Source organism: Nostocoides jenkinsii Ben 74 (assembly GCF_001046875.1).
Taxonomy (GTDB): Bacteria; Actinomycetota; Actinomycetes; order Actinomycetales; family Dermatophilaceae; genus Nostocoides_A; species Nostocoides_A jenkinsii.
In genome coordinates this window covers 1,962,071-2,009,606 of record NZ_HF571038.1, presented here as the reverse complement: position 1 = coordinate 2,009,606, position 47,536 = coordinate 1,962,071, and the positions used below count along the sequence as shown (strand labels likewise).

The window sequence follows — 47,536 nt, the reverse complement described above, 5'->3', positions numbered from 1 at the left end:
GACGCAATAGCTTTTGCGTCCGCCGCCGGCTATTGCGTCCGCGAGGGGCGCGACCGGGTGGGCTGGACGGAGTTGGCCTCCCTTGATCAGCGGTGGCCGGTGCTCAGCTGGCTGGCCGAGGTGATCGTGGTGCCATTGGCGGTGAGCGTCGCGCCATCGAGGGTCACCGTGCCGTTGCCGTCCACCGGGCCGTCGCCGCCCTGTCCGCTGCTGGTGATCGAGATGGTGCCGCCGGTCAGGCTGATCGAACCGTTGCCGTCGATACCGTCCTTGCCGGCCTGCACGGTCACGGTGCCGCCGGTGATGGAGACCAGGGAGCCGTCGTCGGACTCGGTGCCGCCCTGCTGCGTTCCCATCGTCCCGTTGATGCCGTCGTCGGAGGCCGTCACCGAGACGTCTCCGCCGGAGATCGTGACCGCTTGGGACTCGATCCCCTCCACGCTGGTCTCGACAGTCACGGCGCCGTCGGTGATGGTCAGGGCCTGCTCGCCCTTGATGCCGTCGTCGCCGGAGTTGACAGTCACGGTGCCGCCGTCGATGCGGACCCACCCGCGGTCGGCGTCGTCGGCGTTGTCACTCTTCACGCCGTCTCCTTGCGCATCGACGGTCACGGTCCCGTCGAGTACCTGCACGTAGTCCTTCCCGCGAATGCCGTCGTCCACGGCCGTCACCGAGAGGGTCCCGGAGGCGATCACGAGGCCGTCGGAGCTGCTGATGCCGTCTCCGGTCCGGCCGGTCACGGTGAGGGTTCCGTTGCCCGCGATGGTCAGGTCGGATGCCGAGGCGATGGCCCCCGTCGGCGTCGAGTCGTCGGAGATGGTGTATGCCGCGCCATCCGTCACGGCGTTCGTCGACCCGTCCGCGAGCACCAAACTCACCTCGTCGGCGCTCGTCACCGCGATGGCCGGGCCGGAGGAGTTGGTGATGGTGACGCCGTCGAGAATCACCACGATGGCCGCGTCATCCGGGGCCGCTATCACGATCTGGCCGTCGCTGAGGGTCCCGGAGATGCGATAAACCCCGTCCTCGGTGATCGTCACCGTGTTGCCGTCCACCGTGACACCGTTGCCGGCCGTGCTCGCGCCGTCAGCCAGGTTGATCGCCACCTCATCGGCGGCGTCCCACGTGAGATCGTCGGCGTCATAGTGCGTATCGACGGACGGCGAAACACTGGCCGCCTGAACGACGGTGGCGCCAGACGAGGTGCCGGTCTGCGCGGTGGACGTCACGCTGGTCGACGTCGTTGCCGAGGTGAGCGAGCCGCTCGAATCCGACACCGCGACACCGCAACCTGCGAGCATCACGCTGACGAGGGCGGCCGACGAGGCAAGGGCGGCGAGCTTCTTGGAGCGGAGGTTCATGGCGGAGGGAGCCTTTCGGGTTGGGGCTTGCGCAGGTGGCCTGCTGTACCCCTAGAGATTCCCGCGGGCGGCTTTGCCCGAATCGGTGACCCTGCTGTGTGCTTCCTGTGAGGCTCGCCGCGTCCTCTCGCGGTCCTTGTCGGCACGTATCACCGCGCCCGCGACGCCCTCTTCAGCGAGCCCGGCAAATGCCCGTGCCGACAGAACCCAAAGGCATCGCGATGAAACTGCACACCATACGAACGTCCGTCGTGCTGACCACGCTCGCTGCGGTCACGCTGACTGGTTGCGGCGGATCAGCGTCGCCGACGCAGTCGTCTGGCGGTGGCACATCGGCGTCGACGACCTCGACTCCGCAGGCGAAGTCAGCCACGTCCGGCCGGTCAGCCAAGTCCTACTCGTCCGCCACGCAGACCAAGACCAGCGCACCCGTCAAAGCGATGGACTCGCATTCTTTCTGCGATTTCCTCCTGACCAAGACCAAGGGGGCAAAAGCGCTGGCTGAGGCGCCATTCTCGACAACGACAAGGCCAAGGCGAAGCAGTTGAAGGAACTCACCGGCGAGATGGCCGCGGCAGCGCCGCCCGAGATTCATGACGCCTTCGTCAAGGTGCTCAAGGTCAGTGACGCGTTACTCGATTACGTGATCACGGGGAAGATCCCCGACATCAGTGAGGGCGGCATCCTCGCGGACCCGAGCATCATGGCCGCGGTGGACGAGGAGAAGGCGTGGTTGACGAAGAAGTGCCCCAAGGCCCTGTCTTTGCTGCACGACCTCGAATAGGCCCCGACTCGAATAGGCCCGGCGGTGGTGGGGAACTTTGCTGTCATCCCAGCGACAGTAAGTTTCCCCGCGACCTAGGGATGACGGCCGCTGAGCACCGGCGCCACACCTGATCGAGCACGGCGGAGGCCGGGTGCGCGGCGTCCCCAAGGACGCGGTGGATGACCTCACCACCGGCGGTCACCAGCCGAGTGGCGCCTGGCGCGGGCGGGCTCTCGACACCGAACGCGTACACCGCATCGAGGACCCGCGCGGGCGCCATATCGGCGGCATGCAGGTCTTCCACGAGCACGGGTATGCCGTCGCGCGCCACCCGCGTCCGGCTCACCAGCTGCCCGGGCCCTTCGCCGTGCCGCCCGAGCACGATCGTCTCGCGTAGCAGCGCCGCGGCGCCCGGCGCCAGGTCGAGGATCAGATCGCGTTCGACGCACGAGCCCTGCGCCGAGACCCAGGGAAGCGCCTCGTGCAGCAGACATCCGTCGGCAGCGATATCCACCTCGAACCGCCAGCGCGCTTGCCCGCCGCGCATGTCGTGCGCGATCGTCCCGGCAATGTCCTGGAGGTGCAGCTGCACACCCTCCCCAACATGAACACGGAGGACAACATCGTCACCGGCCAGCAGCAGTGCGCGCTCCGGCACCACCGCAACCCGCACGCGCGCGCCATCGCAGGACTGCGTGAGCACTCGCAGCGCGCCTCCGCCGGCGCGGACCTGCGCCCCGCGCGGGCCGAGGGTCACGTCGAGTTCGGTGGTCTCGGTCGCGAGCGTCATCGACTCAGTGCGTATGCCCGTGTCGCCCGCCGGCGTGCGCATGCTCGGGTTCGCCGGGGCCGTGGCGGTGCGCTGCCATCGGACCCGGATCTGCCGGCTCAAGCCGTCCCTGAATGTATGCCGCGTGCTGGTCGAGCACCCACCCGCGCAGCTCGGCAACGGCTCGGAAGTCGTTGCGGGACAAGGCGATCACTGGGCCGCCCTGTCGAGCGGCGAGGGCATCGGCATACATCATCGGCACATCGACACCGACGTGCGGTCCCAGATCGGTCTTGTTGACCACCAAAAGATCCGCCCGCTCGATGCCCGGGCCACCCTTGCGTGCGACATCACCACCGCCGGCGACATCGATGAGGAAGATCTGGACGTCGACCAGGGCCGGCGAGAAGGTCGCGGTGAGGTTGTCGCCGCCGGACTCGACGAGGATCACATCGAGCGGCCCGTGCTGAGCCTCGAGTCGTTCACAGGCCATGGCGTTGGCCGTGATGTCGTCGCGGATGGCCGTATGCGGACACGCCCCCGTCTCGACAGCGAGGACGCGAGCAGGGTCCAGCACTCCGGCGGCGCGGATCATCCGCGCATCCTCATCGGTATAGATGTCGTTCGTGACGACCCCGATGGCGATGTCGTGGGCGAGCTCTCGGCAGATCATCATGATCAAGGAGCTCTTGCCGGTGCCGACGGGGCCGGCGATCCCCAGGCGCATGGCGCGACGCGTTGGGGCGCAGTGGTTTTCAGGCACGGAAGAGTCTCCTCGTCGTGGTGGTGTGGGCTTCGGCGTAGCTCTCCAGGTGCGGCGCCGACCGGGCCGGGATCTGGTCGGGGGTGACAATGTCGGCGCTCGCCGAGACGACCGACGCGATGGCAGGGAAGGCCGCAAGGGTCCACCCCGCCACCTCGAGGGGGTCACCGGGTCGCAGCTTGAGAGCGGCCGAGGTGATGGTCTGCACCGCGTCATAGGCGACGACTCGTGCGATGTCAGCGGCGTCGATGCCCGTGGCGGCCGCGATTGCGCCGAGGACGAGCGCACCGGGCGGGTTGGCCGGGAGGGGGACAAGCTGCCAGAGCCGCGAGGCCAGGCGCACCAGGGCAGCCCCGACGATCTCGGCGTCGGCTCTCAGCGCCGCGCTCGGCGTGCGAGCGCGCCACGCGTCCAGCACCGGCTCAAGAGGCAGCCCCGCGAGCGCGTGTCGACGGGCCACGACGGCAGTTCCGGCGTCGGTTCGCACGACAGTGCGCAGGTGCAGGTTGATGAAACCGGGGATGTCGTCGACGCCGGCAGCAAGCGCGGGCTCCAGCGATCCCGAGCGCGTATGACCGCCGATCGGCAGCCGCGCGTCGGCGAGGAGCAGGGCGGTGAGGGCGCCGTGCTCGGGCTGAATCTGCGGCTCCCACGCGAGCTTCACGGGCGACTCACTCATCAGAAGAGCGAATAGAGCTGTCCGAGAGGAACTCTCGAAACAGGCGCGGGATCGACGAGTTCACCGTCGATGCTGATGGCGAAGGTCTCGGGGTCGACGACGATTGCGGGAAGCGCGTCATTGTTGATCATCTGCGCCTTGCCGATGGCGCGGGTGTCGGTCACGGGGAGCAGCTCTCGACGCAGCCCGAGCCGGTCCGCCAGACCGGCCCCCAGGGCGGCCGGCGCGACAAAGGAGACGCTGTGGTCGGCCCCATCCTGCTCGACGAGGGTCGGGCGCATCAGCACCGGCTGCGGGGTCGGGATCGAGGCGTTTGGGTCGCCGAGGGCGGCATACACCAGCGCCCCGCCCTTGAGCACCACGGACGGGCGGATGCCGAAGAAGCGCGGCTCCCACAGCACCAGGTCCGCCAACTTGCCGGGCTCCACCGAGCCGATCTGGGAGTCGACGCCATGCGCGATCGCCGGATTGATCGTGTACTTCGCGACATACCGGCGGGCCCGCTCGTTGTCCGCGGGCAGGTTCTCTCCAAGCCGGCCGAAGCGATCCTTCATCGCGTGCGCGACCTGCCAGGTCCGGCAGATGACTTCGCCGATGCGCCCCATAGCTTGCGCGTCGGAGGAGGTGATCGAGAGGGCACCGAGATCGTGCAGCAGGTCCTCCGCGGCGATGGTTGTGCCTCGGATCCGGGACTCGGCGAAGGCCAGGTCCTCCGAGACGCGCGGGTTCAGGTGATGGCACACCATCAGCATGTCGAGATGCTCGGCAATGGTGTTGATCGTGTGCGGAAGCGTGGGATTCGTCGACCCGGGGATGATGTGCGGCTCACCGGCGATCGTGATGATGTCCGGGGCGTGGCCGCCACCGGCACCCTCGGTGTGGAAGGCGTGGATCGAGCGGCCCCCGATTGCCGCCACCGTGGACGCGACATAGCCGGCCTCGTTGAGCGAGTCGGAGTGCAGAGTCACCTGTAGGCCCCACTCCTGCGCGGCCCGAAGTGCGGCGTCGATCGCGGCCGGCGTCGAGCCCCAATCCTCGTGCACCTTGTATGCCGCGGCGCCCCCGAGCGCTTGTTCGGCCAGACCGGCCGCGCTCACCGTATTGCCCTTGCCCATCAGCAGCACGTTGACCGGGAGTGGATCGAGGGCGCGGTGCACTGCACTCAAATGCCAGGCGCCGGGGGTGACGGTGGTGGCCTTGGAACCCTCCGAGGGGCCTGTTCCACCGCCGCCGATCGTCGTGATTCCGGTGGCCAGCGCCTCATGGATCTGGGAGCGCGACAACAGGTGGACGTGGGTGTCGAAGGCGCCGGCCGTGAGGATCTTTCCCTCTCCCGCAATGACATCCGTGGAGGGACCGATGATGAGTGCGGGATGGACACCATCGGCGATGTCGGGATTGCCGGAGCGGCCGAGGGCGACGATGCGTCCGTCACGGATGCCGACATCCGCGCGGACGATGCCCCAATGGTCCAAGACGATGGCATTGGTGATGACGGTGTCCAGGGCACCGTCATCGCGGGAACGGGTGGACTGGGCCATCGATTCGCGGATCGACTTGCCGCCACCGAAGATGGCTTCCTCCCCGCCGACGGTGTGATCGGCCTCGATCTCGATCCACAGATTGGTGTCGCCGAGCCGGACCTGGTCGCCGACAGTGGGGCCGTACAGCGCGGCGTACGCTTCCCGGCTGATCCACGCCATCAGCGCGCCCCGCCGATCTGGATGCCCGGCACTCGGCGTTGCCCGCGCAAGGCGACGATGTCGACCTCCCGGGAGACGCCTGGCTCGAATCGCTGCGATGTGCCGGACGGGATATCGAGTCGATGGCCCTGACAGGCGGCTCGGTCGAAGTCCAAGGCGGGATTGACGCTCGGAAGGTGGATATGGGAACCAATCTGGACGGGGCGATCGCCGGTGTTGACGATGACGATGCGCCGTCGCTCCTGGGGCGTGCGATCGGCATTGATCTCGATCTGGCCGGGGGCGATGCGAAGGGCACCGGGCCCGGGGCCGGGCATGCTGGTCATGGAAGTCCTCAGGTGATCGGCTGGTGGAGAGTGACGAGCTTGCGCCCGTCCGGGAAGGTCGCTTCGACCTGAACGTCGAGGAGCATCGCCGGAACGTCCGCCATCACCTGCTCGGCGGTGAGCACCTGCCGGCCGGCGTCCATCAACTCCGCCACGGAGGCGCCCTCCCGAGCGCGTTCGATGACCCAGGTGCTCAGCAGCGCCACAGATTCGGGATAGTTGAGCAGCACGCCCCGGGCCAACCGGTCGCGCGCCACCATCCCCGCAGTGGCCAGCAACAATTTCTCGACGTCGCCGGGTGTCAGATGCATCTCAGACCGCCATCATCGAGCGCACCCTCGACCCGGCGTCGTTGCCGCCCTCACCGCTGCCCGTGATCCGGCCCGACTCCAGAACGTAGAAGTGCTCCGCCGCGCGCAGGGCGAACCCGACATGTTGCTCGACGAGCAACACCCCGAGCTCCCCGGTTGAGTTCAACTCCAGAATGGTCCGCTCGATCTCGGCGACCACATTGGGCGCGATGCCCTCTGTTGGCTCGTCGAGGATGAGCAGCTTGGGTTTGGTCAGCAGGGCGCGACCGATGGCGAGCTGCTGTCGCTGCCCGCCCGAAAGCAGCCCGGCGCGCCGGTCGAGGACGGCACGCAGTGCCGGGAAGAGATCGAGGATCTGATCGATCGCCGCCGCGTTTTTGGGCGCGACGAGCTGCAAGTTCTCGCGGGTGGTCATGGTGGGGAAGCTCAGCTGCCCTTGCGGGACATATCCGAGGCCGCGCCGGACCCGCGCGCTGGGCCGGGTTCCGGTGACATCCTCGCCATCGATCACGATCGAGCCAGACGTTATGGGCAGCAGCCCCATCGCCACTCGCAAGAGGGTGGTCTTACCGGCCCCGTTGAGACCCATGACCGCAACCGCGCGGCCGCTGGGCACCGTGATCGAGACATCGTGAAGGACCCGCGTTCGGCCGTATCCCGCTGTCACAGAGCGTAGTTCAAGCATTCGAGACTCCTTCGGCGTGGTCGCCCAGATAGACGCGTTGCACCTCGGGATTGGCGCGGATCTGCTCCATCGAGCCGGACGCGAGCACCCGGCCGGCATGCAGGACCGTGACCACATCGGCATAGCGCCGCACGAATTCCATGTCGTGCTCGACGACGACGATCGTGCGCTCGCGACCGATCCGGTGCAGCAATTCGCCGGTCGCGTCCCGCTCTTGCGCGCTCATGCCAGCGACCGGTTCGTCGAGCAAGAGGACGCGGGCATCCTGGACCAGCAGCATCCCGATTTCCAGCCACTGCTTCTGACCGTGGCTCAGCACTCCGGCGGGTCGATCCAGCAGATGGCTCAGGCCGACGGCCTCCGCCGCCTCGGCGACGGCATCCGGTATGCCGTGCCTCGCGCGCCACAGCGACCGCCGACGACGGTGCCGCAGTCCGGCGATGTCGAGATTCTGCAGGACGGTCAGGTCGTTGAAGACCGTGGCGGTCTGGAAGGTGCGACCAACCCCGAGCCGCGCGATCGCGTGCGACGAACGACCCAGGAGGTCCTCGCCGTCGAAGGTCGCGACGCCTTGACCGCGAGCGAGTCCGGTGAGCGCATCGATGACGGTGGTCTTGCCGGCCCCATTTGGGCCGACGAGGAAGTGCACCTGCCCCTGCAACAAGGTCAGGGCGACGCCGTCCACGGCGACGAAGTCCCCGAAGGAGACCCGAAGGTCGCGCACCTCCAAGTAGTCGTCCGTGCGTATCAACTCGGCCGTCATACCGCCGCCACCTCCCCTGCCTCGGCGTGGACGCGGCGCAAGCGCCGACCGCCGGCCGCCTCGCGTGCCTTGGCGAGGACGCTGGACAGGCCACCGGGCAGAAGAAGCAAGACAACAATGAAGAGCGCACCCTGGAAATACGTCCACGAACCGGCGAAGCGTTCGGAGAGGGTGGACTCGGCATACCCAACCGCTATGGCCCCGAGGGCCGGCCCGAAGAGCGAGGCGCGCCCGCCGAGGGCGACCCCGGCAATGAGGCCGATCGAGGCGACAACGCCGACATCGTCCGGGGAGATGATGCCGACGATCGGGACATACAGGGCGCCGCCGACGGCCGCGAGGACGGCCGCGACGACATACGCGAGGAGCTTGGGGAATGCCGGGTCTTGCCCGAGGAACCGGACGCGCTCCTCGGCATCGCGGGTGGCGATGAGCAACTCACCGAAGCGCGAGCGCTGCAGGTGCGCAACGAGCGCCAGGCTGAGCAGGAGCACGCCCGCCGCGATGAGATAGAGCATCTTCTTGTTCGCCGGGTCATAGAGCGAGTAGCCGAAGAAGCCGCGGAAATTGTTCAGGCCGTTGTAGCCCCCCGTGGTCTTGACCTGCCCGATGAGCAGCAGCGCGAACGCCGCCGTGAGGGCCTGCGAAAGGATCGCGAAGTAGGCCCCCTTGATCCGACGCTTGAAGATGGCCAGGCCCAGGATCGTGGCGAGCAGGCCCGGCACGAGCACGATGGCCGCCAGCGTCACGAGGGGCGACCGGAAGGGTTCCCACCACAGCGGCATCTGCCCATCGGCATACAGCAGCATGAAATCGGGTATGCCGTTCGGTCCGGCGTCGGCGAGCTTGAGGTGCATGGCCATCGCATAACCGCCAAGGCCGAAGTACATGCCCTGGCCCAGGACGAGCATGCCCCCTCGCCCCCAGGCCAGGCCGATGCCGACCGCGGCGATCGCATAACAGAGGTACTTCGCCAACAGGCCGAGCCGGAATGGCGAGAGCGCGAGCGGCGCGATGACCAGCAGGGCAACGGCCAGCACTGCCAGGCCGATCCACGGGCCGGCCTTGGCGAACCGCGTCGGTTCTGCGAAAGACGTTCTCGGAGAAGTCATGCCAGGCTCCTAGTCGTCGTGGTGAAGATGCCCTGGGGGCGAATCTGCAAGAAGGCGACGATCGCCAGCAGCATGAGGACCTGCGCCATGGACCCCGAAGTCCAGGACTCCAGGAAGCTGCGACCGATGCCGATGCCCAGGGCCGCGAGGATCGTTCCTTTGAGCTGCCCGATGCCGCCGACGACGACCACGAGGAAGGCCTCCACGATGTAGGAGGTGCCCACCGTGGGACCCGTCGATCCGAGCAGGGTCAAGGCGACCCCCGCGACCCCGGCGAGACCGGAGCCGATGAAGAAGGTGGTCCGGTCGGTGCGCCGCGTCGAGATCCCGAGGGACTCCGCGAGGTCGCGGTTGGCGACAGTGGCGCGAATGCGGCGACCCAGATCGGTCAGTCGAAGCATCGCGAACAAGCCGGCCACGCAGAGCGCGGACAGCGCGATGATGAACAGCCGTGTCACCGGAAAGCCGTAGCCCAAGATCGGCACGGTCCCCGACAACCAGGTTGGCGTCGACACCTCCTTCGCCGGCGCGCCGAAGATATCCCTGGCCAGCTGTTGCAGGATCAGGCCGACACCGAAGGTGACGAGGAGAGTGTCCAGGGGACGGTCATACATCCAGCGCAGGATGGTGGCCTCCAAGGCGATGCCCAGGAGTCCGCCGATCAGGAAGCCGACGACCAGCGCAACCGGAAGGCTGAGCGCACTGCCCCGCAGGATTGAGGCGGTGACGAAGGCGGTGTAGGAACCGGCCATCAGGAACTCCCCGTGCGCCATATTGATCACGCCCATCTGACCGAAGGTCAAGGTGAGGCCGATCGCGACGAGGAGCAGAACCGATGCCGAGGAGAGACCCGTAAAGACTTGGGCGACAACGGTTTCCATAGCTCAGCCGGTCGCGCCCTTCCACCACGGGTAGCCCTTGAGGAAGGGATCGGGTTCGATGGGACCCTTCGACGACCACACCGTGTAGATCAAGCCGTCGTCGTGGATCTGGCCGATGAGGGCGGTCTTGGCGATGTGGTGGTTCTCGCCGTTGACGGTGACCTTGCCCTCGGGTGCGTCGAAGCTGACACCGCCGGCGGCGGCCTGGACGTCGGCGACCTTGAAGGACTTCGCCTTCTCGACCATGCCCTTCCACAGATAAAGGCTGGTGTATGCCGCTTCCATCGGGTCCGAGGTCACGGCCTTCGGGCCATTGGCCTTCTTGAAGTCCGCGACGAACTTCTTGTTCACGGGGGTGTCGATGGTCTCGTAGTAGTTCCACGCGGTGTACTGCCCGACGAGGTTGTCGACGCCGACGCCCGGCACCTCCTCCTCGGCGATCGAGACCGAGACGACCGGCATCGAGTCCGCAGTCAGACCCTTGCCCTTGTACTCCTTGAAAAAGGCGACATTGGAGTCGCCATTGAGAGTGTTGAAGACGGCGTCCGCGCCGGCCGTCTTGACCTTGTCGACGACGGACCCGAAGTTGGTCGAGCCGAGCGGCTGGTATTCCTCTCCGAGAACCTTGATGCCGTTGGCGGCGGCATACTGCTTGATGATCGCGTTGGCGGTGCGCGGGAAGACATAGTCCGAGCCGACGAGGAAGATCGAGGTGATCTTCTTCTCGTTCTTGAGCCACTCCAGGGCGGGAACGATCTGCTGGTTGGTCGTGGCGCCCGTGTAGAAGATGTTCTTGGAGGCTTCAAGCCCCTCGTATTGCACGGGATAGAACAGCAAGGCGTTGTTGCCTTCGAAGACCGGCAGCATCGCCTTGCGCGAGCTCGATGTCCATCCCCCGAAAACCGCTGCGACACAGTCTTTCTGGATGAGCTTGGTGGCCTTCTCGGCGAAGACGGAGGGCTCGGAGGCACCATCCTCGGAGACGATCGAGAGCTTCTTGCCGAGGACCCCGCCAGCGGCGTTGATCTCGTTGGCCGCCATGGTGAGCGACTTGAAGACTGTTGTTTCGCTAATGGCCATGGTGCCGGACAGCGAGTTGAGGAAGCCGATCTTGATGCTGTCGCCGGAGGTGTCGACACAGGAGGTCGCGCCGGCTGCCGAGGTTCCACCGGTGCTGGTGGCGTCGGTCTTGGCGCCGCACGCGGAGGTAGCGAGAGCCGTCGCCAGGACGGCGCCGGCGGCCAGGGTGCGGCGGGTGATGAAGTGCGTCACGAGGGAAATCCCTTCGAATCCATGCCAGGGGCGAGGAGATTCGGTTCACGGGGCCACGCTGCCCCGGCATCCCGATCTGCGGGTTGCTCCCGAATGGAAGGGATTCTTGGCGGGGCCTGTTTCGCCGGTGTTTCGGGTGCCGACGGTGATTGTTTCCCTCCACCGCCGATGCCCGGCCGCCGTGGGGGGCTTTACGGTCGTCCCAGCGACAGCGAGTTACCCGACGACCTAGGGCGTGGAAAGTCGACGACGAGTCGCCGGTGCCCATGGGTCGACACACTCGACGCGCAATGGACGAAAGTGCTTGAGGTTTCGCGTTGCGACGGTGAGCTCACGAGCCTGGGCCACAGCGGCGATGAGCGCATCGTCTAGGGGGGCGAACTCGGGAACACGATAGGTCGCGAGGACCCGTGCGGCGGCTAGGTCGAACGGCAGGACTCGTCCGTCAAAGGCAGGAAGGACATTGTCCTCGAACCAGCGTCGCAAGATCGCGCCCTGGGCCGCATGGGTGCGCTCCCGGCTGACGATGCCACGCTCGATTTCCGCGACGCTACTCGCCGCGATGAACTGGTCCGCGGTCGGAATGGTGCGTGTCCACTCTTCGACCTGCGGATTGCGCCCGCGAATCCGAAGGGCCGACACGACATTCGTGTCCAGCAGATAGCCCGTCATACAGCCGCCGAGCGCGCGGTCAGTCCCAATCGTTCGGGCTCGAAATCGATGTCCGCGCCCTCGTCGGTTCCCAACAGGTCGACAAGGGCGGGTGGTCGCGAATCCAAGGCGGCCGCCAGGATCTCGCGGGCTTCGGCTTCGACGGACTGTTGATGGGCTGCAGCCCGAGCGCGAAGGGCAGCCTTGGTGCCCGTCGGCAAGTTGCGTATCAGGATTTGTTCCATGGATTCCCCCTCTGATATCACGCCACGATATCAGAGTGCTGCGACGGGCAACAGGCCGGGCCGCACGGCATACGGCATGCTCGGGGAGTGGACACCGGAGGAGGCCGAGGACTCGGGCGTATGGCGCTCGGAGGCTTCCTGCTCCTCGCCGGGATCGCGCACCTGACGGTGGCGCGGGAAGAGTTCCGGGCACAGGTGCCGCCGTGGGTGCCGCTGGACACCGACCCTGTGGTCGTCCTGTCCGGGATCGTCGAGATCGGACTCGGCCTCGCGCTCTGGCTATGGCGGCGGCCGCTGGTCGGCTGGATCGTCGCGGCCTTCTTCGTCGCGGTCTTCCCGGGCAACCTGTGGCAGTGGATCGAGGGGCGGGATGCGTTCGGGCTCGACACCGACCGGGCCCGGCTGATTCGGCTGTTCTTCCAGCCGCTGCTGGTGGCGTGGGCGCTCTGGTGCACGGGCGCGTGGCGGGCCTGGCGGCAAGGCAGGCGCCGGTCGGTTTAGCGCGGAATCAACTGGATCGAACAGCGCGGGCCCACGGCATTCGCCAGCCTTCTATCAGCCGTGGCGAGGGGCACGGCATACATCTCCGCAGCGGCGACGAAGGCGGCGTCATAGGCGGTGAGGTTCTCGCGTAATGCCCAGACTCGGGGAAGGAGGATGGGCAGCGCGATGCGGTCGATCGCGAGCGCCCGCCAGGCATCGAGCGCAACCGCAGCGTTGGCGTGGTCAAGCTTGCCGCCTCGCACCAAACCGCGAAGGGCATGCGCGACCTCGACGTCGATGTGCGCGGGCGCCAGGAGGCGTTGGCCCGAGAGGGCTACCCGTGCGGCGCGATGGCCCAATAGCGCGGCCAACACCACGGACGTGTCAACGACAATCATCGGTCGCGACCGCGGCGAACCTCGTCGACGATGTCGTCAATGCCGATCTCGACCTCGGTGGTGGACCAGATGATGTCGGCATTGCGCCGGAAGGCCACTGCGGCGGCGAGCTCCCTGACGGCGAGCGCGCTCACGGACATCGACTCGGCACTGGCGAGTTCCTCGAGCGCGGCGCTCACGTCATCAGGGACGTTGCGCAGGTACAGCGTCTTCATGTCGCATGATGCTAGCAACTTGCGACATCCCCTTGCGATTTGGCGTCTCTACACTGACGCGATGGTCAGCAATCCCGATGCTCGCGGCCACGGATCGAGCCACGGGCCGTCAGTCAGCTCGGTTGAGGTGATCGCGTTTGCGACGCGGGCCGAGTTGTGGGCTTGGCTCGCGGAACACGCCGACTCACACCCCGGTGCGTGGGTGCGCTTGACGAAGTCCGGGCGTCCGACGCCGTCGGTCAGCTTTCACGACCTGCTCGAAGCCGGCATTGCGTACGGCTGGAGCGAGAGCACCCGGCGCGGTTACGACGCAGACTCCTACCTACAAAAGTTCACGCCTCGCCGGCGACCGGGGACCACCTCGGGGCGCAACCGCGCGATCGCCGAACGCCTAGAGGCCGCAGGCCTGATGACGGACGCCGGCCGCGCCGCATTGGGTCTATGAGGTTGACGCGCGTCCGTGACGCTCAGGAATCGCGCGACTCCGCGATCCGATCTTCGGTCACCACGAACCTCGGATCATCGATCCCCAGGTGTCGGCCCGGCCAAGGCGTGCGGAGCAGTCGGCACGCGTGGTTGTCGATGCGGAATCGCGTTGCGCCGCTTGCCAAGTCGTCCACATGGGACCTCCGTCCCGGGCGCGACGAGGGACTCCCGGATGAAGGTGCTCATCTTGGCGAACGACGGCCCGTCGCCGCCGTAATAGTCAAGGAGTTGGTTAAGGCCGCGGGTCGGCAGCGCGCGGGTCGTGCCGATGCCGCCGGGGCCGTTGAGCACCATCCGGTCGACGAGGTCGGGCCGGTCGAGCGCCAGGCGCAGGGCGGCGCCGCCGCCATACGAGTTGCCAACGAGGTGAGCGCGCTCGATGTCGAGGGCATCGAGGAGGCCGCGCACGGCATACGCCAGGTCCCGAAGGGGTCGCTTTGGTCGAGGTCCTTGCTGGAGCGGCCATAGCCCGGCAGGTCGGGGATGACGAGGGTGAAGTGCTCGGCGAGGGTCGCGATATTGCGCGTCCAGTTGGCGACGCCGCTGGCGCCCGGGCCGCCGCCGTGAAGGAGAACGAGCGCCGGACCCGAGCCCGTGGTGGCGACGAAGAGCTCGCGCGATCCGAGCCGGATAACGCGCTCCTGCAAAGTTGATGGATTCATCATGTTTGCTGTGAAGCAGAATGTGATGGAATCATCAAGATGTATCTCGCGAGCAGAACGGAGCAGTTGTGACCGCCACGACCACAGGTCAGGCCAAGCGGCGCCAACGCACCCATGACGCGCTGGTCGAGGCCGCAGCTGCCCTGCTCGGCGAGGGGCGGACGCACGCGACGATCGAGGAGATCACGACTCGCGCGAGGGTCGGATTCGGGTCGTTCCACAACCACTTCGCGAGCCGGGAGGACCTCTTCCGCGAGGCGGTGCTGGCCACGCTGGAGAACTTCGGGACCCTCCTAACGGCCGCCACTGCCGGCATTGAGGACCCGGCGGAGCGCTTCGCCCGCAGCTTCCGGTTGTGCGGGCGGCTGGCGGTCAGTTCCCCCGAGCTGCTGGCTCCGCTGGAGACCATCGGCACCGAGGCGCTGGTTGTCGATCGTGGCCTGCATCCGCTGGCGCTCGCGGATCTGCGGCGAGGGGTCGAGGCCGGCCGGTTTGTCGACGTCGATCCCGAACTGCTTCTGGCCAGCGCGGGCGGGGCCCTGCTCGGCCTGATCCGGTTGCTCGGCCATGACCGCGCCATCGACGGCATCGCGGCGACCGATGCCGTGACCGAGCGGGTGCTGTGCTTGTTGGGCGTGGCGCCGCAGGAGGCGCACATACTGGCTACGACGCCCTTGCCGCTGAGCACCTGAGGAGACACGGCGTGCGACCCCTGCGCTACTCGATCAATGTCACGCTGGACGGTAGCGTGCACCACGAGGCCGGACTCCCGCCCGACGAGGAGTCGATGCACTATTGGACCGAGCAGATGGCGCAGGTCGATGCGCTGATCCTCGGCCGCGTGACCTACTCGATGATGGAGTCGGCGTGGCGGCGGCCGGCCAGTGGGGAGTGGCCCGACTGGATGACCGCCCGGGACCTCCCTTTCGCGGAGGCCATCGACACGGCTCTGAAGTATGTCGTGTCCGGCACCCTCGACGCCGTCGACTGGAACGCCGAACTGCTGGCGGGAGATGTTGGGTCAGCGATCCGGCGACTCAAGGCCGAGCCGGGCGGCCCCCTGTGGGTGGGCGGCGTGACCCTTCCGGTGGCGCTGGCCGACCTGGGATTGATCGACGAGTACGAGTTCGTCGTCCAGCCGGTGCTCGCCGGCCATGGGCCGCACTTGCTGTCCGGGCTGCGCGAACACCTCCGGCTGGAGCTGCTCGACCGGCGCGAATTCCGTTCGGGCGCAGTGGTTCTGCGCTACCGATCAACCGTCGTTGGTTAGGCGTCGAGCCAGTCGGTGAGCAGGCGGACCATCGGCCAGGCCGCATCGGTCCAGTTGCCGAGGACAGTCATCGTGGTCTGGGTGATTGGGTCGTGCAGGCTGGTCATGGAGACACCTGCGTCATCACCCTCCATCCAGGCTCGCTCGCTGGACGTATGCCGATGGAGGCCCAGGCCGTATCGTCTCGATTCTTCGGGCCATTCGCTGTGCGGGCGCAGCGCCTCGGCCAGCAGGTCGGGGCCGAGCATGTGGCCGACCATCAGCTCGTCCCAGAAGCGCGCCAAATCGGCTGTCGTGGAATAGATTCCACCATCACCGCTGCCGTGGACGGGCAAGTGGAGGGCATTGGAACGCAGGCCGTCGCGCTCTAGGTAGCCAATGGCCGCGGAGCCGGGGAGTTGGTCCATCCGCTCAAATGCGGTCGCGGTGAGGCCGGCTGGTCGGCATACCTCTTCCTCGATCAGGTCGGGGAAGGCGCGGCCGGACGCGCGCTCGGCCAGCAGCGCGAGGACGACATAGCCGGCGTTGTTGTAGGTGAAACGCTCCCCGGGGGCGAACTGGGTTGGGTTCCCGTCGAGGGCCGGGAGGTAGTCCTCGGTCGTGGCAAGGCGATGCACCGGGACGGTCATGACATAGCTGGTCATGTCGTCGATCGCCGACTCATCGAGGTAGTCGCCGATGCCTGAGCGATGCGCGAGCAAGTGCCCGATGGTGACCGCGTCGTCGATGAGCGGCAGGTCGTCGCGGAGCAGCGAACGGGCGGGAGTGTCGAGCGCCAGGATGCCGCGCTCGATCAAACGCAGGACGGTCACGGCGGTGAATGTCTTTGTCCCACTGGCGATTCCGAAGCGAGTTTGCATGGTGTTGCGGATCGAGTGGGCTCGGTCCGCCAGGCCGTATGCCGTGTCCACCACCCGCTCCCCGGCCTGGTCCACCCGCACCACCCCGGAGAAGCCGGTGCGTTCGGCGGCTTCGTCGATGGTGTTGGCGAGGCCGCGCGTTGACGCGGAAACTGGGTGTGGTGGCGTCGCGGCGGCCGTAACGCCCGAGCCGCAGGACGCGAGGTCGGCGAGGTCGAACTCGAAGGCCGTCTCGTCATCGATGATCTCGCCCGTGAGGCGCGCGCCCAGGCCGAGATAGAAGTCGCGCGGCCCGCCAGCGCCCTCGGTGAAGCTGGACCACAGCCGCGAGTTTCCCTGCGCCAGAAGATCTTCCGCCAGCAGCGCCAACGCCCGGCGACCGATCCCGCGCCCCTGGAAGCGCCGGTCGATGAGCATTCGCCAAAGGTAGGGAACGGCCATCGTCGGGGAACGATCGGCATACATCAGGAAGCCGGCGGGCTCGCCGTCGGCGCGGATGCCGCGCAGGACGGGCACGAGGCGCCCGCCGAGCCAGATGTCGGGGCGGAGGGCATCGGCATACGAAATGTCCATCGGGGCGACGAATCGTCTTTGCGTCCAATGGGTTTCGAGGCGACGCCAGTCCCACACGTTGTGGCTGTCGACGGGTTCGATGGTGACCTCGGCCGGCGGTCCGGTCGGCCGGTCACGCCAAGCACGCCAGTCGTCCGCGGTGCTGGCGTAATAGGTCGTGTCAGTCCACGCGCCCCGCCAGAGGTAGCTCTGCTTGCCCTCGTGCTCGTGGACCAGGCCGATCGCTTCGAGGGCGCGCTGCGAGGCGATATTGCGGGGGTCGGCTTCACCGGTGACCCGGACGACACCAAGCCGTTCGACCAGATCCTCGACCACCGCGCGCGCCGCCTCCTGGGCATATCCGCGCCCCCAATGCTCGCGGGCGAGCGAAAAGCCAACCGAGGCTTGCTGACCCGACTCATCACGGCATACGGGGATCTCCCCGATGTGCGTGCCGTCGAGGTCGATGGCGAGTTCCGTCCAGCCCGTCGGCTTAAGGTCGTCGAGGTCATCCTGGCTGGCAAGCCAGGCGGCGCGCTCGGGTGTGTACGGCAGCTCCCAGTCCTGCAGTTGCGCGACCTCGGGATCGTTGCGGTAGGCGCACTGGGTCTCGATGTCCGTGCTGCGCATGATGCGGACCGTGAGGCGGTCGGTGTGCAACGGGTAGCCCATCGCGCAACGATCCCATCCGCCCGGCCAACTCCGCAGCGGAATGAGGAAGTCAGCGCCGAGGCATCAAAAGGACTCCCTAGTCGCGCTGGGCAGCGTGCTCCGCGTTCAGCGACCGGAGTTCAGGAGTTGGGCGAGCACCTGAGCTTCGCTGTGCTCGACGACCTTGCTGGCGGTGAGGAGGTGGGGCGGCCGTCGTTGTGGAGGTGCTCGAGCTCGTTGAAGGCGGCAGACTGGTCGGGGTTGTCGTGCAGCTCCCCTTCGTAGCGCGTTTGGAAGTCCTCCCACTTGGCTGGGTCGTGGGAGTACCACGTGCGCAGCTCGGTCGTCGGCGCGACCGCCTTGAGCCACTGATCGAGGTGAGCGCGCTCCTTGCTCACCCCGCGTGGCAAGAGGCGGTCGACGAGGACCCGAGCGCCGTCGGAGTCCGCGGGATCGTCGTACACCCGCTTCACAGAAACCTTGGCCACGCTGACCCCCCCGTCAGAAGCGACAAGGTCCTCGCGATCGGCGCGGACGCGCGCGTGAACGTGGCATACGCCTCGGACAAGGGCTGGGTCTCGGTCTCGGGGACGGCTGAACTGAGCCGCGATCGAGCCAAGCTTGAGGAGCTGTGGGATCCGTCGGCCTCGGCGTTCATGTCGGGCGGACCGGACGACCCGAACAGCGCCCTGCTCAAGGTCACGGGCAATACGGCTCAGCTGTGGAAGTCGCCCGGCAGCGTCGGGCTCCTGCTGACCATGGCCAAGGGACTGCTCGGCAAGGACCCGGCCAAGGACGAAGACGCCCCGATCGTCGAACTCTGACCCGAACCGGGCTAACTCAGCACAGGTTGGTCGAATCTGCACACCTTGCAAGGTGTGCAGATTCGACCAACCTCTGTTAGCGGCACTTAGGCAACTTGGGCGGGCGAGCGGCAGTACAGTCCAGGGATGGGCCACGACACGGCATACCGGATCGAGGCACTGACCCCGCAGACGTGGCCGGCCTTCGAGGCGTTGGTGACGCGCCACAACGGGATCTTCGGCGGGTGCTGGTGCACGTGGTTCCACGACGGCCACCCGAGTTGCCAGGGGCGCGGAGAGACCTATGAGGGCAACCGCGCCGTCAAGAAACGGCTCGTTGAGAAGGGTGTCGCGCACGCTGCTTTGGTGATGGCCGGCGCGGAGGCGGTGGCGTGGGCGGAGTACGGGACGCCCGAGGAGCTGCCGACGATCCACCACCGCAAGGAGTACGACGCGACGAAGGAGGCCGATCCGGACTACCGGATCACCTGCGTCTTCGTCGACAAGCGGCACCGCCGGCAGGGGGTGACCGAGCTGGCGATCCAGGGTGCTCTGGATCAGATTGCGCGGGCTGGGGGTGGGCGCGTCGAGAGCTATCCGCATGACCTCACCAAGCAGACGAAGAAGATGTCCTCGTCCTTCCTCTACAACGGGACGCGCCGGTTGTATGAGCGGCTCGGGTTCACCTATGACCGACCAAAGGGTCTCAAGAACTGCGTGATGGTCAAGTACGTCGAGCCCGCCTGAGGTCGCGAAAGCTACTGTGCTAGTTGCCAACTCACGCCGAATCGGTCGGCGACCCAGCCGAAGCGCGGGTTGAAGCCGTAGTCCGCGAGGGGCATGAAGACGAAGCCGCTCTCGGCGAGAGCCGTGAAGAGACGGTCCACCTCGGCGGCGGTGCCGCATTCGAGGAAGATCGAGACGGCTGGCGTGAAATCCCAGGCGTGGACCGGTGGGCTGTCGGCGGCGATGAACGGTCGGCCGGCCAGGGTGAACCGGATCATCTCGCGCCCCTCGCCGACGGGGACCCGCTCGTCGATGCGTGAGTCCGGGATTAACCCGACATAGAACTCGATGGCCTCGCCGGCGCGATGGTGCTGGAAGGTGAGATGTGTGAGGACCTGGACCATCCCGCGAGGGTATCCGGGTGGACAGAATGCGGGTATGCCCGATCCCGACCTTGGCCGCCCGCGCATCGTCTGCCTCTGCGGCAGCACCCGTTTCCTCGATGCCTTCGACGCGGCGTCGATTCAGCAGACGCTGGCCGGGAATATCGTGCTGAGCATCGCCACCACGCGCACCGCCGATGTCGACCTGTTCGCTGACCGAAGTCCCGCCGAGCAGGAGGAGTTGCGCGAGCACCTCGCGGCCCTGCATCGCGCCAAGATCGACCTCGCCGATGAGGTCCTAGTCCTCAATGTCGGTGGCTATATCGGCGCGGCCACCCGGGGCGAGATCGCGTATGCCGAGCGCACCGGCACCCCGGTCGCCTACCTCGAGCCCTTGGGAACGGCGTGACGCCGGCGGGGGTGCGGAGGCGGGGCCGGCTGGCCTTGGTGGCGCTGCCGATTGCGCCGCTCCAAGGAATCTGGTTGACCCGAACGATGGAGCGGTATGCCGATGCCGACGGCCGCACCGGCACCGTGGGCACCGGGCCGGGGCGCCGCACGGTCGTGGCTCTCGGGGACAGTGTCACGGCGGGGTATGCCGTGCCCCACCCCCGCGCGAGCGTCGCCGGACAACTCGCGGCCCGCCTCTCCGCGCGTGAGAATGCCACAGTCACGTGGCGGGTGTGCGCGAAGAGCGGAGCCACGGCATACGACGCCCTGGGCTTGGTCGACGAAGCGGCGCTCGCCGACGCGGACCTGATCTTCGTCTCGGTGGGGGTAAACGATCTAAAGAATGGGCACTCGGCGCGCCGCTATCGTCGCGATCTAGGCGCCCTGCTCGACGCGATCCTCGCGGCGGCGCCGCGGGCGCGGGTGTGCCTGCTCGGCATACCTCCCCTCGATCATTTCCCCGCCTTCCCTCGGCCGCTGGCCGACGTACTCGGTTGGCGCGGAAGGGCTTTCGACGCGATCGCGGCGGAAGAGCTGGCGCGACGACCACGGACGCTGCGGATCGAAACGCGTGAGCCCTTGGGGCCGGAGATGTTCGGACCGGACGGCTTCCACCCGAGCGAAGCGCTGCATGCAGCCTTCGCTGACGCGGTGATGCGCGAGTTGGCGCGCCTCGACGGTCGGTGGCTAGGTCAGGGCGCCTGAAGGTCGAAGAAGAGGAAGCAGATGAACGACTGGCCGTCTTGGTTCGGGAGGAGTTCGCGCGGGGTGTCCGGCGCCGGCGGCGGCTCGGTGACCGCGCGAATGGCGAAGCCGGCGCCGATGAAAGAATTGATGACGGCCTGAAGTGGCCTGTGCCAGTAGGTCATCCACACCTTCTGGTCGCCGAAGGTGTAGTCCTGCGCCGCAGCCGGCGTCGAGAACTCGCAGGCCCCTGACGTCGCCCGTCAAGCGGAGGAGTTCGGGCCGGTTGTAGTGGGCATTGAAGAGACTGCTGTCGTTCTGCGCGGTGTATGCCGCGGCAAACCTCGTAATCAGCGCCCCTCACGGGGTAACTCGGAGTCTCTGTCCCACGTTCCCAACTTAACTTCTCCAGCGTCCCTATTGCAAATATTATAGAACTGGTGTACGGTTCAGAGATGACAGCGAGAGCGCAGCACCTCACAGAAGGGCCCCGGGGGGCCGCTGCTGGCCCGCCTGTCGACGACGCATACGACGGGTTAGGGCCGATCGATGACGTGTGGTGGCTTCCGCTAGGCGCCGACGACGCGAGCGCGGACTTGGACGCGCGCCGCGACGATTTCGGTTGGGACGACGAACTGCACGGCCTGCTCGACGGGGACGCATGGGCTTTCGCAGACTCGGACGAGACGGTGACAGCGGTGCGGGATCTGATTGATTGGCTCGCCACGCTCGTGCCGGATGAGCCGGTCGGGGAGGCCGGCGTCGTGGGCGCTGCAGGCCTGGAAGGGAGCCCGGCGGACCTGATCGACCTCATCGGCGGCTTGGAGAGACTCAAGGGTGCGATCGCGGCCACGCAGGCGCGGGCAACCGCCGCGTTCGCGCGCGAGGTGGTGCGGGACGCGTTCGCGAGACGTGCATCGGCGCGCAAGGCCCGGTCCGCAATCGCCCCGCAGATCGCACTGGCCCGCCGCTGCTCACCGGCGACGGCCGACCGATACCTCGCCCTCGCTCGGGCATTGCCGGGTATGCCGCACACGCAAGCCGCGTTGACTGAGGGCGTCATCGACGAACGCGCCGCCGGCGCGATTGTCCGAGAGACATCCGTCCTCACCCCCGAACTCCGGGCCCGCGTCGACGAGCTCATTGCACCGCGACTGGCGACGTCCAGCCTGAAACAACTCGCCGGCGCTGCCGCCCGTCACGCTGCGGAACTCGACCCGGCGGCTGTGGTCGCTAAACACGAACGCGCATTGTCGGAACGTGGTGCCTGGACACGACCGGCGCCGGATGGAATGGCCTACCTCAGCATCTTCGGGCCACTGACGGGGATCGTCGGGGCCTACGCATCTCTGCTCCGGCACGCCACCGCAGTGGTCGCCGGGCACTGTGAGACCGACAGCGAGGAGTCGCTCGCTGACCCATTGGACGGGCGCACTCATGCCCAAGTGATGTCTGACACCGCGATCCGTTGGCTCAGCGGCGTCACTCCCGGCCAGGCCGTGCCCGTCGCACTCAACCTCGTGATGCCCGCCGAAGCCCTCTTCGCCACCGACGACGCGACTACTGTTCAGCCGAGCGTCCGCCCGCCAAGGAGCCGAGAGACACCCGCCCGGATCCCGGGGCACGGCATCCTCCCCGCTGCCCTCGCGAGACGACTGTTACTCCATGGGTGCGAAGCGCCCGACACCGCCAAATACAAACCACCAGAACGTGATTCGTCACCACCAGGCTCGCCTCCTGGTGGCACCCGGCTGGCCGAGCCCGCGCAGGTGTTCCTGACCAGAGTGTTCGCCAGCCCAGACGGCCGCGACCTGCTCGCCCTCGACGCCACCGCCCGTCTCTTTCCACCCAAGCTCCGCGCCGCGCTCATCGTGCGCGACGACAGGTGCCGCACCCCATACTGCGACGCCAGCATCCGACACGCGGACCATATCCAGTCGGCGAACAGTGGCGGACCCACCTCGCTATCGAACGGGCAGGGCCTCTGCGTTCGCTGCAATTACACGAAGGAGCTCGAGGGGTTCAGCACGAGAGTTCTCGACGAACACCATGTCCCCGGGGCCGGACCGAACACCCATGTGACAGAAGTGACCACCCCCACCGGCCACCTCTATGTTTCCGTCGCGCCCCCACTTCTGGAGTGACCGCGCGCGGCTCCTATTCTCTAGTGCCACGTCTCCCTCAATCGACTAAGTGACAACAGCGAGCGTATGCCGCGAACACGCGCCCGGGGGTGGCCGCCCGATGTGGCGCACTAGGAACCGTGGGACAGCTGGCGGTTCCGGGCGGCCGTGAGGCTGACCCGTGCGGCTAGGGACACCAGCTCTGGAGTGAGTGGCTCGTGGGTGACGAGAAGAGCGAAGTAGAGCGGTGCCAACAGAGTTTTGAGAAAGACATCGGCATCCACATCGTGGGGAAGCTGGCCATCGTCCGCAGCCTTGGTCAGGCGTTCCTGGATCCCCTCGCGGCGCTCAGACAGGATCCGGGCGATGGCTAGCTGCACCCCGGTTGATTGTGCCCCGCCCGCCCCGATCATCGCGATGAGTTGACGCCCGGAGGGTCCGGTGAGCCATTCGGCCCGCGCCTGGGCAGCGGCTGCGACGTCGCGGTCGATGTCGCCCGTATCGGGCATGTCGGTCTCGCCGCGAAATCGACGGTCCCAACCTCAGCCCCACGGCCCCGGCAACCCAGGGCGAGACTCAGTTCCTAGCGGGGCTGGTCCACAACAGGCCCTCAAACCGGACGAAGTCGCTGTCGAATGAGCAGACGCTGGTGCCGTACTCAAGGGCCAAGGCGGCCTGACCGCACGCATCCGTGATGCACGGCCCTACGGAGTTGGGGTGACGTGGATCAGCCCATGCGCGCCGCGCTCGGCGTCGACCATCAGGTGCGAGACGACCGGATAGTTGCCGGCCTCGGGCATGACCAATTCGACGAAGCCGCCCTGGCCGGGCATCAGCCCGAGCACCTGGGAACCACCCGAATCCGGACCCGGCCGAAGCAGCCAGGCGCCCTCGGCATACACCGTGTCGAACTGGCCACCGACGACGTGGAAGGACGACGGACGATTAGGGCCAGCGTCGAGCACCCAAATGCGCACCCGATCGCCGACCTGGGCGGTGAGGGTGCGCTGGTCGTACTGCCCGGCGATGCCATTGAAGGTCATCCCCGTCGGCTGCTCGGCGAGGACAGCATCGGCCGAGATCTCGTCGGCGCTGCCCTTCGTCCGGTTCGCGCCGAGGTAGAGCTCGGACTGCACGAGCACAAACTCGCGATCGACCTTGGGAAGGCCGGGCGGGTCGATGATGACGGCGCCGTGCATGCCCGCCGCGATGTGCGCGGACATCGGCATCGAGGAGCAGTGATACATCCAAATGCCGGACTTCGTGGCGGTAAAGGTATAGGTCAGCGAGGCGCCGGGCGGAATCGTGCGCATCGGCCGGTCGGGCGCCAGCGCCCCAGCGTGGAAGTCGATCGAGTGCCCCATCGACCCGTCATTGATCAGGGTGATGATGAAACGGTCGCCGACCTTGCCGCGCAGGGTAGGCCCGGGGACGGCGCCGTTAAAGGTCCAGCGGCGCTGCCATACACCCGGCGCGACCTCCAACTCGAGTTCGCGCGCGGTGAGGGTGACGCGGTGGACGGTGGCGCTCGGGGCGGGTGGGAGATCGGGGTCGACGGCGGTGAAGCCTGGTCCGAAGGCGGCGTGCAGATCGAGGGGTGCCGTGGTGGTCGCCGGATTGCTCGTCGTATGGCCGTCGTGCCCGGCACTCACCGTCTCGCTCCCCGGCGCGCCCGTCACGTCAACGGCGAAGACCATCCCCATCTGACGGTGTCCGACGACCGAACACCACCCCTTAAGGCTGGTCCCGACGACACCCACATCGAGGGTGGTCGATGTGCCCGGGCGCAGGCGATTTGTGCGCGCGCCATTGGCGAAGACGAGGTCGTGCGTGGTCGTCGGATCGGTATTGGTGAGGTCAATGACGAGCCGGTTCCCGGCCGGCACGGTGACGCTGGCGGGCACGAAGCGCATGCCTTTCATGACGACCTTGACCGTGGTGGTCTGGCCGGTGGCGACGACGCCGGCCGAGGCGTCGCGGCTGGCGGCCAGCGGCAGGCCCGCCGACGTGGGGTCGACGACCACGCCGACCGCGACGGCCATACCCAGGGCGATCAGGCCAGCAACCAATTGCCCGCCGGACCACACCGAGCGTGACCCAGGGGCGGGTATGCCGGGTGGCTGGGGCGGGGGGCAAGCCCCCGTCGCCCGCGGCGCGGCGCGCGCGCAGGGAGCCGCGCAGACCCAGGCCCATCAACGGCAAGAAGCTGACGTATGCCGCGAGCACCAGCGTCGTGGTCAGCACTCGAACCACCGAAGGCACGGGGAGGAGGCTGAGCAGGAGTCCGCCATTGATGAGGACGAGGCGGAGCACGGCATACCGGCCCATCGTCTCGGTTGCGGCCCGCACGGCCGCGGGGCCACCGCCAAGGACGACCGGCACGAGGTAGGACAAGGCGCCGAGGAGCAGTTGCGGCGCGAAGCCGGCGGCGAGGACGGCGGTCGCGCGTCCGTGCGCGACAGATAGGTCGGCCCAACTGCTGCCGCGCAGGAGCACGACACTCACCCAGACGAGCAGCACAACCATCCACGACAGCGCGAAAAGCACTGACAGGGAAGCGAACTCACGCGGCGGGCGGCGCCGGGCCGGCGCCCACAGCGCGCGTCCCCACCACAGCGCCGAGCCGAGCCAGGCGAGGACGCCGGCGGCGGCGAGCGGCATACGGCCGAGCAGGGCGCCGGCCACGACGACGGTGACGGACGCGAGGAAGAGGGGCAGCGCCGTGGTCGCGAGGCGCTCGGCGCGATCGTCCATCCGGGAGCGCAGCATCGTCGGCCAGAGCGTGACGAGGGTGCCGGTGACGGTCAGCCCGATCCAGCCGAGGACGAGCACGGCAGTGTGCGCGAGGAGCAGGCGGCCGTGGATGTCATCGGCGTAGCCGCGCGCGAGCAGCACGCCGAGCGTCGCGCCGATGGGCACGCAGAGGGTGGCCGCGATGTAGTAGCGGACCGTGATCTTGAAGCGCGGCGCCATCGCCGCGCGGAGGCGTCGCCAGAGTTGCCAGCCATGCCACAGGAGCGCGCAGGCGACGGCGGTGGCGCCGATGACGGCGATCCACCAGAACTCGCCAACCACGCCAGTCGCGACCGCGGCGACGCCGATGAAGAGGAGCATGGCGCGGCGGTCTTGGGTGGCGCGCGAGTCCAGATCGGGACCCGTCTTCAGCAGCGCCTGACTGAAGTGCGTGCTCCACACCATCGCCGAATGGGTCAGCGCGCCAAGCAGCACGAGGTGGACCATCAGCCAGCGTGCGTGTTCGAGGAAGGGGTGCACGAGCGTGACCGCCGCGACGGCGATCAGCCAGAGCACCGCGGGCAGGTCGCGCCAGGGCCAAAAGCCCTGGCGACCGGGTCGGCGCGGCCGCTCCGACGCCTTCTTGGGGTATGCCGTCCGCGCCACCTCGGGGCGATCGATACCGGTTGTCATGGGCTCACCTGAGCCGGCTCGGACGCCTTGGGGTGGATGCGGGCGGCTCGGCGCCCGGTCAGAACGCACGCGATTGCGGACGCCGGCAACGCGAGGAGAGCGGCGATGGTGACGAAGGCTCCGACCCGCCAGGGCGTGGTGTGCCCGTCCGCGAGGCCCGCGACGAGGCGGACCAGAAGTCCAATGTGCAAGAGCACCAATGGGATCCAGAGCACGGGTCGGTAGGGCAGGGCCACGCGCAGCACCGCCGGCAGGATCACCGGCGCGTGCGCCATCACCATCGACATCCCGAATCCCAAGAAGCACGAGTGAACGAGCAGGTCATAACGTTCGGGCGACACCGGCGGCCCGCCAATCAGCCAGCCGAGCCCGGCGACGCCCAGCCAGGCGTAGCCCGCCGTCGCGAAGGCAAGCAACCACAGCCCGGCCGTCGGCGGCAGGGTCAGCCGGGCGAGTTCGACGCGCTCAGCGCAGACGGTGAGCACGACGAAGCCGACCAGCCACGGCAATAGATCCGCCACGTCGAGCCGCAGCCACAGCACCGCCGCGCCCAGCGCGAGCGAGGCGGCGAGCACCTGGGTGATCGTCGTGTCATCGTGAGCGCGACGCCACAGCGCGACCAGCACGGCGGTGGCGAGCGCGCAGCCCGCGACCAACAAGACCTGGGCGACCAGGCGCGGCACCGGCGCGACGAGCGCGAGCCCGCCCGCCCCGAGGAGGGCCGGCGCAGCATACGCCCAGGCAGCGCGGAGCGCGACCGATCGCTCCAGGGAGATCAGGGTGCCGAGAAAGCCCAGCACCATGAGAATGCCGTGCACCCCGGCGACCCGATCCGTCGTGGCCTCATCGAGGACGAGGCGAGTGGCGGCATACAGACCGGCGAGGAGGCTGAGCGCGGCAGGGAGGAAGAACGGCAGGCGAGCGCCCGCCGTCGTGGGCACGGACATCGAGAGGTATGCCGCCTCAGCGGATGCGGGCGAGCTTCAGACGCCAGGCGTCGGGGCCCTCCTGGAGGTAGCTCACCTCGATAGCGTCGCCCTCACGGTCATTGAGCTGCTTGAGCAGGGGCAGCGGGTTGTGCGGCGCCACGAGAACCATGGCCGCACCCGGGCGCAGCTGGCCGAAGGCACCGAAGACTGCGCCGTGGCGGATCGCGTGCGGAATGGCGCGCGCGTCGAGCTCCGGCAGGCCGGAGTCCGCCTCGTGGCAGCCGCAGTCGTGGCCGTGCTGCGCCTCGGTGAGCGGGATGGTGTTGAGCGGGGTTTCCTGGGTCATCTCAGGCCTTTCGGGTGGAGGGTTCCGGTTGGGTGGTGCGGGTGATGGTGCAGGCGCCGGGTTCGGCGAACGGATGGAGGTCGAAGTCGCCGAGATCGTGGTCGGCAGCCCAGCGGTCGATGAGACCGGCATGGAAGCTGCAGACGACATCGGCATCTGCCCGCGCGACGGTGACGAGCGGACAGGTGTGCAGCCGCATGGTGTCGTCCGCTACGTCCTCGGGCGCGAAGCCGAGGTCGGCGAGGTGTCGTTCGAGAGGCGACAGCTCACCGTCGTCCCCTGGATAAGAGGTGGGAGCAACCCACCCGCTGGGGCGCTCGACCAATAGCTCGGGTTGAACCGACCGGCCAAGCTCGCGGGCTGCGACGGCCGGGTCGGGGGCCGTGCGGCGCAACTCCCCGGCCAAGGCGGCAATGAGGACGAGCGCGGGGCGGGCGATGGCGGGCGTGACCACGGCATACAAATATGAGGGCCGCCCTCTCCCGGCTGAGTCAGCCTTGACTCGCTCGACGAGCCCGAGATCGACGAGGCCGTCGAGATGCTCCCGGACCGTATTGCCGTGCTGATCGGTCGCCTCGGCCAACTCGGCCACGGTGAGCGGCGCGCCCGCTCGGTCGAGGACGGCGAGGACCTGAGCCTGCGCAGGCGTCGGCGGTGCCGACCGGGTCGGGACCGGACCTCTCGCCCTCGGCTCTTTTTTCACGGTTCTTACCGTATCAAATGCCACCGACAGCCCTGGCAAGCTAACACCTATGCCCGAACCGACGCCCTTCACGCACAAGCCGACGCTGCGCGATGACCTGGTCATCCTCCGCCCGATTCGCGCCGAGGACGCCGACGTCTTGGATGACCTCATCCACGAGGACGACGAGATCCCCCGCCTGACCGGCTCCGTCCATTCCAGCGTCGAGCCGGTCGACCGAATGCCGATTGAGCAGCTTCGCGACATCTATGGGCAGTGGGCGGTGGCCGACGATCGCCTCGTGCTGGCCATTATCGACAACGCCACGGGCGAACTAGTCGGCGAGGCCGTACTCAACAACTGGGATGAGGGAAATCGATCGTGCAACTTCCGAATCCTGATCGGCGGTGCCGGCCGCGGCCGCGGACTGGGCACCTCCGCCACCCGCTTGATCGTGGAGCACGGACTGACAGTTGGGCTGCACCGGATCAGCCTGGAGGTCTATGACTTCAACCCGCGGGCTCGGCATGTCTACGAGAAGGTCGGTTTCCGCCACGAAGGCACCGGCCGCGACGCCCTCATCTTCGACGGCGAATGGATAGACGTGCACTATCTCGCGATCCTCGGGGGCTAACCAATCCCTAGACTCCTGGACATGCCGGACAGCACCCCCGCCGAGCGCCTGCGCATCGCGTTGGATCTGTTCGACCTGGGCGTCGAAATGACGCGGGCCCGCCTAATGCGCGAGCACCCAGACTGGACGCCCGAGCAAGTTCAGGAGGGCGTGACCGCGTGGCTCCGGGACCGACCAGGTGCCGAACTCGGCGACTGCGTCGGCCGACTCGCGTCGCCGGAACGGATCCAGCGGATAACCGGATGAACTCGCCTATCTGGGAGTCGCTTCGCCGGCTTACCAACGACGCCACAAATCTGGGTTTGCGTTGGGCCCTGATTGGCGGGATGGCCGTGTCCGCACGCGTCGAGCCCCGCTTCACACGGGACATCGACATATGTGTCCTCGTCGACGCTGACGCCGACGCCGAGGCGGTCATCGCGTCGTTCTTCCAGCGGGGATACACCCTGGATTCGCTGGTTGAGCATGAATATCTCGAGCGCCTTGCGACCGTGCGGCTGCGCCCACCCGTGTCCGAGGGCATGCTCGTGGACGTTTTGTTCGCCTCGTCGGGCCTCGAGCCCGAGATCACTCGCGAGGCCGACCAGTTGCAACTCGTCCCCGGGCTTACCGTGCCCGTGGCCAGGCCAGCCCACCTCGTGGTCCTCAAGCTCCTGGCGCGCGATGACTCCACGCGCCCGCAAGACCGGGCAGACCTCGCGTCACTCCGGCCAATCTTGACTCAGCAGGACAAGACGGAGGTGCGGCGACTGGCGCACCTCGTCATCGAGCGCGGGTTCCACCGTGGGCGCGACCTCCCGACCTTGGCCGAGGACTATCTCGCCTCGCCCAAATCCGGCAACGTCTAGCGTCTCGGGTCAGGCGTGCCGGAGGTGAGCCAAGCGCCGAGGACGCAGCCACGCGAGCCCCTCGCGCCGCGCGCTTTGCGCCGCGCGCTCGGGGCGAGGCAGGGCGCGAAGTTCCTCGTTGAGGCGCTCGAGGTCGCGGTCGACTGGGACTGATGCGTAGCGGCTGTAGTTCGTCATGCCTCAACAGTGCAACAGCGAACCCGTCACCACAAGCGAATATTTCTTCACAATCATTCAGTCAGAACGTACGATTCGACCATGATCGACCTCAACCGCCTCCGCGTCTTCCGTGCCGTTGTCCACTCCGGAACTGTCCACGCGGCCGCGGCCAATCTCGGCTACTCGCCAAGCGCGGTGAGCCAGCACATCACCGCCCTGCAGCGCGAAACCGGGCTGATGCTGTTCGAGAAGTCGGGACGGGGAATTAGCCCCACCCCGGCCGGCATTGCGCTGGTGACTGGGAGTGAGGACGTCATCGAGGCCGCCGGGCGTCTCGAGGGCTTGGTCGACGACCTGCGCGAGGGTCGCACGGGAAGCCTGTCCATCGGCACCTTCCCCTCCGCGGGCCAGTACTGGGTCCCCGAGGTCGCCCGGACCCTGTCCGCCGAGTTCCCTTCCCTCCTCTTAAACCTCGATCTGATCGATGTCACCGACGGCCCGCGCTCGCCATACGACATCGAGCTTCGGGCAGAGGACCCGTCACTCGGCCCGACCCATGTCGAGGGACACCGGCGGTTCGAGCTGCTGGAGGAGCCGTATGTCGCGGTCCTCCCGGCAGCCCATCCGCTCGCGTCGCAAAGTCAGGTCGCGCTGACCGACCTGGCCGGCGAGCGTCTGATCGCCGAGGGCATGGCCGACACCACGTGCTCGGGGATCCTGCGCCGCGCCTACGCCGCCTCCGGCGCCAGCCCTCGGTATGTCGCGCGGTCCAGTGACCACCACGCCGCCCTCGGTCTCGTCGCGGCGGGACTAGGAATCACGCTGCTTCCGCGACTGGCGATGGGACGGCTTGACGATGGCCTGGTCCAACGACCGGTCTCCGGGGAGGCCGCGCCACGCCGCCGCATCGTCGGCTTCGTGAGCGAAGGGGCCGCGCCGCGAAGGGCAGTCGTCCGCGCCGTCCAACTCCTGCACGAGGTAGCTCGCCGGCGCGAGGCCACCGCCGCCTAAACCCAGCAGGTCGCCCGGCACCATGACCCGGCATCGCACGCCGGCCGCCCGCGCAATCCGGCGATCCAGGGTGACCGAGGGTGCCCCCAGTTGCTCGGCCAGGGCGGCATACGCGGCGTTGATGCAGAAATGATGCTGCCCTGACCCGTTGTCGGTGGCCCCTCGTAGGGTTCTCCATATGGACCCCGAAGAGACGCTGGCAGGCCTGCAAGGGCCCGCACTGCCAACGTCTCCGCCGGTCGATCGCCAGCGGCTGGAGGCGCTGCGCTATGCCGTCAATGAGGAGTCGGGCCAGTACATCGCCATCATGCGAGTCTTCACGACCGGGCTCGCGGGCCTGCTCTCGGATCAGTCCGCCGTGGACGTGCGGGAGGCGCTGACCGCGCAGGGGGTGTCGCTCGACCTCGACACGGTCGACGCCCGCCTCTCCTATCTCGTAGAGCACGGCAATATCGCGCGAAGCCCCCGCGAGACCGAGGCCCGCACGCTGGCCGACTATCTGCGCAACCGGGCCCGCTACCAGTTGACGCAACGAGGTGAGCTGGTCCACCGACAGGTCGAGGAGTTGCTCGGTCACAGTGAGTCCGCGCGCGAGGTGTCGAGCCAGATGCTAGGCGGCATCCTCGCCGGCCTGACCGCTCTCGCGGCGCTGGATGCGACCCATCTCGAAGGCGTCGAGCCGGACCGACTTGCCCGCGACATCACCACCGTCTTCGCCCAGTTCGATGAACTCGTGCACAGCACGCGCGAGTTCTACACCTATCTGACCCAAGTCCTCTCGCGCTTCGACCTCGACCGGTCCGAGTTCCAGCTGTTCAAGGTCGCGCTGATCGACTATCTCCAGCGCTTCGTCGATGAGATCTCCCGACACATGCCGCAGATCGCGGACATCTTGGCCACCCTCGACCCAGCTGTGCCCGACCTTGTTGCTCGGGCCAACGCCGGCGAACGTTTGCTCGACACCGGTGGCCGCCTGGCCCGGCGCTCGGCGGGGCTCGACCCGCTCGACTGGCGGAGTCTGCGAGCCTGGTTCACCGGTGAGGGAGGTCGCGGCAGCGACGCCGACGGGGTGCGCAATCTCGCGACATCGGCGATGCGTTCCCTCCTGACCAATCTGCGGCGGATTGCCACGTCTGCCGAGCGTGAGCATGGGCGGTATGCCGATCTGGTTCGCGTCGCGCGATGGTTCGACGATGCTGACGACGACACCGCACACGCCCTCTTTGCCAGTGTCTTCGGGCTCTACTCCGCCCGCCATCTCGGCTTTATCAGCGACGACCCGGAGCAGCCGGCCTCTCCGATGACGTCTTGGTGGACCGGTCCACGCGCCGACGTGCCGGTCATGCTCAGGGAGCAGGGCGAACGCACCATCGCCGGGCGATCCGGGCGCCGCGAAGACTTTGCCGTTGCCAAGGCGGCACGGCTGGCCGAGCGCACGCGTGCCGAGCGAGACCGGGCGGCGGCCTTCGCGGAGATCGTCGCCCACGAGGGACGACTCGGACGAGTCCGTGTCTCCGACCTCGCGCGCGATCTCCTGCTGGAGTTGTATGCCGGTGCGCTGGCCGCCGCGATCGACGGCGATGCTCCCGTCGTGGCCGTCCCAGGCACCGCCGCAGTCCTGTTCGTCCACGAAACCCCGGGTGACGGGACCGCCGTGACGAGCCCCGCCGGCCGCCTCACCCTCGTCGGCCGCACTCTTGAAGTGCGTGCCGAGCAGGCTGTCCGCACCGATCACAAGGTGGCGCAGTGACGACCACCGCCGATCGGATCGCCGCGACCGCCGACCCGCAGGACCTCGCCGAACGCCGCCGGGCGGCTCGGGCGCTCCTCAAACGCCCACTGCTCGCCAGCGGCAGCACGGACCCCGACGACCTCCGGCTTGTCCGCCGCCACCAAAGTGAGCTGATCCAGCTCTTTGCCGACGGGCTGGGCTATCGCCTCCAAGTTGATCCCACCTCAGCCCGGCTCTTCAAGACCGGACTCGGCCCCGACTCCACGCGACCGCTGCGACGGCGCAGCGGCGCTTCCTTCACGCCGCGCGCGTATGCCCTGCTGTGTCTCACGATCGCCGCCCTAACGCGTGCGCGCACGCAACTTTTGGTCGACGAACTCGTTGCCCAGGTCCGGGCGGCTGCGGTCGACGCCGGCCTTGACGTCGACCTGGACGCAATTGGCGATCGACGAGCGCTTCATGCGGCGATCGTCGTCCTGGTCGATCTTGGGGTCCTGCGTGAGCGCGATGGCGACTTGGAGCACTGGGCCGATCAGCGCACCCAATCCCTCCTCGACGTCCGACGAGACCTGCTCTCCCTCCTGGTGGCTGCCCCGCTCACGGCCGCCTCGTCGGCCGCCGATCTGCTCACCCTCGCGGCTCTGCCCTCGGCCGTCGGCGGTGCGCGCATCGCCACCCGGCGAGCCCTGCTGGAACGCCCCTTGCTCACCACCGATGACCTGACAGCTGAGCACGCCGAGTGGTGGCGGCGCAATCGCAATCGCGAACGCGATTGGTATGAAACGCATTTCGGGCTAGAGCTGGAGTTGCGCGCCGAGGGTGCCGCGGTGATCGACCCGGACGACGACCTGAGCGACGAACGCTTCCCAGGAACCGACAAGACCCGACAACTTGCCCTCTTGGTCCTCGAAGCGTTGGCCGACGAGGTCCACCGCACCGCGCCCGGGGGCGCAGGCACCGCGTGGCGCGGACTCCCGCTCACCACGGTCGAGCGCTGTGCTCAGGACGTCCATGCCAGGTGGCATGATCGGCTGCGCCGAGACCAACGCGAGGACCCCGACCGCGCCCTCCGCGAGGCCCTGGGCGTCCTTGCTCGGTTCGGGCTCATCCGCCGCGAGGACGGGGCCGTGTTGGTCCACGCCGCCGCCACCCGCTACGCACCCCGAGTGGCGCTGCTCGCCCAGAGTGCGACCGGCGAGACCTCCCTTTTCGACGACCTGACCGACGGCGAGGACTGAGATGGCGATCGATGGCAGCCGATTCCGGATGCGGCGCGCTGGCGTGCTCAATGTCTGGCAATACGACGAGCAAGTCTTCGACTTCGCCGACGGCCGGCTACTGCTGCGCGGGGCCAATGGCGCCGGCAAATCCAAGACCATGGAGATGTTGCTGCCCTTCGTCATCGACGGGGACAAGTCACGGCTGACCTCATCGGGTCGCCACCACACCAGCCTGCTCTGGCTGCTCCTCGACGGCTACGACGGATCCGCCCGCACTGGCTACGTGTGGGTTGAGTTCGGCCGCGACAACGCCGACGGCACAACCGACGTGATCACCTGCGGCGTGGGCTTGCGGGCCACCGAGAAGGCACGAGCCGCCACGTCGTGGTTCTTCACGACCCCCCGCCGGGTCGGGCATGACCTCGCTTTGGAGAACGCGGCCGGGCCGCTGAGCCAGCCTGCGCTCGCCGCGGCACTCGAGGACGAGTCCGGGGCGAGCCGCGTCTTCGACAACCCCCGGCACTATCGCGAGCACGTGGGCGCGCTGCTGTTCGGCCTGCCCCTGGACCAATACGAATCGTTGCTCCGGCTCCTTTACTGGCTGCGGCAGCCGCAGGTCGGGGAGGACATCGATCCGCGGCGCCTCGCCGAGCAACTCGTCAATGCCCTGCCCACCCTGGATGGCGACACCCTGAGCGCAGCGGGCACGACCTTCGATGAACTCGAGGCGTTCGGCGAGGACATCGACCGTCGCGAACGCGCCGCCGCCGCGCTCGCCACCTTCGTCGAGACGTATGCCGCGTACGCCCGCTCCGTCGTTACTGACCGCACCCGCGTCGCTCTGGAGGCCGCGAAGGCGGTCGGCGCCGCCCGGCGACGATTGCGGCGGAGCGAGGGCTCGCTCACGGAGGTGACCGAGGGTCTCTCGGCGGCGGCGATGGCGATCGACGCGGCCGAGCAAGCACAGCGGGAAGCCGCATCGCGGATCGCCGCCCTCGAACAGAGCCCGGAAGCGCAGGCGCGAACCGATCTTGCGCAGTCCGCCGAGCTGGTGCAAACCCTGGAGAAAGCAGCCAGCGACCTGCGGGCTGTGGCCGAGAAGGCACACGTCCGGGCGCAGGCCAGTGCCCGCGAGGCGTCAGCGGCCAGCGACCGCCTGATGGACCGGGCTGGTGAACTGCACGACGCGACCGAGCGCGCCGAGGCTGCTCTTGCCGCGTGTGGGGCCGAGGCTGCCCCCGGTCCGACGGCGGCCCAGGTGCTTAGACGACCGGATTGGCGCGATGCCGACGCGGCCAGCGCCGTGGAATCGGCGGTCGCGCACGCGGGGCAGACACACGCCGAGTGGGCCGAGACTGGCGCTCGCGCCGCGGGTCAAGTCGGCGCGGCCATCACCGTGGTGGAGGAGGCCCGCGGCACCCATGTGCGTGCTCAGGAGACCACCCGGCGGGCCGAGGCCGGGGTCGATCGCGCGGAAGCCGCGGAGACGGCCGCCCTGGCTGACCTGGAGACCGCGCGGACGCGGACGCAAACTCGCGAGCGCGAGCTGACCGACGCCTTGCAGACGTGGCAGGCCGCCCCGGGCGCCGTCTCGGTCGTCCTTCCGACGCTGGACGCGGACGGCTTGGCGCACCTGGAGTCCATCGTCGCGGAGGCAGCCGCGCCGGACCAGGAGCGGCTGGCGACGCAGGTCGCGGAGGCGAGCGCGCGGCATACGCAGATCGTGGCCGCCCTCGCCCGACTCACCAGCGAGCGCGCCGCGATCGAGGCGGAGCGAGATCCTGCTCCCGCCGTGCCGGCGTGGCTTCGAGACGACCGACGCAACCTCCCCGGCGCCCCCTTGTGGCTCCTGGTGGACTTCCGTTCGGAGGTCGAGGCGCAGGTGCGCGCCGCGGTGGAAGCCGCCCTCGAGGGGTCGGGGCTACTTGATGCCTGGGTGACCCCGGACGGCACCCTGCTCGATCCCGCCCGCCACGATGTCGTCCTGACCGCAAACCCGGTGCCGGTTGCGGCAGATGCCAGTCTCCTGGCCATCCTGGGCGCAGACCCCTCGGCCCACGAGGCCGTGCCGGCGCGGGTCGTCACCGACCTGCTTGGCTCGATCGCGTTCGCCTCGGCTGGTGCCGGACAACACGGCGCACGGGACGAGGTCGCCGCCGTCGTCGCGGCGGACGGGTCGTGGCGCCTCGGACCCGCGCGGGGCCGCACAGCAAAGCCGGTTGCGCAGTACGTCGGCGCCTCCGCCCGGGCGCAGGAGCGTGCCCGCCGCCTCGCCGAGTTGGACGAGCGCATCCGTCAGGAAGAGCAGGCGCGCGACACGGCCAAGCAGGCCGCTGCCGAGGCACAGCAGGCGCTCACCGCCCTGATGGCGTGGCTGCGCGCGCGGCCTCGACACGACGCCGTCCTGACGGCCTGGGCCACCGAAGCCGCGCGAACCGCCGTCGCGGAGCGCGCCTCCGCCGAAGCCATGGGTGCGCGGGACCTCGCCCGGGATGCCCGGTCGCAGGAGGCCGCCGCGCTGAGCGACCTCACGGCGACCGCGGCACGACACGGCCTGCCCATCACGCACGAGGGGCTCGCCGCTCGCCGCGAACTGGTGGCGAGGGCAGGGAAGGACCTGGACCGGGTCGGGTCCGCCCGACGCGCCCTCGACACCGCCTTGGACTTATGGCGCGGCGTCGTCGCCCGCGCGACCGACGACGCCGCCGAGGCCGACCTGGGGGGCACCCGGGCGCGCATCGCCCGGAGTGAAGCCGCCAGCCGACGCGCCGCCCACAACGAGTTGGTGGCGGCTCGCGGCAAGAGTGTCGAGGACCTGGAGCGGCGCCTCGCGGAGCAGCGCACGCTGCGCCAGGAGGCCGTCGAGGCACAGCGCCGACACCGCGGCGAACACGATCACCTGCTCGGCCGGCAGGGGCAGCTGCGGCAAGAGGCGGACGGTCACCGCGCGGCCCTCGCCGAGGCCGAGCCGGCGCGGGACGCGGCATACGACGCCGTCCGCGCACTGCATGCGGTTCCCGGCTTGATTAGCGCGGCCGACGTCGGGGCCGATCCGGCACGCCCGCCGACGGAGCGGGACGAGATCACCTCCCTGCACGAGCGAGCAGCGGCCGGTACGCAGGCGGGCGCCAACGCGGTCCTTGCGGCCCTGACCGGCCTTCAAACCGGGCCGGCCTCCATCGTCGAGCCGCGGTTGGCCGAGCTCGACGGCACTTTCGCGGCACTCGGACGGGACGAGTCGGCGGGCGATATCGCCCTCACCGAACTCGCCAACCGCCTGGCTGCACAGGTCGCCGCCGACCGTGAGCTGTTGACCGACCGGGAGCGACACCTCTTCGAGACGCACGTGCTCGGCCAGCTCGGCGACACCCTTCGCGGCGTCCGCCGGCAGGCCGACGAGCTGGTCGCGGCCATGAACGTGCAGCTCGGGCGAGTCTCCACCTCCCAGGGAATCCGGGTGCGGCTGCGCTGGCGGCTCCGCGACGACATCCCCTCGGATGCCCGCCGCGCGGTCCAGCTGCTCGGCGAGGCCAGCGGGGCGCTCCTGCCCGGGGAGCGCACCGAGCTGCGCGACGCGCTGCACCGGCTCATCGACACCTCCCGGGTCGAGGCGCCCGAGGAGTCCTACACCGAGCACCTCACCCGGGCACTGGACTACCGTCAATGGTTTGCCTTCACGGTCCAATATCAGCGGCCCGAGTCCGGCGATTGGCGCGACCTGCACCGCAAGAGTCCGTTGTCGCAGGGCGAGCAAAAGGTGCTGTGCTACCTCCCGCTCTTCGCCGCCGCGGCTGCACATTTCACGTCCTTGGCCGGCGCCGCACCGCACGCTCCCCGATTCGTGCTCCTCGACGATGCCTTCCCCAAGGTCGATGCCCGCACCCATCCCCTGCTGTTCGGCTTGCTCGTCGATCTCGACCTCGATTTCGTCGTGACCAGCGAACGCTTGTGGGGCACCCACGCAACCGTGCCATCGCTGGCGATCTATGAAGCGCTGCGCAATCCGGCCGAACGCGGGATCGCCCAATACGAGCATCGCTGGGACGGCCGCCAGCTGACCGCGGTCGGGGCGCGTGCCTGACGGCTGGTGGACCGCGCCAGCCTTGGAGCGGTCCTGGCTGGCCGTCGCCGATCGCCTTGAGCGGGCGGGACTGGTCGCGCAGGGCCGCGTGCGCCTGCGCGACCTGCATCGCGACGAGCAGCAGGCCCTCTCCGGTCTGCTCGGCCGCAGCATCGTCACGTCCAGCGTGGAGGTGGACTTGGCCTCGCTCGATGACCGGCTCCGCTCCCGCGCGGGCATCGACCTCATTGACGCCGCCGCCACCGTCACCGGCCGGGTCCTGGTCGATCGCCCGGCCCGGAGGGCGGATAACCGTGAGCGCCACGAGGCCCCTACACGAGCTTTCGCCGCCTGGCACCAAGCGCATCCCGATGCTGGCCTGCCGCCGCTGGCGGAGTGGCTGGACGGACTTCGCCGCGACGGGCTACTCGGCCGGCGGGGCGGCGATCCAGCCGCTTTGGTGACTGCTGCCCTCGACGTGCTCGCCCACCGCGCCGAGCACCTGACCGGTGTCGGTCTGTCTCCGCCGATCGCCCGGACCGAGCTCGCAGCGCGACTTTTCGGGGACGCGCATGCACTGGACGACGACCGATTGCTGACACGCGCGATCCTGCGCGCGGTCCCTGATGGCGGCGAAGGCACCACCCAACGGGCCTCATGGGAGCGGCTCGGGGTGCTCTCGGACCGGATCTCGTCAACCTGCCTAACGTTCGGGCTGCGCTGGGCCGCCGGCGCGGCGGGGGCGCGCGCCTCGGCATACACCCTCGAGAGGGCCGTCCTGCACCTGACCTGGCGTGACCTCGATGAGGGCCTCGAGCCAGCGCCGGGCCAGACCGTATTGGTCTGCGAGAACCCCCGCGTGCTGGAGGCCGCCGCCGAGATCGGGGTCACGGTCGGCGTCGTCTGCACCAGTGGGCGAGCAAACCTCGCGACGATTGAACTCCTGGACCGCATCCAGTCCGCGGGCGGCCAGCTGCTCTATCACGGCGACTTCGACTGGGCCGGTGTCGCGATGGCGAATCATCTGCGCGCGCGATGCGGCGTGCAGCCGTGGCGGATGGACGTCGATGACTATCTGGCGGCGCCCGCATCGCTCGCCCTGAAGGGCAGCCGGGTCGACGCGAGCTGGGACCCGGAACTCGCCGCCGCGATGGCGCACCGTGGCCGGGCCGTGCACGAGGAGGCACTGCTCCCGGCCCTGCTTAAGGGCGTACACTCAAAACCATGGTCTACACCGTAGAACATCACCGACATTCACCAGACGTGGCGACGGCGATCGAGCGCTACCGACACCCCGTCCTCTTCTATGGACTCGCCACGGCAATCCCCTGGGTGACCTGGGGAATCGCCGGCTACCTGAGCCACCGGCCGTCCCAAACAACGGCGGTCCAAGGACTCACCGCGATCCTGGGCGTCCTCGGCTTGCTCGCTCCGATGCTGGTGGCCGCTGCCCTCGTATGGCGAGATCCGGCTCTGGTGCGCGACGTGCGCGAGCGGCTGCTCGCCATACGTGGCATCACCCTGCCTCGCGCACTCCTGATGCTGCTGCTGCCCGTGGGGGCGTTGATGCTGGCGACGGCCATCTCGCTGCCGCTGGGCTACTCGACGGAGCAGTTTCGGCTCGCCGACGGGATTTCGTTCAGCGCCGGACTCTTGCCCGCTTGGCTCACTCTCACCGCCGCCCCGATCGTCGAGGAATTGGCCTGGCACAGCTACGGCACCGACGCGCTCGCCGCGCGCTGGTCGATCTTCCGGACGTCGATGGTCTTCGCGATCATCTGGGCGGTGTGGCATATGCCGTTGGGCCTGATCAAGGGCTACTACCAGGCTGAAGTCGTCGAGACCGGGGCTCTAGCGATGCTCAACTTCCTCGGGTCGATCTTCCCGTTCGTGTTGATCATGAACTGGCTCTACTACCGCTGCGGCCGCAGCATTCTGGTTGCGGTGGTTTTCCATCTCGTCGCGAACATCACCAATGAGGCCTTCCAGACTGCACCGGATACCAAGGCGATCCAGACGGCGATCTTCCTCGCCGTCGCCGTCGTTCTCGTATGGCGCGATCGCGCCCTCTTCTTCGCCCGTCCGGACCGCTCGGCGCGCGACTGATGGCACCCACCCCGGCGCGCATCTCCCGAGAGCAGGCCGTCGAGGCCGCCTTCGTTGTCCTCGACCGTGACGGGCTCGACGGCTTCTCGATGCGTGCCCTCGGCCGGGAACTCGGAGTGGACGCGATGGCGGTGTATCACCACGTGCCGAACAAGGCAGCGCTTATTGACCTTGTCGTCGATGAGGTGTGGTTGATGGCCGCGCGCGGCGGGAGCGAGCGGGACGTTGCCGAGACGGGGCAGGCGGCCGAGCCGAGGTGGCAGGAGATCATCGCCGCGCCGATGCGCACCATACGAAGAATCCTGCTGGCCCACCCGAATCTCGCGCCCATCGTGGGTACGCGACCCGCGTCCACGCCGACCGTGCTGGGCCTGCTCGAACACATAGTCGGAGAGTGCGCGGGGGCTGGCTTGCCACCCGCCTCCGCGCTGCCATTAGTCGACTGCCTGGTCGCGTTCACGGTCGGCAAGGTGCTGGCCGAGGTCCGGCAGCCGATGGGGGGCCCCGCCCCGGATCAGGAGGCCATCGCCGCGGGACTGACGCCGGCGGGCTTCCCGCACATCGTTGCCGCGTTGCAGAGTGGCTACTCCTGGTCGCCGAACGAGCAGTTCGAGCGTGGACTATCAGCCCTGATCGACGGATGGGACCGCGGTTGACAGCGCCCTAACGCCGGGCGGCTCGGGTCAGCAGGACGACCAGTCGAGGGTGACGTAGCCGTTGCCATACGTCGTGGCCGTGCCGCTGCCTGAACTCGGCGTCACGAGCAGGCCGCCGCCATTACCGGCATAGCTCGACCCGGCACCGCCGGTGCCCCCATTGCTGTTGTGCCCGGTGTAGGTCACACCGCCTCGCGTGGTGGTGGCCCCAATTGCGGCGCTACTTCCGCCGGCGCCGCCGGCGTAGCCGCCGACACCACCGCCCGCCGACGAGGGAACCGGGCCGTATCCCGACAGCACGAGGCCAGCCGCACCCGCGCCGCCATTGCCGCCACCATTGGCGGCCCCGGACCCGAAGGCGCCACCATTCGATCCCGTCGCCGTCGTTTGAGCGCCGGTCGTGGTTGCCGCAGCGGCAGAGAGGGTCAGGGTCGTAGTCGAGGCCACAGCAGTGCCACCCGTCGCCCCACTGCCGCCGTTGCCGCCACCCGCGGTCAGCGCAGCCACGGTAGCGCCGTTGGCACTGTCGGTGATCGAGCGCGTGGACACGGTTCCGGTATCGCCCGCGCCAGCCGTTCCCGAACCGGCCGGGAAGGCGCGGATCGTCGAGATGGAAACGGCGCCGATGGCCGATGCGGTGCGGGGGCTCGTCGCCGGGTTGTCCGTGGTGTTCTGGTGCTTCGCGACGTGGCTGATCCCGGTCCTCGTGGCCATGGGCTGGTGGCGGCACTACCTCCGGGGCATCCCGCTCACTTATGAAGCGACCCTCTGGAGCATCATCTTCCCGTTGGGGATGTATTCAGTGGCCGGCATGTATCTCGGCCGCGCCGATCACCTGCCGATCGTCGAGTGGATCGGGGCGACCTGGCTGTGGGTGGCGGTGACGGCCTGGGTTGTCGTCACGGTCGCGATGCTCCGGCACATCGTCCTGACGGTGGTCGCACGGCCCAAGGCGCCGTGATCGAATTGGTCGCTTTGTCCAGAACATACTGATAAGGCCCGACTACTGATAAGGCCTGCGAATACGAAGTAGTGGTTGCGGCCGCCGCTAGCCGTCGTCTGGGGCCTGCGGCGGCCGCGAGTCACTTGGCGAAGGTGACGTTGAAGGTAGTTCCCGTCGAGCCGCGCCAACTATTCGTTTGACTCGGGGACCACCCCTCACCCGGCCGGCCGTCGAACTCGGCCTGGTAATCCGGCTCACTGATCCCATGCCGTACCCATAGCGAGGGCGACGGGGCATCAGTGAAGACGCTCACGAAGCGATTCGTGCCGTGATCGTTGTAACCGCACACAACGCTGGGGTGCAGCCCCTGCGAGACGAAGTCGTCGAAGGCGGCCTGGTGCTGCACGTGATCGAGTCCATGGCGAGCGGCCCAACGCGGTGACCACCCCTGGCGCCGGTGCCAGATGCAGGCGAAGCGCACATCGTCGCCATCACCGAAACCACTGACCCACACCGGAACCCAGCCCGCAGCGGAGTACTCATCGAAGACACATTGGTAGTCCTGCGGCGTGAGTCCGTGTTGCGCAGACCAGAGCGGCGGAACCGCGGAACGATGCCAGATCGACGCGTACAGATCCGTCCCACCCACGTTGTACCCATTGACGAGAACGGGATACCAGCCGTCGGCGGGCAGCGTGTCGAACAGATCTTGGTGACCGGCGCTGTCCAGCCCGTGGCGCGCTTGCCACGCGTGGTCCACAACCTGCTTGCGCCAAATCGCCGCGTACCTCGCGCCACCCTCGTCGTATCCGCTGACGCAGACGAGTTCCATTCCCTGGTTTCCCGTGAGGTCGTCAAAGAGCGCCTGGAACTCCTGAGAGTCGAGACCGTGGCGAGCGATCCAGGCGCCGTCGCCGAGCTCGGAGGTGTACCGGAGCGAGACGCTGCCATTCGTAGCGCCGTCGATCTCGACCACCGCGTGCTCGGTATCAAGACGGGTGACGCTGTCCGGTGTCCACGTGAAGTGCGGCGCCGCGCCGTCACGTGTGCGGATTTCGATTGCCCCCATTGTCGTCCGACTGACGGGAGGGTAGTGCGAGTGGTCGAAAACGCCATACGCCTCCAGTGTCTCGTTGGCCCAAGTGAGCTCCTGAATGTCGGTCACGAGCAGTCCGGTGTTCGCAATCCCGGCAAACGCGCAGTCGTAACTGTGAAGTCCATTGGCCGTGCCAGTGAGAGTCATGACACCGGTGAGCACATCGCCGGGGCGTACGTCGACGAGATCGGTATGCAGGTGCGTCCCCCCGATTCCGTCGACATACCAGCTGGCCACCGCCCATCTGGGTCCGCCACCAGCTGCACTCGGTCCCCACTGAAGAACAGGTTGGTAGATCCGGTCGCTGTTCTGGATCCCGTTGAAGAGAAAGATGGTCTGGCCCACGTCGGTCGTCGGCTCCGCCGGCACAGTCCACGTCGTCGAGAAGGACGAGATGGGGCTACCGGAGCCGTTGGTCCAACCGGTGAACGCGACCCAGCCGTTGATGGGAGTGGCGGGCACGATGCCCTTGCGAAGGAGTTGCTGTCGTGGTTCCTTGACCAATCGCGTGATGTCGTCGATGCGGCGGAACATGCGGCCTTCCAAATGGCCATTCCCCTCGCCGACGCGCCGTGGAACTGGTGGCCCACCGGGCTCATCAATAACGGAGTGCGCCGGTAGCAGAATGGAATCTCCTGACCGCAGGATCTCGTTCGGCGAAAGCCTGGTCAGGTTAGTCGGGAGCAGCGGGCGACTCGGGTCGTGGCGCGAATCCGGGGAGATCTCCAGGACGAGCTGGCCCTGGGGGCCCAGGATTCGGATGCCATCAGCCGCTCCCTGGATGGTGTGGTCCGGCGGGATGTAGTGAACGTTCTTCGCCGGCCGATACCCGCCCGGAGTGAGGACGAAGTCAGACATAACGGTGCTCTCATCGCTGAAGTGAGTGACGCGGGGAACCGCTTCTGCATCATCAGAGCGTTCGCAGCGCGCCGTGATACGTGCGGTAGTCGGCGCCGTACGGCGGGCCCAGGACGGAGTCTCACCGTGGCTTGCGTTCCTCGAGGCCGACCACCGGGCGATCGACGACCACTTCGCGGCGTTCGGCACGGCACTGTCGGAAGGCCGGGTTGAGGCCGACGCGCTCGCCGCCGGCGCGGCGGGGCTGCGCCGGCACATTTGGGTGGAGGAGACGATTCACTTCCCGCCTCTGCGCGAAGCCGGCCTGTTCGGGCCCGTGCTCGTCATGCTGCGCGAGCACGGGGAGATCTGGGCCTTGCTCGACGCGCTCGACACGGACGTGGCCGCCGGAACCAGCGCCGCTCGGCTGGCGCAAACGTTTGCTCAACTGGAGGAGGTGCTGGAGCAGCACAACCTCAAGGAGGAGCGAATCCTCTACCCGGCGGGCGATCAGGTGCTCGACGCCACCGTCGCCGAGGCCGTCCGCGGCGCCCTGTCCGACGGCCTCATGCCCGCCGACTGGGTATGCGAGATGTTTGATCGCTGACTCGTCGGTCCGTCATCGTGGCTTGCGGGTGCCGGGCAGGTAACCGACATCAATGACGGCTTTGACGAAGGGGCGCGCCGCTTGGAGCACCGTCTCGGCGTCCGGCACCCCGCTCCAGAACCCGGCAGCCGCCAAGTCGGTCTGCTCTTCGAGGTGGTCGTAGTGCGTGGCCCCGGCCGGCGTCATGGCCCCCGCGCCGTCCAGAAGTCCGCGCGACTGCAGGGAGTCAACGGCGGCGGCCCAGTCCTCCTCGGCCCAGCCTCGGGTGAGCAGCAGTTGCTCCTTGCCCATGGTCCGGCGGCGTAGCGCGGGGTCGGGATGCGGAGCCTCATGCAGGACCAGCATCTCAACTGGCCCTAGGCCCGCGAGCACGAGCGCGGCCACGTGGCCGTCGCCGCGGTGCTCACGAATGATCGTGCACGCGTGCCACAACTGCAGGTGCGCCTCGTCCGGCCACGGCCACGCCGCCCACGCCGCCGCAAGGGGTCTGCCCACGTATGCCGCGTCGTTGATTCCGACGCGCAACGCACCGACGATCTGCCTCAGTTCCGGCGCGGTGATCCGCTCGCCGAGCGCGTCGCGCAGGGCTCGGTCGGTCGCGACCGCACTGGCCGCCGCCACCTCGGGGAGACCCGCGGCCAGGGCCTGCGACCAGCCGTGGCTGACCCAAGCCGGGTTGAAGTTGGCGAAGGTCGCGGCTACCACCGCCGACGGGCAGCGCCCGAGCGGTGCGGCGCGACCCCCGAAGTACAGCCCGAGTTGATCGATTCCCAGCGACGTCCGCGCCGCCTTGTTGTACGGATTGAAGTACGCGAGAACGTGATATGGCTCCAACGCCTCGTAGGCCGCCCGGGCCAGCGCACTGCTCATACGCCTCACCCTAGAGCGACGTGCAGAGATCGTGCCGGTGCTCGCTAGCCGCGAATGGTTTTGGCAGCCTGAGTTGGCCCCGGCATGACGGCTTGGGGTGGCCCCACCTGGACAGCGTTTCGGCGTGTCGGGGTGGTGTGACGGTCTGATCTGGCCCCACCCCGTTGAGCGTGGCCGTCATGGCTACGCACTCGATGGTGGTGGTGTCCGGGACGGGGTCTCGGGTGGAGTTGTTCGCGGCGATCCGGCGGGATGCGCGGGTGGAGGATCTGTCGATCCGTGAGCTGGCCCGCCGCCATCAGGTTCACCGGCGCACCGTGCGTCAAGCGCTGACGTCTGCCGAGCCGCCGCGTAGGAAGCCGCCGGCGCGGGACGCGCCCCGGCTGGGTCCGTTCACGGCGGTCGTGGATGCGATGCTCGTCGCCGACTTGGACGCGCCGCGCAAGCAGCGGCACACGGCCCGCCGGATCCATGATCGGCTTGTCGACGAACACCGGGCCGAGCTGTCGTACTCGACGGTCCGGGACTATGTGCGGCGCCGGCGGCCGGAGATCGCGGTCGAGCGCGGCCGGGTCGCCGCGGTCGGGATGGTCCCGCAAGAACACGCCCCAGGCGCGGAGGCCGAGGTCGACTTCGGCGAGGTGTGGGTGGTGCTGGACGGGGTGAAGACCAAGTGCCACATGTTCGTGTACCGCCTGTCCCACTCCGGCGCCGCGGTCCACCGCGTGTACCCGACCTGCGGGCAGGAAGCATTCCTGCAGGGCCACGTCGAGGCGTTCGAGACCTTCGGCGGGGTCCCGACCCGGCACATCCGTTACGACAACCTCACCTCCGCGGTCTCCCAGGTGTTGTTCGGGTCTGGTCGGCGCCGGACCGAGAACCCGCGCTGGGTGCTGTTCCACTCCCACTACGGGTTCGACCCGTTCTACTGCCAACCCGGCATCGACGGCGCCCACGAGAAGGGCGGCGTCGAGGGCGAAGTCGGCCGGTTCCGCCGCAAGTGGCTCACTCCGATGCCCGACGTCGCGACTCTGGATGAGTTGAACGAGCGGATCGTCGGCTGGGAAGCCCGCGATCTCCACCGCCGTATCGACGGGCGTCTCCGCACCGTCGGCCAGGACCTCGAGACCGAGCGGCCACTGCTGCGGCCCCTGACAGCCGACGCCTTCGACCCGGGCCTGGTGTTGACGCCGCGAGTGGACCGGTCCGCGCTGGTCACGGTGCGGATGGTGAAGTACTCCGTCCCCGCTCGCCTCATCGGCCGGCGCGTCCGCGTCTCCCTCCAAGCCTCCCGGGTGCGGATCTTCGACGGACGGACACTCGTGGCGGATCATCCGCGGCGGATCGCCAGGACCGGGAGCGTCGTCGACCTCGACCACTACCTCGAGGTCCTGGCCATCAAGCCCGGCGCGCTGCCAGGGTCGACCGCCCTGGCCCAAGCCCGAGCGTGCGGCGCGTTCACCACTGCGCACGAGGACTTCTGGATCGCCTCACGCAGGGTCAACGGCGACGCCGACGGCACCCGCCAGCTGATCGACGTCCTGCTGCTGCACCGCAGCCATGCCGCCGAGGACGTGATCGCCGGCATCCGGGCCGCGCTGACCGTCGGCGCGGTCACCGCCGACGTCGTCGCCGTCGAGACCCGCCGCCACGTTGCCGCGGGTGGAGCCAGCCCGGACCGTCACCCCGCTGACCACGTCCTCGACAGTGAGCAAAGAGCCGGACGGTCCGAGCGGGTCGTCTCGTTGACGATGCGCCGACTCCTGGACCCAGCCGCCGTCATCGCCGGCCTGCCACCCGACACCCGCCCGTTGCCATCCGTCGCCGCCTACGACCAACTCCTCACCGGTACCGACCACACCACCCCGACCGATCCCGGAGGCTCCCCATGACCGCTGCCACCACGACGACGTCGACCCTGCGTCGGCGGCGCGGCCTCACCGAGGAAGCCGCCTCAGCAGCGGTCGACACCGCCTGTCGACGGCTCCGACTCCCGACGATCCGCTCCGTGGTCGAGGAGGCCGTCGCCGCGGCGACCAAGGACCAGCTCACCTACACCGGGTTCCTCGCCGAACTCCTCCTGGCCGAGGTCGACGACCGCGATCGCCGCTCCACCGTCCGCCGCGTCAAGGCCGCTGGCTTCCCGCGGGAGAAGTACCTCGAGGACTTCGACTATGAGGCGAACCCGAACATCAACCCTGCCACCATCCACGCGCTGGCCGCCGGGGATTGGATCCGCCGCGGCGAACCCCTCTGTTTGATCGGCGACTCCGGCACCGGCAAGAGTCACCTACTCATCGCGTTGGCGACGGCCGCCGCGACCAGCGGCTACCGAGTCCGG

Annotated in this window: 55 protein-coding genes and 1 pseudogene; 25 read left to right on the top strand and 31 right to left on the bottom strand. The window is 68.3% G+C overall.

What is annotated here, in order from left to right:
- Positions 1-86 precede the first annotated feature (86 nt).
- The gene (locus tag BN13_RS09430; RefSeq protein ID WP_048546311.1) at positions 87-1,361 is read right to left on the bottom strand and encodes a carbohydrate-binding domain-containing protein; all 1,275 of its coding nucleotides are present in this window, start codon (positions 1,359-1,361) and stop codon (positions 87-89) included.
- A 544-nt stretch (positions 1,362-1,905) separates the two neighbouring features.
- Between BN13_RS09430 and BN13_RS09420 the strand changes: the two genes are divergently transcribed.
- Entirely contained in the window at positions 1,906-2,145 is a 240-nt protein-coding gene (locus BN13_RS09420; protein WP_048546308.1) for a hypothetical protein, read from the top strand.
- Positions 2,146-2,188: 43 nt separating this feature from the next.
- On the opposite strand, the gene BN13_RS18335 is transcribed toward BN13_RS09420, so the two are convergent.
- The 13 genes from BN13_RS18335 to BN13_RS09355 all read right to left on the bottom strand — a co-directional run bounded on the left by BN13_RS18335 (position 2,189) and on the right by BN13_RS09355 (position 12,287).
- On the bottom strand, positions 2,189-2,959 hold the full coding sequence (locus BN13_RS18335) for an urease accessory protein UreD (protein ID WP_053079769.1): 771 nt from the start codon (positions 2,957-2,959) through the stop codon (positions 2,189-2,191).
- A complete protein-coding gene (gene ureG / locus BN13_RS09410) occupies positions 2,922-3,659 on the bottom strand; it encodes an urease accessory protein UreG (protein ID WP_048546306.1) in 738 nt (245 codons plus the stop codon). The genes BN13_RS18335 and ureG overlap by 38 nt, the downstream gene beginning before the upstream one ends.
- Entirely contained in the window at positions 3,652-4,338 is a 687-nt protein-coding gene (locus BN13_RS09405) for an urease accessory protein UreF (RefSeq protein ID WP_048546304.1), read from the bottom strand. The genes ureG and BN13_RS09405 overlap by 8 nt, the downstream gene beginning before the upstream one ends.
- Positions 4,338-6,041, bottom strand: a complete 1,704-nt coding sequence (locus BN13_RS09400) for an urease subunit alpha (protein WP_048546302.1) — start codon at positions 6,039-6,041, stop codon at positions 4,338-4,340. Before BN13_RS09400 ends, BN13_RS09405 begins: the two co-directional genes overlap by 1 nt.
- Complete coding sequence (ureB, locus tag BN13_RS09395; protein WP_048546300.1) at positions 6,041-6,367, bottom strand: urease subunit beta; 327 nt, start codon at positions 6,365-6,367, stop codon at positions 6,041-6,043. Before ureB ends, BN13_RS09400 begins: the two co-directional genes overlap by 1 nt.
- Before the next feature lie 8 nt (positions 6,368-6,375).
- Positions 6,376-6,678, bottom strand: coding sequence for an urease subunit gamma (locus BN13_RS09390; protein ID WP_048546298.1), 303 nt, complete (start codon positions 6,676-6,678; stop codon positions 6,376-6,378).
- Between the two features lies 1 nt (position 6,679).
- Positions 6,680-7,363: an ATP-binding cassette domain-containing protein gene (locus tag BN13_RS09385; protein WP_048546297.1), complete on the bottom strand. Its 684-nt coding sequence runs from the start codon at positions 7,361-7,363 to the stop codon at positions 6,680-6,682.
- Positions 7,356-8,126, bottom strand: a complete 771-nt coding sequence (gene urtD, locus BN13_RS09380) for an urea ABC transporter ATP-binding protein UrtD (protein WP_048546296.1) — start codon at positions 8,124-8,126, stop codon at positions 7,356-7,358. Before urtD ends, BN13_RS09385 begins: the two co-directional genes overlap by 8 nt.
- On the bottom strand, positions 8,123-9,238 hold the full coding sequence (gene urtC / locus BN13_RS09375) for an urea ABC transporter permease subunit UrtC (RefSeq protein ID WP_048546294.1): 1,116 nt from the start codon (positions 9,236-9,238) through the stop codon (positions 8,123-8,125). Before urtC ends, urtD begins: the two co-directional genes overlap by 4 nt.
- On the bottom strand, positions 9,235-10,119 hold the full coding sequence (gene urtB / locus BN13_RS09370) for an urea ABC transporter permease subunit UrtB (protein ID WP_048546292.1): 885 nt from the start codon (positions 10,117-10,119) through the stop codon (positions 9,235-9,237). The genes urtC and urtB overlap by 4 nt, the downstream gene beginning before the upstream one ends.
- A 3-nt stretch (positions 10,120-10,122) precedes the next feature.
- Positions 10,123-11,391 carry an urea ABC transporter substrate-binding protein gene (gene urtA, locus BN13_RS09365; protein WP_048546288.1) on the bottom strand — a complete coding sequence of 423 codons (1,269 nt, stop codon included), beginning with the start codon at positions 11,389-11,391 and terminating at the stop codon, positions 10,123-10,125.
- A gap of 228 nt (positions 11,392-11,619) precedes the next feature.
- The gene (locus BN13_RS09360) at positions 11,620-12,063 is read right to left on the bottom strand and encodes a type II toxin-antitoxin system VapC family toxin (protein ID WP_048546286.1); all 444 of its coding nucleotides are present in this window, start codon (positions 12,061-12,063) and stop codon (positions 11,620-11,622) included.
- Positions 12,060-12,287: a FitA-like ribbon-helix-helix domain-containing protein gene (locus BN13_RS09355; RefSeq protein ID WP_048546284.1), complete on the bottom strand. Its 228-nt coding sequence runs from the start codon at positions 12,285-12,287 to the stop codon at positions 12,060-12,062. Before BN13_RS09355 ends, BN13_RS09360 begins: the two co-directional genes overlap by 4 nt.
- Between BN13_RS09355 and BN13_RS19590 the strand changes: the two genes are divergently transcribed.
- A complete protein-coding gene (locus tag BN13_RS19590) occupies positions 12,286-12,453 on the top strand; it encodes a hypothetical protein (protein WP_162199938.1) in 168 nt (55 codons plus the stop codon). The genes BN13_RS09355 and BN13_RS19590 overlap by 2 nt on opposite strands.
- Positions 12,408-12,788: a DoxX family protein gene (locus BN13_RS09350; RefSeq protein WP_048546283.1), complete on the top strand. Its 381-nt coding sequence runs from the start codon at positions 12,408-12,410 to the stop codon at positions 12,786-12,788. Before BN13_RS19590 ends, BN13_RS09350 begins: the two co-directional genes overlap by 46 nt.
- Here the strand turns inward: BN13_RS09350 and BN13_RS09345 are convergent.
- A complete protein-coding gene (locus BN13_RS09345) occupies positions 12,785-13,168 on the bottom strand; it encodes a type II toxin-antitoxin system VapC family toxin (protein ID WP_048546281.1) in 384 nt (127 codons plus the stop codon). The two genes, BN13_RS09350 and BN13_RS09345, sit on opposite strands and share 4 nt — an antisense overlap.
- A complete protein-coding gene (locus tag BN13_RS19995; RefSeq protein WP_201329069.1) occupies positions 13,165-13,383 on the bottom strand; it encodes a hypothetical protein in 219 nt (72 codons plus the stop codon). Before BN13_RS19995 ends, BN13_RS09345 begins: the two co-directional genes overlap by 4 nt.
- A gap of 61 nt (positions 13,384-13,444) precedes the next feature.
- Here BN13_RS19995 and BN13_RS09335 point away from each other — a divergent pair, with 61 nt between their 5' ends.
- Positions 13,445-13,828, top strand: coding sequence for a YdeI/OmpD-associated family protein (locus BN13_RS09335; RefSeq protein ID WP_048546279.1), 384 nt, complete (start codon positions 13,445-13,447; stop codon positions 13,826-13,828).
- A gap of 74 nt (positions 13,829-13,902) precedes the next feature.
- Here the strand turns inward: BN13_RS09335 and BN13_RS18665 are convergent.
- Positions 13,903-14,531, bottom strand: a pseudogene (locus BN13_RS18665) (alpha/beta fold hydrolase).
- 68 nt (positions 14,532-14,599) lie between these two features.
- On the opposite strand from BN13_RS18665, the gene BN13_RS09325 reads away from it, so the two are divergent.
- Complete coding sequence (locus tag BN13_RS09325; RefSeq protein ID WP_048546277.1) at positions 14,600-15,223, top strand: TetR/AcrR family transcriptional regulator; 624 nt, start codon at positions 14,600-14,602, stop codon at positions 15,221-15,223.
- Positions 15,224-15,234: 11 nt separating this feature from the next.
- Positions 15,235-15,801: a dihydrofolate reductase family protein gene (locus BN13_RS09320; protein WP_048546276.1), complete on the top strand. Its 567-nt coding sequence runs from the start codon at positions 15,235-15,237 to the stop codon at positions 15,799-15,801.
- Here BN13_RS09320 and BN13_RS18660 read toward each other — a convergent pair.
- Positions 15,798-17,885, bottom strand: a complete 2,088-nt coding sequence (locus BN13_RS18660) for a GNAT family N-acetyltransferase (RefSeq protein WP_084733668.1) — start codon at positions 17,883-17,885, stop codon at positions 15,798-15,800. The two genes, BN13_RS09320 and BN13_RS18660, sit on opposite strands and share 4 nt — an antisense overlap.
- A gap of 119 nt (positions 17,886-18,004) precedes the next feature.
- Positions 18,005-18,352, bottom strand: coding sequence for a DUF488 domain-containing protein (locus BN13_RS09310; RefSeq protein ID WP_157038527.1), 348 nt, complete (start codon positions 18,350-18,352; stop codon positions 18,005-18,007).
- Between BN13_RS09310 and BN13_RS20595 the strand changes: the two genes are divergently transcribed.
- Positions 18,242-18,688: a pyridoxamine 5'-phosphate oxidase family protein gene (locus tag BN13_RS20595; protein WP_084733945.1), complete on the top strand. Its 447-nt coding sequence runs from the start codon at positions 18,242-18,244 to the stop codon at positions 18,686-18,688. The two genes, BN13_RS09310 and BN13_RS20595, sit on opposite strands and share 111 nt — an antisense overlap.
- A gap of 126 nt (positions 18,689-18,814) precedes the next feature.
- Positions 18,815-19,414: a GNAT family N-acetyltransferase gene (locus tag BN13_RS09300; RefSeq protein ID WP_048546273.1), complete on the top strand. Its 600-nt coding sequence runs from the start codon at positions 18,815-18,817 to the stop codon at positions 19,412-19,414.
- Positions 19,415-19,425: 11 nt separating this feature from the next.
- On the opposite strand, the gene BN13_RS09295 is transcribed toward BN13_RS09300, so the two are convergent.
- A complete protein-coding gene (locus BN13_RS09295; protein ID WP_048546271.1) occupies positions 19,426-19,797 on the bottom strand; it encodes a VOC family protein in 372 nt (123 codons plus the stop codon).
- Between the two features lie 34 nt (positions 19,798-19,831).
- On the opposite strand from BN13_RS09295, the gene BN13_RS09290 reads away from it, so the two are divergent.
- Together BN13_RS09290 and BN13_RS09285 are read left to right on the top strand one after the other, a co-directional pair.
- A complete protein-coding gene (locus BN13_RS09290) occupies positions 19,832-20,185 on the top strand; it encodes a hypothetical protein (RefSeq protein WP_048546270.1) in 354 nt (117 codons plus the stop codon).
- A 74-nt stretch (positions 20,186-20,259) separates the two neighbouring features.
- Positions 20,260-20,931, top strand: coding sequence for an SGNH/GDSL hydrolase family protein (locus BN13_RS09285; protein ID WP_157038526.1), 672 nt, complete (start codon positions 20,260-20,262; stop codon positions 20,929-20,931).
- On the opposite strand, the gene BN13_RS20265 is transcribed toward BN13_RS09285, so the two are convergent.
- Positions 20,919-21,095, bottom strand: coding sequence for a hypothetical protein (locus tag BN13_RS20265; RefSeq protein ID WP_235434004.1), 177 nt, complete (start codon positions 21,093-21,095; stop codon positions 20,919-20,921). The genes BN13_RS09285 and BN13_RS20265 overlap by 13 nt on opposite strands.
- Positions 21,096-21,365: 270 nt before the next feature.
- Here BN13_RS20265 and BN13_RS09280 point away from each other — a divergent pair, with 270 nt between their 5' ends.
- Entirely contained in the window at positions 21,366-23,054 is a 1,689-nt protein-coding gene (locus BN13_RS09280) for an HNH endonuclease (RefSeq protein WP_084733667.1), read from the top strand.
- 110 nt (positions 23,055-23,164) lie between these two features.
- Here the strand turns inward: BN13_RS09280 and BN13_RS09275 are convergent, their stop codons facing one another.
- The 6 genes from BN13_RS09275 to BN13_RS09255 form a co-directional block, all read right to left on the bottom strand.
- Positions 23,165-23,542, bottom strand: a complete 378-nt coding sequence (locus tag BN13_RS09275; protein ID WP_048546265.1) for a TetR-like C-terminal domain-containing protein — start codon at positions 23,540-23,542, stop codon at positions 23,165-23,167.
- Between the two features lie 195 nt (positions 23,543-23,737).
- The gene (locus BN13_RS20260; protein ID WP_235434003.1) at positions 23,738-24,937 is read right to left on the bottom strand and encodes a multicopper oxidase domain-containing protein; all 1,200 of its coding nucleotides are present in this window, start codon (positions 24,935-24,937) and stop codon (positions 23,738-23,740) included.
- Positions 24,891-26,459: a hypothetical protein gene (locus BN13_RS20255; protein WP_235434002.1), complete on the bottom strand. Its 1,569-nt coding sequence runs from the start codon at positions 26,457-26,459 to the stop codon at positions 24,891-24,893. Before BN13_RS20255 ends, BN13_RS20260 begins: the two co-directional genes overlap by 47 nt.
- Positions 26,456-27,406, bottom strand: a complete 951-nt coding sequence (locus tag BN13_RS09265) for a hypothetical protein (RefSeq protein WP_048546263.1) — start codon at positions 27,404-27,406, stop codon at positions 26,456-26,458. Before BN13_RS09265 ends, BN13_RS20255 begins: the two co-directional genes overlap by 4 nt.
- Positions 27,407-27,422: 16 nt before the next feature.
- The gene (locus tag BN13_RS09260; RefSeq protein WP_048546261.1) at positions 27,423-27,734 is read right to left on the bottom strand and encodes a DUF2249 domain-containing protein; all 312 of its coding nucleotides are present in this window, start codon (positions 27,732-27,734) and stop codon (positions 27,423-27,425) included.
- Position 27,735: 1 nt separating this feature from the next.
- Positions 27,736-28,437, bottom strand: a complete 702-nt coding sequence (locus tag BN13_RS09255; RefSeq protein ID WP_162199936.1) for a helix-turn-helix transcriptional regulator — start codon at positions 28,435-28,437, stop codon at positions 27,736-27,738.
- 49 nt (positions 28,438-28,486) lie between these two features.
- Between BN13_RS09255 and BN13_RS09250 the strand changes: the two genes are divergently transcribed.
- From BN13_RS09250 to BN13_RS09240, 3 genes are read left to right on the top strand one after another with little or no spacing between them, the layout of a single operon-like run.
- The gene (locus tag BN13_RS09250; RefSeq protein WP_048546257.1) at positions 28,487-29,050 is read left to right on the top strand and encodes a GNAT family N-acetyltransferase; all 564 of its coding nucleotides are present in this window, start codon (positions 28,487-28,489) and stop codon (positions 29,048-29,050) included.
- 21 nt (positions 29,051-29,071) lie between these two features.
- Entirely contained in the window at positions 29,072-29,296 is a 225-nt protein-coding gene (locus BN13_RS09245) for a hypothetical protein (RefSeq protein ID WP_048546255.1), read from the top strand.
- Positions 29,293-29,898, top strand: coding sequence for a nucleotidyl transferase AbiEii/AbiGii toxin family protein (locus tag BN13_RS09240; protein ID WP_048546254.1), 606 nt, complete (start codon positions 29,293-29,295; stop codon positions 29,896-29,898). Before BN13_RS09245 ends, BN13_RS09240 begins: the two co-directional genes overlap by 4 nt.
- 9 nt (positions 29,899-29,907) lie before the next feature.
- On the opposite strand, the gene BN13_RS19265 is transcribed toward BN13_RS09240, so the two are convergent.
- Positions 29,908-30,075, bottom strand: coding sequence for a hypothetical protein (locus tag BN13_RS19265; RefSeq protein WP_157038524.1), 168 nt, complete (start codon positions 30,073-30,075; stop codon positions 29,908-29,910).
- Between the two features lie 81 nt (positions 30,076-30,156).
- Between BN13_RS19265 and BN13_RS09235 the strand changes: the two genes are divergently transcribed.
- The 7 genes from BN13_RS09235 to BN13_RS09205 all read left to right on the top strand — a co-directional run bounded on the left by BN13_RS09235 (position 30,157) and on the right by BN13_RS09205 (position 40,842).
- Positions 30,157-31,068, top strand: a complete 912-nt coding sequence (locus BN13_RS09235) for a LysR family transcriptional regulator (protein WP_048546253.1) — start codon at positions 30,157-30,159, stop codon at positions 31,066-31,068.
- A 178-nt stretch (positions 31,069-31,246) separates the two neighbouring features.
- Positions 31,247-32,818, top strand: a complete 1,572-nt coding sequence (locus BN13_RS09230; RefSeq protein ID WP_048546252.1) for a TIGR02677 family protein — start codon at positions 31,247-31,249, stop codon at positions 32,816-32,818.
- Positions 32,815-34,038: a TIGR02678 family protein gene (locus tag BN13_RS09225; protein WP_048546250.1), complete on the top strand. Its 1,224-nt coding sequence runs from the start codon at positions 32,815-32,817 to the stop codon at positions 34,036-34,038. The genes BN13_RS09230 and BN13_RS09225 overlap by 4 nt, the downstream gene beginning before the upstream one ends.
- A 1-nt stretch (position 34,039) precedes the next feature.
- Positions 34,040-38,101, top strand: coding sequence for a TIGR02680 family protein (locus BN13_RS09220; protein ID WP_048546249.1), 4,062 nt, complete (start codon positions 34,040-34,042; stop codon positions 38,099-38,101).
- Positions 38,094-39,320: a TIGR02679 family protein gene (locus BN13_RS09215; protein ID WP_048546246.1), complete on the top strand. Its 1,227-nt coding sequence runs from the start codon at positions 38,094-38,096 to the stop codon at positions 39,318-39,320. Before BN13_RS09220 ends, BN13_RS09215 begins: the two co-directional genes overlap by 8 nt.
- The gene (locus tag BN13_RS09210; RefSeq protein WP_048546244.1) at positions 39,305-40,186 is read left to right on the top strand and encodes a CPBP family intramembrane glutamic endopeptidase; all 882 of its coding nucleotides are present in this window, start codon (positions 39,305-39,307) and stop codon (positions 40,184-40,186) included. Before BN13_RS09215 ends, BN13_RS09210 begins: the two co-directional genes overlap by 16 nt.
- The gene (locus tag BN13_RS09205) at positions 40,186-40,842 is read left to right on the top strand and encodes a TetR/AcrR family transcriptional regulator (protein WP_048546241.1); all 657 of its coding nucleotides are present in this window, start codon (positions 40,186-40,188) and stop codon (positions 40,840-40,842) included. The genes BN13_RS09210 and BN13_RS09205 overlap by 1 nt, the downstream gene beginning before the upstream one ends.
- Positions 40,843-40,869: 27 nt before the next feature.
- On the opposite strand, the gene BN13_RS19585 is transcribed toward BN13_RS09205, so the two are convergent.
- Entirely contained in the window at positions 40,870-41,349 is a 480-nt protein-coding gene (locus BN13_RS19585; RefSeq protein ID WP_048546240.1) for a hypothetical protein, read from the bottom strand.
- Between the two features lie 10 nt (positions 41,350-41,359).
- Here BN13_RS19585 and BN13_RS09195 point away from each other — a divergent pair, with 10 nt between their 5' ends.
- A complete protein-coding gene (locus BN13_RS09195) occupies positions 41,360-41,803 on the top strand; it encodes an SLAC1 family transporter (RefSeq protein ID WP_235434001.1) in 444 nt (147 codons plus the stop codon).
- A gap of 121 nt (positions 41,804-41,924) precedes the next feature.
- Here the strand turns inward: BN13_RS09195 and BN13_RS09190 are convergent, their stop codons facing one another.
- Positions 41,925-43,739 (bottom strand): hypothetical protein, encoded by a 1,815-nt coding sequence (locus tag BN13_RS09190; protein ID WP_048546239.1) that lies wholly within the window; start codon positions 43,737-43,739, stop codon positions 41,925-41,927.
- Between the two features lie 73 nt (positions 43,740-43,812).
- Between BN13_RS09190 and BN13_RS09185 the strand changes: the two genes are divergently transcribed.
- Positions 43,813-44,325: a hemerythrin domain-containing protein gene (locus BN13_RS09185; protein ID WP_048546237.1), complete on the top strand. Its 513-nt coding sequence runs from the start codon at positions 43,813-43,815 to the stop codon at positions 44,323-44,325.
- Positions 44,326-44,337: 12 nt separating this feature from the next.
- Here the strand turns inward: BN13_RS09185 and BN13_RS09180 are convergent, their stop codons facing one another.
- On the bottom strand, positions 44,338-45,195 hold the full coding sequence (locus tag BN13_RS09180) for an SCO6745 family protein (protein WP_048546234.1): 858 nt from the start codon (positions 45,193-45,195) through the stop codon (positions 44,338-44,340).
- A 194-nt stretch (positions 45,196-45,389) separates the two neighbouring features.
- Here BN13_RS09180 and istA point away from each other — a divergent pair, with 194 nt between their 5' ends.
- Both istA and BN13_RS09170 read left to right on the top strand, forming a co-directional pair.
- Complete coding sequence (gene istA, locus BN13_RS09175) at positions 45,390-47,087, top strand: IS21 family transposase (protein WP_048546233.1); 1,698 nt, start codon at positions 45,390-45,392, stop codon at positions 47,085-47,087.
- The coding region (locus tag BN13_RS09170) for an ATP-binding protein (RefSeq protein ID WP_048546231.1) at positions 47,084-47,536 on the top strand (453 nt) is incomplete at its 3' end. The genes istA and BN13_RS09170, both read left to right, overlap by 4 nt.

Excerpts from the sequence above, each read along its gene's own strand:
- BN13_RS09430 (WP_048546311.1), bottom strand. The coding sequence starts at position 1,361 with ATGAACCTCCGCTCCAAGAAGCTCGCCGCCCTTGCCTCGTCGGCCGCC.
- BN13_RS18335 (WP_053079769.1), bottom strand. The coding sequence starts at position 2,959 with ATGCGCACGCCGGCGGGCGACACGGGCATACGCACTGAGTCGATGACG.
- BN13_RS09405 (WP_048546304.1), bottom strand. The coding sequence starts at position 4,338 with ATGAGTGAGTCGCCCGTGAAGCTCGCGTGGGAGCCGCAGATTCAGCCC.
- BN13_RS09400 (WP_048546302.1), bottom strand. The coding sequence starts at position 6,041 with ATGGCGTGGATCAGCCGGGAAGCGTACGCCGCGCTGTACGGCCCCACT.
- ureB (WP_048546300.1), bottom strand. The coding sequence starts at position 6,367 with ATGACCAGCATGCCCGGCCCCGGGCCCGGTGCCCTTCGCATCGCCCCC.
- BN13_RS09390 (WP_048546298.1), bottom strand. The coding sequence starts at position 6,678 with ATGCATCTGACACCCGGCGACGTCGAGAAATTGTTGCTGGCCACTGCG.
- BN13_RS09385 (WP_048546297.1), bottom strand. The coding sequence starts at position 7,363 with ATGCTTGAACTACGCTCTGTGACAGCGGGATACGGCCGAACGCGGGTC.
- urtD (WP_048546296.1), bottom strand. The coding sequence starts at position 8,126 with ATGACGGCCGAGTTGATACGCACGGACGACTACTTGGAGGTGCGCGAC.
- urtC (WP_048546294.1), bottom strand. The coding sequence starts at position 9,238 with ATGACTTCTCCGAGAACGTCTTTCGCAGAACCGACGCGGTTCGCCAAG.
- urtB (WP_048546292.1), bottom strand. The coding sequence starts at position 10,119 with ATGGAAACCGTTGTCGCCCAAGTCTTTACGGGTCTCTCCTCGGCATCG.
- BN13_RS09360 (WP_048546286.1), bottom strand. The coding sequence starts at position 12,063 with ATGACGGGCTATCTGCTGGACACGAATGTCGTGTCGGCCCTTCGGATT.
- BN13_RS19590 (WP_162199938.1), top strand. The coding sequence starts at position 12,286 with ATGGATTCCCCCTCTGATATCACGCCACGATATCAGAGTGCTGCGACG.
- BN13_RS09355 (WP_048546284.1), bottom strand. The coding sequence starts at position 12,287 with ATGGAACAAATCCTGATACGCAACTTGCCGACGGGCACCAAGGCTGCC.
- BN13_RS09350 (WP_048546283.1), top strand. The coding sequence starts at position 12,408 with ATGGCGCTCGGAGGCTTCCTGCTCCTCGCCGGGATCGCGCACCTGACG.
- BN13_RS09345 (WP_048546281.1), bottom strand. The coding sequence starts at position 13,168 with ATGATTGTCGTTGACACGTCCGTGGTGTTGGCCGCGCTATTGGGCCAT.
- BN13_RS19995 (WP_201329069.1), bottom strand. The coding sequence starts at position 13,383 with ATGAAGACGCTGTACCTGCGCAACGTCCCTGATGACGTGAGCGCCGCG.
- BN13_RS09335 (WP_048546279.1), top strand. The coding sequence starts at position 13,445 with ATGGTCAGCAATCCCGATGCTCGCGGCCACGGATCGAGCCACGGGCCG.
- BN13_RS18660 (WP_084733668.1), bottom strand. The coding sequence starts at position 17,885 with ATGGGCTACCCGTTGCACACCGACCGCCTCACGGTCCGCATCATGCGC.
- BN13_RS09300 (WP_048546273.1), top strand. The coding sequence starts at position 18,815 with ATGGGCCACGACACGGCATACCGGATCGAGGCACTGACCCCGCAGACG.
- BN13_RS09295 (WP_048546271.1), bottom strand. The coding sequence starts at position 19,797 with ATGGTCCAGGTCCTCACACATCTCACCTTCCAGCACCATCGCGCCGGC.
- BN13_RS09290 (WP_048546270.1), top strand. The coding sequence starts at position 19,832 with ATGCCCGATCCCGACCTTGGCCGCCCGCGCATCGTCTGCCTCTGCGGC.
- BN13_RS20265 (WP_235434004.1), bottom strand. The coding sequence starts at position 21,095 with ATGACCTACTGGCACAGGCCACTTCAGGCCGTCATCAATTCTTTCATC.
- BN13_RS09280 (WP_084733667.1), top strand. The coding sequence starts at position 21,366 with ATGACAGCGAGAGCGCAGCACCTCACAGAAGGGCCCCGGGGGGCCGCT.
- BN13_RS09275 (WP_048546265.1), bottom strand. The coding sequence starts at position 23,542 with ATGCCCGATACGGGCGACATCGACCGCGACGTCGCAGCCGCTGCCCAG.
- BN13_RS20255 (WP_235434002.1), bottom strand. The coding sequence starts at position 26,459 with ATGACAACCGGTATCGATCGCCCCGAGGTGGCGCGGACGGCATACCCC.
- BN13_RS09265 (WP_048546263.1), bottom strand. The coding sequence starts at position 27,406 with ATGTCCGTGCCCACGACGGCGGGCGCTCGCCTGCCGTTCTTCCTCCCT.
- BN13_RS09260 (WP_048546261.1), bottom strand. The coding sequence starts at position 27,734 with ATGACCCAGGAAACCCCGCTCAACACCATCCCGCTCACCGAGGCGCAG.
- BN13_RS09250 (WP_048546257.1), top strand. The coding sequence starts at position 28,487 with ATGCCCGAACCGACGCCCTTCACGCACAAGCCGACGCTGCGCGATGAC.
- BN13_RS09245 (WP_048546255.1), top strand. The coding sequence starts at position 29,072 with ATGCCGGACAGCACCCCCGCCGAGCGCCTGCGCATCGCGTTGGATCTG.
- BN13_RS09240 (WP_048546254.1), top strand. The coding sequence starts at position 29,293 with ATGAACTCGCCTATCTGGGAGTCGCTTCGCCGGCTTACCAACGACGCC.
- BN13_RS19265 (WP_157038524.1), bottom strand. The coding sequence starts at position 30,075 with ATGACGAACTACAGCCGCTACGCATCAGTCCCAGTCGACCGCGACCTC.
- BN13_RS09235 (WP_048546253.1), top strand. The coding sequence starts at position 30,157 with ATGATCGACCTCAACCGCCTCCGCGTCTTCCGTGCCGTTGTCCACTCC.
- BN13_RS09230 (WP_048546252.1), top strand. The coding sequence starts at position 31,247 with ATGGACCCCGAAGAGACGCTGGCAGGCCTGCAAGGGCCCGCACTGCCA.
- BN13_RS09220 (WP_048546249.1), top strand. The coding sequence starts at position 34,040 with ATGGCGATCGATGGCAGCCGATTCCGGATGCGGCGCGCTGGCGTGCTC.
- BN13_RS09210 (WP_048546244.1), top strand. The coding sequence starts at position 39,305 with ATGGTCTACACCGTAGAACATCACCGACATTCACCAGACGTGGCGACG.
- BN13_RS09205 (WP_048546241.1), top strand. The coding sequence starts at position 40,186 with ATGGCACCCACCCCGGCGCGCATCTCCCGAGAGCAGGCCGTCGAGGCC.
- BN13_RS09190 (WP_048546239.1), bottom strand. The coding sequence starts at position 43,739 with ATGTCTGACTTCGTCCTCACTCCGGGCGGGTATCGGCCGGCGAAGAAC.
- BN13_RS09180 (WP_048546234.1), bottom strand. The coding sequence starts at position 45,195 with ATGAGCAGTGCGCTGGCCCGGGCGGCCTACGAGGCGTTGGAGCCATAT.
- istA (WP_048546233.1), top strand. The coding sequence starts at position 45,390 with ATGGTGGTGGTGTCCGGGACGGGGTCTCGGGTGGAGTTGTTCGCGGCG.